At 65.6% G+C, this 57,671-nt stretch carries 49 protein-coding genes (2 of these 49 cut by a window edge); 36 read left to right on the forward strand and 13 right to left on the reverse strand.

The window, feature by feature from the left end:
- From PY310_RS10080 to PY310_RS10130, 11 genes are all read left to right on the forward strand, one after another.
- Positions 1–526, forward strand: partial view of a dihydroorotase gene (locus PY310_RS10080; RefSeq protein WP_275214249.1) — the end only. It extends 827 nt beyond the left edge of the window; only the last 526 of its 1,353 coding nucleotides appear in the window; its start codon lies beyond the left edge, outside the window; the stop codon is at positions 524–526.
- Positions 526–1,053, forward strand: a complete 528-nt coding sequence (locus tag PY310_RS10085) for a PH-like domain-containing protein (protein ID WP_275214250.1) — start codon at positions 526–528, stop codon at positions 1,051–1,053. The genes PY310_RS10080 and PY310_RS10085 overlap by 1 nt, the downstream gene beginning before the upstream one ends.
- Positions 1,034–2,335: a glutamine-hydrolyzing carbamoyl-phosphate synthase small subunit gene (gene carA, locus PY310_RS10090; RefSeq protein ID WP_275214311.1), complete on the forward strand. Its 1,302-nt coding sequence runs from the start codon at positions 1,034–1,036 to the stop codon at positions 2,333–2,335. The genes PY310_RS10085 and carA overlap by 20 nt, the downstream gene beginning before the upstream one ends.
- Positions 2,335–5,673 (forward strand): carbamoyl-phosphate synthase large subunit, encoded by a 3,339-nt coding sequence (carB, locus tag PY310_RS10095; RefSeq protein ID WP_275214251.1) that lies wholly within the window; start codon positions 2,335–2,337, stop codon positions 5,671–5,673. The genes carA and carB overlap by 1 nt, the downstream gene beginning before the upstream one ends.
- Positions 5,666–6,529, forward strand: a complete 864-nt coding sequence (gene pyrF, locus PY310_RS10100) for an orotidine-5'-phosphate decarboxylase (RefSeq protein ID WP_275214252.1) — start codon at positions 5,666–5,668, stop codon at positions 6,527–6,529. Before carB ends, pyrF begins: the two co-directional genes overlap by 8 nt.
- 143 nt (positions 6,530–6,672) lie before the next feature.
- The gene (mihF, locus tag PY310_RS10105) at positions 6,673–6,990 is read left to right on the forward strand and encodes an integration host factor, actinobacterial type (RefSeq protein WP_275214253.1); all 318 of its coding nucleotides are present in this window, start codon (positions 6,673–6,675) and stop codon (positions 6,988–6,990) included.
- 45 nt (positions 6,991–7,035) lie between these two features.
- Positions 7,036–7,611 carry a guanylate kinase gene (gene gmk / locus PY310_RS10110; RefSeq protein ID WP_275214254.1) on the forward strand — a complete coding sequence of 192 codons (576 nt, stop codon included), beginning with the start codon at positions 7,036–7,038 and terminating at the stop codon, positions 7,609–7,611.
- 36 nt (positions 7,612–7,647) lie between these two features.
- Complete coding sequence (gene rpoZ / locus PY310_RS10115) at positions 7,648–7,908, forward strand: DNA-directed RNA polymerase subunit omega (RefSeq protein WP_275214255.1); 261 nt, start codon at positions 7,648–7,650, stop codon at positions 7,906–7,908.
- A gap of 27 nt (positions 7,909–7,935) precedes the next feature.
- The gene (gene coaBC, locus PY310_RS10120) at positions 7,936–9,183 is read left to right on the forward strand and encodes a bifunctional phosphopantothenoylcysteine decarboxylase/phosphopantothenate--cysteine ligase CoaBC (RefSeq protein ID WP_275214256.1); all 1,248 of its coding nucleotides are present in this window, start codon (positions 7,936–7,938) and stop codon (positions 9,181–9,183) included.
- Positions 9,184–9,261: 78 nt separating this feature from the next.
- Positions 9,262–10,497: a methionine adenosyltransferase gene (metK, locus tag PY310_RS10125; protein ID WP_275214257.1), complete on the forward strand. Its 1,236-nt coding sequence runs from the start codon at positions 9,262–9,264 to the stop codon at positions 10,495–10,497.
- 88 nt (positions 10,498–10,585) lie between these two features.
- Positions 10,586–12,757: a primosomal protein N' gene (locus PY310_RS10130; protein ID WP_275214258.1), complete on the forward strand. Its 2,172-nt coding sequence runs from the start codon at positions 10,586–10,588 to the stop codon at positions 12,755–12,757.
- Positions 12,758–12,766: 9 nt separating this feature from the next.
- Here the strand turns inward: PY310_RS10130 and PY310_RS10135 are convergent, their stop codons facing one another.
- Genes PY310_RS10135 through PY310_RS10150 form a run of 4 tightly spaced genes read right to left on the reverse strand, consistent with a single transcriptional unit; the run spans position 12,767 to position 16,650 of the window.
- On the reverse strand, positions 12,767–13,858 hold the full coding sequence (locus PY310_RS10135) for a glycosyltransferase family 4 protein (protein ID WP_275214259.1): 1,092 nt from the start codon (positions 13,856–13,858) through the stop codon (positions 12,767–12,769).
- Positions 13,855–14,784 (reverse strand): alpha/beta fold hydrolase, encoded by a 930-nt coding sequence (locus tag PY310_RS10140; protein ID WP_275214260.1) that lies wholly within the window; start codon positions 14,782–14,784, stop codon positions 13,855–13,857. The genes PY310_RS10135 and PY310_RS10140 overlap by 4 nt, the downstream gene beginning before the upstream one ends.
- An 11-nt stretch (positions 14,785–14,795) precedes the next feature.
- Entirely contained in the window at positions 14,796–15,665 is an 870-nt protein-coding gene (locus tag PY310_RS10145) for an aldo/keto reductase (protein ID WP_275214261.1), read from the reverse strand.
- A 10-nt stretch (positions 15,666–15,675) separates the two neighbouring features.
- A complete protein-coding gene (locus PY310_RS10150; protein ID WP_275214262.1) occupies positions 15,676–16,650 on the reverse strand; it encodes a sugar-binding transcriptional regulator in 975 nt (324 codons plus the stop codon).
- Positions 16,651–16,829: 179 nt separating this feature from the next.
- Here PY310_RS10150 and PY310_RS10155 point away from each other — a divergent pair, with 179 nt between their 5' ends.
- From PY310_RS10155 to holA, 8 genes are all read left to right on the forward strand, one after another.
- Positions 16,830–18,584 (forward strand): glycerol-3-phosphate dehydrogenase/oxidase, encoded by a 1,755-nt coding sequence (locus PY310_RS10155; RefSeq protein ID WP_275214263.1) that lies wholly within the window; start codon positions 16,830–16,832, stop codon positions 18,582–18,584.
- 90 nt (positions 18,585–18,674) lie between these two features.
- Positions 18,675–19,424, forward strand: a complete 750-nt coding sequence (locus tag PY310_RS10160; protein ID WP_275214312.1) for an MIP/aquaporin family protein — start codon at positions 18,675–18,677, stop codon at positions 19,422–19,424.
- 43 nt (positions 19,425–19,467) lie between these two features.
- A complete protein-coding gene (gene glpK / locus PY310_RS10165) occupies positions 19,468–20,982 on the forward strand; it encodes a glycerol kinase GlpK (RefSeq protein WP_275214264.1) in 1,515 nt (504 codons plus the stop codon).
- Positions 20,983–21,450: 468 nt separating this feature from the next.
- On the forward strand, positions 21,451–23,976 hold the full coding sequence (leuS, locus tag PY310_RS10170; protein WP_275214265.1) for a leucine--tRNA ligase: 2,526 nt from the start codon (positions 21,451–21,453) through the stop codon (positions 23,974–23,976).
- Between the two features lie 57 nt (positions 23,977–24,033).
- Positions 24,034–25,032 carry a DegV family protein gene (locus PY310_RS10175; RefSeq protein ID WP_275214266.1) on the forward strand — a complete coding sequence of 333 codons (999 nt, stop codon included), beginning with the start codon at positions 24,034–24,036 and terminating at the stop codon, positions 25,030–25,032.
- A 49-nt stretch (positions 25,033–25,081) separates the two neighbouring features.
- Positions 25,082–26,041 carry a ComEA family DNA-binding protein gene (locus PY310_RS10180; protein WP_275214267.1) on the forward strand — a complete coding sequence of 320 codons (960 nt, stop codon included), beginning with the start codon at positions 25,082–25,084 and terminating at the stop codon, positions 26,039–26,041.
- 184 nt (positions 26,042–26,225) lie between these two features.
- Positions 26,226–28,073: a ComEC/Rec2 family competence protein gene (locus PY310_RS10185; RefSeq protein ID WP_275214268.1), complete on the forward strand. Its 1,848-nt coding sequence runs from the start codon at positions 26,226–26,228 to the stop codon at positions 28,071–28,073.
- Positions 28,007–29,023, forward strand: a complete 1,017-nt coding sequence (holA, locus tag PY310_RS10190; RefSeq protein ID WP_275214269.1) for a DNA polymerase III subunit delta — start codon at positions 28,007–28,009, stop codon at positions 29,021–29,023. Before PY310_RS10185 ends, holA begins: the two co-directional genes overlap by 67 nt.
- Before the next feature lie 190 nt (positions 29,024–29,213).
- Here holA and rpsT read toward each other — a convergent pair whose 3' ends face one another.
- Positions 29,214–29,474, reverse strand: a complete 261-nt coding sequence (gene rpsT, locus PY310_RS10195) for a 30S ribosomal protein S20 (RefSeq protein ID WP_011692086.1) — start codon at positions 29,472–29,474, stop codon at positions 29,214–29,216.
- A gap of 170 nt (positions 29,475–29,644) precedes the next feature.
- Complete coding sequence (locus tag PY310_RS10200; protein ID WP_275214270.1) at positions 29,645–30,181, reverse strand: type II toxin-antitoxin system PemK/MazF family toxin; 537 nt, start codon at positions 30,179–30,181, stop codon at positions 29,645–29,647.
- 179 nt (positions 30,182–30,360) lie between these two features.
- Here PY310_RS10200 and lepA point away from each other — a divergent pair, with 179 nt between their 5' ends.
- Together lepA and hemW are read left to right on the forward strand one after the other, a co-directional pair.
- Positions 30,361–32,217, forward strand: a complete 1,857-nt coding sequence (gene lepA, locus PY310_RS10205) for a translation elongation factor 4 (protein ID WP_275214271.1) — start codon at positions 30,361–30,363, stop codon at positions 32,215–32,217.
- A gap of 25 nt (positions 32,218–32,242) precedes the next feature.
- Positions 32,243–33,472 carry a radical SAM family heme chaperone HemW gene (gene hemW / locus PY310_RS10210; protein ID WP_275214272.1) on the forward strand — a complete coding sequence of 410 codons (1,230 nt, stop codon included), beginning with the start codon at positions 32,243–32,245 and terminating at the stop codon, positions 33,470–33,472.
- A gap of 39 nt (positions 33,473–33,511) precedes the next feature.
- Here hemW and PY310_RS10215 read toward each other — a convergent pair whose 3' ends face one another.
- The gene (locus PY310_RS10215; protein ID WP_255768960.1) at positions 33,512–33,922 is read right to left on the reverse strand and encodes a DUF4870 domain-containing protein; all 411 of its coding nucleotides are present in this window, start codon (positions 33,920–33,922) and stop codon (positions 33,512–33,514) included.
- A 162-nt stretch (positions 33,923–34,084) separates the two neighbouring features.
- Entirely contained in the window at positions 34,085–34,933 is an 849-nt protein-coding gene (locus PY310_RS10220; RefSeq protein WP_275214273.1) for a DUF3097 domain-containing protein, read from the reverse strand.
- 171 nt (positions 34,934–35,104) lie between these two features.
- On the opposite strand from PY310_RS10220, the gene hrcA reads away from it, so the two are divergent.
- The 3 genes from hrcA (at position 35,105) to PY310_RS10235 (ending at position 38,107) form a co-directional block, all read left to right on the forward strand.
- Positions 35,105–36,118, forward strand: coding sequence for a heat-inducible transcriptional repressor HrcA (gene hrcA, locus PY310_RS10225; RefSeq protein ID WP_275214274.1), 1,014 nt, complete (start codon positions 35,105–35,107; stop codon positions 36,116–36,118).
- 73 nt (positions 36,119–36,191) lie between these two features.
- Positions 36,192–37,319, forward strand: a complete 1,128-nt coding sequence (dnaJ, locus tag PY310_RS10230) for a molecular chaperone DnaJ (protein ID WP_275214275.1) — start codon at positions 36,192–36,194, stop codon at positions 37,317–37,319.
- A 2-nt stretch (positions 37,320–37,321) separates the two neighbouring features.
- Entirely contained in the window at positions 37,322–38,107 is a 786-nt protein-coding gene (locus tag PY310_RS10235; RefSeq protein ID WP_275214276.1) for a 16S rRNA (uracil(1498)-N(3))-methyltransferase, read from the forward strand.
- 44 nt (positions 38,108–38,151) lie between these two features.
- On the opposite strand, the gene PY310_RS10240 is transcribed toward PY310_RS10235, so the two are convergent.
- Entirely contained in the window at positions 38,152–39,105 is a 954-nt protein-coding gene (locus PY310_RS10240) for a GerMN domain-containing protein (RefSeq protein ID WP_414004213.1), read from the reverse strand.
- A gap of 371 nt (positions 39,106–39,476) precedes the next feature.
- On the opposite strand from PY310_RS10240, the gene PY310_RS10245 reads away from it, so the two are divergent.
- The 5 genes from PY310_RS10245 to PY310_RS10265 all read left to right on the forward strand — a co-directional run bounded on the left by PY310_RS10245 (position 39,477) and on the right by PY310_RS10265 (position 44,977).
- On the forward strand, positions 39,477–40,562 hold the full coding sequence (locus tag PY310_RS10245) for a PhoH family protein (RefSeq protein ID WP_275214277.1): 1,086 nt from the start codon (positions 39,477–39,479) through the stop codon (positions 40,560–40,562).
- Entirely contained in the window at positions 40,559–41,032 is a 474-nt protein-coding gene (gene ybeY, locus PY310_RS10250; RefSeq protein WP_275214278.1) for an rRNA maturation RNase YbeY, read from the forward strand. The genes PY310_RS10245 and ybeY overlap by 4 nt, the downstream gene beginning before the upstream one ends.
- A complete protein-coding gene (locus tag PY310_RS10255) occupies positions 41,029–42,360 on the forward strand; it encodes a hemolysin family protein (RefSeq protein ID WP_275214279.1) in 1,332 nt (443 codons plus the stop codon). Before ybeY ends, PY310_RS10255 begins: the two co-directional genes overlap by 4 nt.
- Positions 42,344–43,318 carry a GTPase Era gene (era, locus tag PY310_RS10260; protein WP_275214280.1) on the forward strand — a complete coding sequence of 325 codons (975 nt, stop codon included), beginning with the start codon at positions 42,344–42,346 and terminating at the stop codon, positions 43,316–43,318. The genes PY310_RS10255 and era overlap by 17 nt, the downstream gene beginning before the upstream one ends.
- A 96-nt stretch (positions 43,319–43,414) precedes the next feature.
- Complete coding sequence (locus tag PY310_RS10265) at positions 43,415–44,977, forward strand: LCP family protein (protein ID WP_275214281.1); 1,563 nt, start codon at positions 43,415–43,417, stop codon at positions 44,975–44,977.
- A 110-nt stretch (positions 44,978–45,087) separates the two neighbouring features.
- On the opposite strand, the gene PY310_RS10270 is transcribed toward PY310_RS10265, so the two are convergent.
- The gene (locus tag PY310_RS10270; protein WP_275214282.1) at positions 45,088–47,040 is read right to left on the reverse strand and encodes a M13 family metallopeptidase; all 1,953 of its coding nucleotides are present in this window, start codon (positions 47,038–47,040) and stop codon (positions 45,088–45,090) included.
- A gap of 256 nt (positions 47,041–47,296) precedes the next feature.
- On the opposite strand from PY310_RS10270, the gene leuA reads away from it, so the two are divergent.
- From leuA to PY310_RS10285, 3 genes are all read left to right on the forward strand, one after another.
- Positions 47,297–49,039 carry a 2-isopropylmalate synthase gene (gene leuA / locus PY310_RS10275; protein WP_275214283.1) on the forward strand — a complete coding sequence of 581 codons (1,743 nt, stop codon included), beginning with the start codon at positions 47,297–47,299 and terminating at the stop codon, positions 49,037–49,039.
- A gap of 84 nt (positions 49,040–49,123) precedes the next feature.
- Positions 49,124–49,876, forward strand: a complete 753-nt coding sequence (recO, locus tag PY310_RS10280; protein WP_275214284.1) for a DNA repair protein RecO — start codon at positions 49,124–49,126, stop codon at positions 49,874–49,876.
- 2 nt (positions 49,877–49,878) lie between these two features.
- The gene (locus PY310_RS10285) at positions 49,879–50,703 is read left to right on the forward strand and encodes an isoprenyl transferase (RefSeq protein ID WP_275214285.1); all 825 of its coding nucleotides are present in this window, start codon (positions 49,879–49,881) and stop codon (positions 50,701–50,703) included.
- Here the strand turns inward: PY310_RS10285 and PY310_RS10290 are convergent.
- Positions 50,664–51,752: an alpha/beta hydrolase gene (locus PY310_RS10290; RefSeq protein ID WP_414004295.1), complete on the reverse strand. Its 1,089-nt coding sequence runs from the start codon at positions 51,750–51,752 to the stop codon at positions 50,664–50,666. The genes PY310_RS10285 and PY310_RS10290 overlap by 40 nt on opposite strands.
- Positions 51,753–51,778: 26 nt before the next feature.
- Entirely contained in the window at positions 51,779–52,837 is a 1,059-nt protein-coding gene (locus PY310_RS10295; protein WP_275214286.1) for an alpha/beta hydrolase, read from the reverse strand.
- Between the two features lie 76 nt (positions 52,838–52,913).
- On the opposite strand from PY310_RS10295, the gene PY310_RS10300 reads away from it, so the two are divergent.
- Positions 52,914–53,990: a quinone-dependent dihydroorotate dehydrogenase gene (locus tag PY310_RS10300; RefSeq protein WP_275214287.1), complete on the forward strand. Its 1,077-nt coding sequence runs from the start codon at positions 52,914–52,916 to the stop codon at positions 53,988–53,990.
- Positions 53,991–54,080: 90 nt separating this feature from the next.
- Here the strand turns inward: PY310_RS10300 and PY310_RS10305 are convergent, their stop codons facing one another.
- A complete protein-coding gene (locus PY310_RS10305) occupies positions 54,081–54,683 on the reverse strand; it encodes a DUF3043 domain-containing protein (RefSeq protein ID WP_275214288.1) in 603 nt (200 codons plus the stop codon).
- A 53-nt stretch (positions 54,684–54,736) separates the two neighbouring features.
- Between PY310_RS10305 and PY310_RS10310 the strand changes: the two genes are divergently transcribed.
- The 3 genes from PY310_RS10310 to ctaC form a co-directional block, all read left to right on the forward strand.
- Positions 54,737–56,194 carry a dipeptidase gene (locus tag PY310_RS10310; RefSeq protein WP_275214289.1) on the forward strand — a complete coding sequence of 486 codons (1,458 nt, stop codon included), beginning with the start codon at positions 54,737–54,739 and terminating at the stop codon, positions 56,192–56,194.
- A gap of 168 nt (positions 56,195–56,362) precedes the next feature.
- Positions 56,363–56,752 carry a HesB/IscA family protein gene (locus PY310_RS10315; RefSeq protein WP_190988351.1) on the forward strand — a complete coding sequence of 130 codons (390 nt, stop codon included), beginning with the start codon at positions 56,363–56,365 and terminating at the stop codon, positions 56,750–56,752.
- A 187-nt stretch (positions 56,753–56,939) separates the two neighbouring features.
- Positions 56,940–57,671, forward strand: partial view of an aa3-type cytochrome oxidase subunit II gene (gene ctaC / locus PY310_RS10320; protein ID WP_275214290.1) — the 5' portion only. It continues 141 nt past the right edge of the window; the window shows 732 of its 873 coding nt (coding positions 1–732); the start codon lies at positions 56,940–56,942; the stop codon falls past the right edge of the window.

Raw genomic sequence — 57,671 nt, forward strand, 5'->3', positions numbered from 1 at the left:
CTACAACCCGGTCTACAAGGTCAACCCGCCGCTGCGCACGGATGCCGATGTGCAGGCCCTGCGCGCCGGACTGGCTGACGGCACCATCGACGTTGTGGGCACCGACCACGCCCCGCACCCCAGCGAGCACAAGGAATGCGAGTGGGCGCAGGCAGCCATGGGCATGACCGGGCTGGAAACCGCCCTGTCCGTGGTCCAGCACACCATGATCGAGACGGGCCTGATGACGTGGGCCGACTTCGCCCGGGTGACCTCCACCGCCGCCGCCCGGATCGGCCGCCTGGCGGACCAGGGCCGGCCCTTGGACGCCGGCGAGCCCGCCAACCTCATCCTGGTGGACCCCGCCGCCCGCTGGACCGTCGATCCGGAAAAAATGGCCACCATGGGCCGCAACTCCCCGTTTGCCGGCCTGGAACTGCCGGGCAAGGTGGTCGCCACGTTCTACAAGGGCCACCCCACCGTGCTGGCCGGCGAGCTCAACACCCCCTACCGCGAATCGGCGGCGGCTGCGGCAGGCGCCGCCTGATGAACACCCAGACCCTCGCGCTGGTCAGCACCCTGGCGATTATCGCCGTCGTGCTGGTCATGATCGGGTTCGGCTGGCGGAACCGCCTCCGGCGGCAGGCCGGCGTCGACCCTTTGCCCGCAGTGCCCGCGGAGCCCGGTGAGCCGGACGCCGAGGCGGAAGGCCAGTACGTTGCCACCACCACCGCCGGTGACTGGCTCGACCGGATCGCCGTCCACGGCCTCGGCATCCGGACCAACGCCGTCCTGAGTGTGTACCCGCACGGTTTGCTCCTGGACCGCTCAGGAGCCCCGGCCGTCTACATCCCTGCCGGCCGCCTGACCGGTGTCCGGATGGAAAGCGGCATGGCAGGCAAGTTTGTGGAAAAGGATGGTCTCCTGGTGATGACGTGGGACCTCGGGGCCAACTCCGTGGACACCGGCTTCCGGACCCGCAGGGCTGCCGACAAGGACGTCCTCCATGACTCTCTTCAGCGATTGATCGCCGCCCCCCAAGAACATTCCCAGGATCCCCAGAGTGGAAAGTAAGACAGTGACTGAAACAGCGACACCCCAAGCAACGAGTTCCCCCACGGCGCCCGCACCGGCGGTCTTCGTCCTGGAAGACGGCCGTATGTTCCGCGGCACCAGCTACGGTGCGCAGGGCACCGCCCTGGGCGAGGCAGTGTTCGCCACGGGCATGACCGGCTACCAGGAGACCATCACGGATCCCTCCTACGCCCGCCAGCTCGTGGTGCAGACCGCACCGCACATCGGCAACACCGGCGTGAACAGTGACGACGCCGAGTCCCGCCGCATTTGGGTGGCCGGCTACATTGTCCGCGACGCCGCACGACGCCCCTCCAACTGGCGCTCTGAACGCTCCCTGGACGCGGAGCTTGTTGACCAGGGGATCGTAGGAATCCAGGGCGTGGATACCCGCGCCATCACCCGGCACCTGCGCGAACACAAGACCATGCGCGCCGGAATCTTCTCAGGCGACGCCGCCAAGGCCTCTGACAAGGAACTGGTAGCCGCCGTCCTGGCCAGCGCGCCGATGGAAGGCGCCCGCCTGGCTGAGGAAGTCAGCGTGGACAAGGCGTACGTGGTGGATCCCAAGGACCACGGCTGGGAAGGCGACGCCCGGTTCAGCATCGCCGCCATCGACCTCGGCATCAAGGCCATGACCCCGGTCCGGTTCGCCGAACGCGGCGTCCGGGTCCACGTGCTCCCGGCCACCGCCACCCTGGAAGACGTCAAGGCCGTCAACCCGGACGGGTTCTTCATGTCCAACGGCCCCGGTGACCCGGCCACGGCCGACGCCCAGGTCAAGCTCCTGCGCTCGGTCCTGGATGAGAAACTGCCGTACTTCGGCATCTGCTTCGGAAACCAGATCCTGGGCCGCGCGCTCGGCTTCGGTACGTACAAACTCCGCTACGGCCACCGCGGCATCAACCAGCCCGTGATGGACCGCCGCACCGGCAAGGTGGAAATCACCTCCCAGAACCACGGTTTCGCCGTGGACGCCCCGCTCGACGGCGCCACGCAGGCCCCGGAGGAGCGGTACGGCCGCGTCGAGGTCAGCCACATCAGCCTGAACGACGACGTCGTGGAGGGCCTGGCCTGCCTGGACATCCCCGCCTTCTCGGTCCAATACCACCCCGAGGCTGCCGCCGGGCCGCACGACGCCGCCTACCTGTTCGACCGTTTCATCGACCTGATGGAAGGCACCCGGGATGGCCGGACGGCCAACCTCTCCAAGGAACCGGTGGACTCCGCACACCCGGCAGCAACGCAGAAGACTGACAACAAGACTGAGGACAACAAGTAATGCCGAAACGTACAGATCTCAAAAGCGTCCTCGTCATTGGTTCCGGCCCGATCGTCATCGGCCAGGCCGCCGAATTCGACTACTCCGGCACCCAGGCACTGCGGGTCCTCAAGGAGGAGGGCCTCCGGGTCATCCTGGTGAACTCCAACCCGGCCACCATCATGACGGATCCCGAGTTCGCAGACGCCACCTACATCGAGCCCATCACCCCCGAGGTGGTGGAGAAGATCATCGCCAAGGAGCGGCCCGATGCCATCCTCCCCACCCTCGGCGGCCAGACAGCGCTGAACACGGCCATCGCCCTGGACAAGAACGGTGTGCTGGAAAAGTACAACGTAGAGCTCATCGGTGCCAACATCGCGGCGATCGAGCTCGGCGAGGACCGGGAGAAGTTCAAGGGCGTGGTGGAACGCTGCGGGGCCGAATCGGCCCGGAGCCACATCATCCACACCATTGACGAGGCCCTCAAGGCAGCCGAAGACCTCGGCTACCCGATGGTGGTCCGGCCCTCCTTCACCATGGGCGGCCTCGGCTCCGGCCTGGCCTACGACGAGGGAGACCTCCGCCGCATTGTGGGCCAGGGCCTGCAGTACAGCCCCACGTCCGAGGTGCTGCTCGAAGAGAGCATCCTGGGCTGGAAGGAGTACGAACTCGAGATGATGCGGGACAAGAACGACAACGTCGTGGTTGTTTGCTCCATCGAAAACTTTGATCCGGTGGGCGTCCACACCGGCGACTCCATCACGGTGGCCCCGGCACTGACCCTCACCGACCGCGAGTACCAGCGGCTGCGCGACATCTCCATCGCCGTCATCCGTGAAGTGGGCGTGGACACCGGCGGCTGCAACATCCAGTTCGCGGTGGAGCCGGACACCGGCCGTGTGGTGGTCATCGAAATGAACCCGCGCGTTTCCCGGTCCTCGGCCCTGGCCTCAAAGGCCACCGGCTTTGCCATTGCCAAGATCGCCACCAAGCTCTCGCTCGGCTACACCCTGGATGAGATCCCGAACGACATCACCCAGAAGACCCCCGCGTCTTTCGAACCCACCCTGGACTATGTGGTGGTGAAGGTCCCGCGCTTCGCTTTCGAGAAGTTCCCGGCAGCGGACGACACCCTGACCACCACCATGAAGTCCGTGGGCGAAGCGATGGCCATGGGCCGCAACTTCACCGAAGCCCTGCAGAAGGCTCTGCGCTCCCTGGAGCAGAAGGGCTCGCAGCTGGACTTCACCCCGGTCCCGGAATGGGAAGTCCCGGAGCTGATCGAAAAGGCCAAACGGCCCACCACCGAACGCCTGCACCAGGTCCAGCGTGCCCTGCTCGGCGGCGCCACCGTGGAACAGCTCTTCGAAGCCACCAAGATCGACCCCTGGTACCTCGACCAGCTCCAGCTGCTCAACGAAATCTCCCACGAGATCCGCAAGGCCGGCTCCCTGACGGTGGAGATGCTCCAGCGCGCCAAGCGCCACGGCTTCTCGGACCAGCAGATCGGTGCCCTGACGCACAACTCCGAAGCCGTGGTCCGCGGGGTCCGCCAGGCCCTCGGCATCCGCCCCGTCTACAAGACCGTGGACACTTGCGCCGCCGAATTCGCCGCGTACACCCCTTACCACTACTCGTCCTACGACGAGGAGGACGAGATTGCGCTGCACGCCAAGCCGTCCATCCTGATCCTGGGCTCCGGGCCCAACCGGATCGGCCAGGGAATCGAATTCGACTACTCCTGCGTTCACGCCTCCATGGCGCTGCGCAAGGCCGGGTACGAAACCGTGATGGTCAACTGCAACCCCGAGACCGTCTCCACGGACTATGACGTCTCCACCCGCCTGTACTTCGAGCCGCTGACGCTCGAAGACGTGCTGGAGGTCATCGCCGCCGAAGAGCGCACCGGCGGAGTCATGGGTGTGTTCGTCCAGCTGGGCGGCCAGACCCCGCTGAAGCTGGCGCAGCAGCTGGCCGACGCCGGCGTCCCCATCCTGGGCACGTCCCCGGAAGCGATCGATCTCGCCGAGCACCGCGGCGAATTCTCCCGCGTCCTGGACAACGCCGGCCTGATCGCCCCGAAGAACGGCACCGCCGTGTCCTTCGAGGACGCCAAGAAGATCGCGGACGAAATCGGTTACCCGGTCCTGGTCCGCCCGTCCTACGTCCTGGGCGGCCGCGGCATGGAAATTGTCTACGACGAGCCGAACCTCTCCCGGTACATCGCCAACGCCACCGAAATCACCCCGGACCACCCGGTCCTGATCGACCGGTTCCTGGAGGACGCCGTCGAAATCGATGTCGACGCCCTCTTCGACGGCACCGACATGTACCTCGGCGGCATCATGGAGCACATCGAGGAGGCCGGGATCCACTCCGGTGACTCCGCGTGCGTGCTGCCCCCGATCACCCTCGGCAACAACGTGCTCGAGCGGGTCCGCACCGCCACCCGCGCCATCGCCGAAGGCGTGGGCGTCCGCGGCCTGATCAACATCCAGTTCGCGCTGGCCTCGGACGTGCTCTATGTCCTGGAAGCGAACCCGCGGGCCTCCCGTACCGTGCCGTTCGTCTCCAAGGCAACCGGCGTGCAGATGGCCAAGGCCGCGGCCCTGATCGGCACCGGCGTCACCATCAACCAGCTCCGCACCGCCTACAAGATGCTGCCGGAAACCGGGGACGGTTCCTCCCTGCCGCTCGACGCGCCGGTCTCGGTCAAGGAAGCAGTGCTGCCCTTCAGCCGCTTCCGCACCCCGGAAGGCAAGGTGGTGGATTCCCTGCTCGGCCCGGAAATGCGTTCCACCGGCGAAGTCATGGGCATCGACAAGCACTTCGACACCGCCTTCGCCAAGAGCCAGGCGGCTGCGAACAATGCCCTGCCCACCGAAGGCAAGATCTTCGTCTCCGTGGCCAACCGCGATAAGCGTGCCGTCATCATGGCCATCAAGCGGCTGTCTGATCTCGGCTTCGAAATTGTCTCCACCGGCGGCACGGCCGATGTCCTGCGCCGCAACGGCATCCAGGCCAGTACGGTCCGCAAGGTCGCCGAAGGAAGCAGCGCCGAAGGCGAAGGCACCATTGCCGACCTGGTCATTGCCGGTGAGATCGACATGGTGTTCAACACGCCCTCCGGCGGGGAAGCCCGCAGCGACGGTTACGCACTGCGCGCCGCCGCCACGTCCATCGGCATCCCCTGCATCACCACGGTGGCCGAAATCAACGCCGCGGTACAGGCCATCGAGGCGATGCGCACCTACGAATGGTCGGTCACCAGCCTGCAGGAGCACGCCGCTGCCCTGGCGGCGTCGCAGGCCGCTGCCGCGCAGTCCGCCGCAACGCAGGTTGCGCAGCATGCCTGAGTCCGGCCCCGCACCGTCCACCGGCCGGGAGTCCTTCGGCTCCCGGCTGGGGGCGGCCATGGCGGCCCGCGGCCCGCTGTGTGTGGGCATTGACCCGCACCCCGCGCTCCTGAAGAACTGGGGACTGGACGACGACGCCGCCGGGCTGAGGCGGTTTTCGCTGACCGTCCTGGAGGCAGTAGGTTCGCTCGCTGCCGCGGTAAAGCCGCAGGTGGCGCTTTACGAGCGCCACGGCTCAGCCGGCATGGCCGTGCTGGAGGAAGTACTGGCCGCCGCCGACGGCCAGGTGCTCACCATCGCCGACGCCAAGCGGGGCGACATCGGCTCCACCATGGCCGCCTACGCGGATGCCTGGCTCCGGGACGGATCGGCGCTGGCGGCCGATTCTGTGACGCTGAGCCCCTACCTCGGGTTTGAGTCGCTCCGGCCGGCCCTGGAGCTGGCGGCGCAGTACGGACGCGGCGTCTTTGTGCTCGCCCTGACCTCCAACCCGGAGGGCGCCTCGGTCCAGCACGTCGGCGGCGCGGACTCCGTGGCGCGCCGGATCACGGAAGCCGCCACGGCGGAGAACCGGCGCTTTACCGGGCCGCTCGGCTCAGTCGGGCTGGTGGTCGGCGCCACGGTAGGCACGGCGCTGGCCGACCTGCGGCTCGACCTGGAAGCCGTCCGCGGGCCCATCCTTGCCCCGGGTCTGGGTGCCCAGGGCGCAACGCCGGCTGATCTTCGCAGGACATTCGGTGCGGCGTACCCGCAGGTGCTGGGCACATCGAGCCGGGACATCCTTGCCGCCGGCCCGGGGATCCAGGGACTGCAGGATGCGGCCCGGCGAACGCTGAACGGCCTCCGCGAAAGTTGAGCCGCGGGTTTGGCGAATTCACGCGGTTGCCGGGCCGGATAATGCGGGCGTCCATTGATTCAAGGGGCCCCAAAGGGTAGTTTCAGGACAAGTCCAATGGCGGCCGCCATGGACGCATCTGAAAATTTCCGGGGGTGTCCTCCATGAGCCTGCGACCCTTATCCGCGTCAGAACGCGCTGATGCCCTGCAGAAGGCCGCCGCGGCCCGGGCAGCCCGGGCCGCGGTGAAGGAACGGCTCAAGAACGGCGAGACGTCGGCGGCGGACATCATCAGCTCAGCGGCCCAGGACGACGCCTTGGCGCGGATGCGGGTAGCCGAACTGTTGGAGGCCCTGCCGGGCATCGGTAAGGTGCGGGCGGCGGCCATAATGGAGCAACTGGGCATCGCGGCTTCCCGGCGGGTCCGCGGCCTGGGCATTCACCAGCGCCAGGCGCTGGTAGATTTTATAGACGAGAAATAGGGCGAACCACTCTTCGTCGATCCAAACACCGCCGCAAAGGAACATGTGAGCAAGAAACCGGGACTGACAGTCCTCGCAGGTCCGACGGCTGTTGGTAAAGGCACCGTGTCCACCTACATCCGGGATAATTACCCCGAAGTCTGGCTTTCCGTTTCGGCCACCACCCGCGCCCCGCGCCCCGGTGAGCAGGACGGTGTCCACTACTTTTTCAAATCCAAGGAAGAGTTCGAGAAGCTCGTTGCAGCCGGCGAGCTCCTGGAATGGGCCGTGGTCCACGGCCAGAACACGTACGGAACACTCAAGAGCACCGTAAAGCAGGCCATCGCGGACGGAAAGTCCGTGCTGCTGGAAATTGACCTGCAGGGAGCCCGGCAGGTTAAAGCTGCCGTTCCGGACGCCCAGTTCGTCTTCCTGGCACCCCCCAGCTGGGACGAAATGGTGCGCCGGCTCGTGGGCCGCGGCACGGAAAGTGCCGACGAGCAGCAGCGACGCCTGGAAACCGCTAAACTGGAACTTGCCGCTGAACCGGAGTTTGACTACACCGTCGTTAACGATGACATTCGCCGGGCAGCGGACGAGCTTGTTTCACTCATGGGGCTGACCCCGCACCCGCACCAGTAGCGCGTACAAGTCAGCCCGTTAGAATTTGGAGAATTCGTGTCCACGAACCTTGAAGGCATCATCAACCCGCCGATCGACGATCTGCTGAAGGTAGCTGATTCCAAGTACGGCCTGGTGATCTTCGGTGCCAAGCGTGCACGTCAGATCAACGCCTACTACGCCCAGCTGCACGAGGGCCTGTTCGAATACGTCGGCCCGCTGGTCGATACCAAGCTGAACGAGAAGTCGCTGTCCATCGCCCTGCGCGAGATCAACGAAGGCAAGCTCGTTTCCACCCCGATCGAAGCTTCAGAGTAAGTCTGACTGCCTGTTGACGGAGGTCACGTGCGCATAGTCCTCGGAGTCGGGGGAGGGATTGCGGCCTACAAGGTCGCATCGCTCCTCCGGCTTTTTACTGAAGCCGGCCACAACGTCACGGTGATACCCACCGAGGCGGCTACCCGCTTTGTGGGTGTCGCCACCTGGGAAGCCCTTTCCGGCAACCCCGTCAGCAACAGCGTCTTCGACGACGTTCATCAGGTCAACCACGTCAGGCTCGGCCATGAGGCCGACCTGATCGTGGTGGCACCGGCTACTGCGGACCTCCTGGCCCGTGCGGCCACGGGTCAGGCCGGTGACCTCCTCACCAACACGTTGCTGATGGCCCGGGGGCCGGTACTTTTCGCCCCAGCCATGCACACGGAAATGTGGCAGCACGCCGCCACCCGCGCCAACGTCGAGACCCTGCGCAGCCGGGGCGTCGCCGTCCTCGAACCGGCCAGTGGCCGGCTCACCGGCGCCGACTCCGGTCCGGGCCGCCTGCCCGAACCGGAAGCCATCTTCGACGCGGCCATGGCTCTCGCCCAGGGCCAGTCCGATTTCCAGCTCCCGCTGGCCGGCCGGAAGGTGACCATCAGCGCCGGCGGCACCCGGGAACCCCTGGATCCGGTCCGGTTTTTGGGCAACAGGTCTTCCGGGAAGCAGGGCGTTGCGCTGGCCGTTGCGGCCCGCAACGCCGGTGCCACGGTCCGGCTCATCGCGGCCCACATGGACGTCCCGGCTCCCGCCGGCGTGGACGTGGTCAGGGTGGAAACCGCCCTGCAGCTGAGGGAAGCCGCGCTTGCGGCAGCTGCCGATTCCGACGTCGTCATCATGGCCGCCGCGGTGGCAGACTTCCGTCCTGCGGAGGTCTCCGGCACAAAAATCAAAAAGCGCGATGACACGGCGGACCCGGTCATTACCCTGGTCCGCAACCCGGACATCCTGCAGGAATTGGTGGAGGCCCGCAGCGCTCCCGGGAATGAGGCTGCCCGCCGCCACCAGCTGATTGTCGGCTTCGCGGCGGAAACAGGTGACGGCCAGGGGGACGTCGTGGCGTACGCCGAGGCAAAACTCAAGCGCAAGGGCTGCGATCTCCTGGTGGTCAACCATGTGGGAACGGACAAGGTGTTTGGGCAGGACACCAATTCGGTAGTCATCCTGGCCCGCTCCGGCGCCGAACCTCAAGAGGCAGCCGGGTCCAAGTCCGAGGTTTCGGCCGCCGTGATCACACGGGTCGGCCACGAGCTGAACCACGTTTCACCGCACGCCTGACCCGCTCGCCGAACAGCGTTTCCTTAGCACGGGGACGCACGCGGCCGGACGTCCGTTCCCAACCAGTAAGGTAGTTGAGTGACTTTACCGCTGCACATTCCCCACACCCACGGGGCCACGCCCTCCGCGCTCCGGCTCTTTACCTCCGAGTCGGTCACCGAAGGCCACCCGGACAAAATCTGCGACCAGATCAGTGACGCCATCCTGGACGCGCTGCTGGCAGTGGACCCGGAGTCCCGCGTCGCCGTCGAGACCATGGCCACCACCGGCCTGGTCCACGTCGCCGGTGAGGTCACCACGGACGCCTACGTTGAAATCCCGCAGATCGTCCGGGAGACCATCCTGGGGATCGGCTACGACTCGTCGGCCAACGGTTTCGACGGCGCCCGCTGCGGCGTGTCAGTATCCATCGGCCAGCAGTCCAATGACATCGCCGGGGGTGTTTTCAATTCGCTGGAAGCCCGTGAAGGCCGCCAGGAGGACGATTACGATCTTCAGGGCGCCGGCGACCAGGGTCTGATGTTCGGCTACGCCAGCGACGAAACCCCGTCTTACATGCCCACCCCGATCTGGCTGGCACACCGCCTGTCCGAACGCCTCACGGTGGTGCGCAAGTCCGGCGAACTGGCCTATCTCCGTCCCGACGGCAAGACCCAGGTCACCGTGGGCTACGACAAAGACGTGCCCGTCTCCGTCGAGACCGTGGTCATTTCAAGCCAGCACGCGGAAGGCACCAGCCTGGACCGGCTCCGCGCCGACCTCGCCTCCTTCGTCATCGCCCCGGTGCTGGCTGCCGCCAACCTGGACATCACCCGGGCTGTAAACATCCTCAACCCTGCCGGCGAGTTCGTCATCGGCGGACCCGTGGGCGACGCCGGCCTGACCGGCCGCAAGATCATCGTGGACACCTACGGCGGCATGGCCCGCCACGGCGGCGGTGCCTTCTCCGGCAAGGACCCGTCCAAGGTGGACCGGTCCGCGGCCTACGCCATGCGCTGGGTGGCCAAGAACGTGGTGGCAGCCGGCCTTGCCAAGCGCGCCGAGATCCAGATCGCCTACGCCATCGGGCAGGCCCGTCCAGTAGGCACCTACGTGGAAACCTTCGGCACCGAAACAGTGGACCCGGCCCGCATCAGCGACGCCATCGCCGAGATCTTCGACCTCCGCCCCCGCGCCATCATCGACGCCCTGGATCTCAAACGGCCCATCTACGCCAAAACGGCCGCGCACGGACACTTCGGCCGCGACGATCCCGATTTCACGTGGGAGCGGCTGGACCGTGTGGACGACCTCAAGGCCTTCTTCAACGCCTAGCCTGCCGTCAGCGCCCCGCCAATCATCTGACCCCGCTGGAAATGTCAGGGCCAGGTGGTTGGCTGGTTTGTGAAAGGGGGTAACGGACATGGCAACACCTGAGACGGTCCACACCGGCCACGGCGTGCCCGGCCCCGTCCAGCCGTCCCTGCTTCAAGGGTTCCCCGCGGCCACCCGGCCGCCGGGACCGCCGCTGGCCGCCCACCTGCCCGTAGCCAGGGTGCAGGTGGAGACTTCCCTGCCGCACCTGGACCGGCCTTTCGACTACAGCGTGCCGGCAGAACTCGATCAGGCCGCGCAGGCGGGCGTCCGGGTAAAAGTGCGTTTCAACGGGCAGGAACTCACCGGGTTCATCATCGAACGCACCACAGAGTCCGACGCCGGCCACACCCTTGTGCCGCTGCAGAAAGTCATCTCTCCGGTTGCCGTCCTCACACCCGCGGTGCGGGATCTGGTAAACGCCGTCGCCGCCCGGTACGCGGGCACAGTCAACGATGTGCTGCGGGTGGCCGTCCCGCCGCGGATGGCACGCGTGGAGAAGGATTTCCTCGCCGCTGCCGTCCCGGAAGCGGCTGAGGCGCAGCGTGGCACGCCGACAGCCGGGAAGACCGGCCAGTCCACGCCGGGAGAGTCCGGCGTTGCGCCTGGTTCCTCAGGGGAGGGCGGCTGGGCAGGTTACCGCAACGGTCCGGCGTTTGTCCGCCACCTGCAGGAGGGCGGGAGCCCGCGGGCGGTCTTCAGCCCGCTGCAGGGCTACGGCCAGGCGGCGTGGCCCCGGTTGATCGCCGAGGCGGTGGCCGCAGTCCGTGCCTCCGGCCGCGGCGCCCTGGTCGTGGTGCCTGACTACCGCGACCTGGACCAGCTGGAGCAGGCGTTGCTGGACGTCCTGCCCGCCACTGACATCGCCCGGCTCACGGCAGATGACGGACCGACGCCGCGCTACCGCAGTTTCCTGCGCATCCTGGCCGGATCGGCGCGGGTGGCCATCGGCACACGGTCCGCAGCTTTCGCCCCCGTTCAGGACCTGGGCCTCGTGGTCTGCTGGGACGACGGCAACGAGCTCCACATCGAACAGCGCTCCCCGTACGCCCATGCCCGTGAGGTGTTGCTGCTCCGCGCGGATCAGGAGGGCACGGCATGCCTGATGGCGGGCCACGCCAGGAGTACGGAGCTGCAGCGGCTGGTGGAGGCGGGCTGGGCCATGCCGGTGGAAGCGGAGCGGGCACTGGTGCGGCGGACGGTTCCGCGCGTCCTGAACACCGCCGACAGCTTTGAACAGGAACGCGACCGGCTCGCGCTGGTGGCACGGCTTCCCGGCGCGGCGTGGCGGGCTGCCAAGGAAGGGCTGGAACGCGGGCCGGTGCTGGTGCAGGTGGCCAGGGCAGGCTACGCGCCGTCACTGGTTTGTGAGACGTGCCGGGAGCCCGCGCGCTGCCAGTCCTGCCGGGGACCCCTGGCCATTGGCGGAGCCAGCGGCAGCTCGGCCATTCCGCAGTGCCGCTGGTGCTCCACGCCCGCCCCGGACTGGCAGTGCGTCCACTGCTCCGGGCGGAAGCTTCGGAAAGGTGCCACCGGAGTCCTGCGGACTGCCGAGGAGCTGGGCCGGGCGTTCTCCGGTAAAGCGGTCATCACGTCCTCGGGCGATCAGGTCAAGGCCGTGGTGGGCACCGCGAACGCCCTGGTGGTGGCCACCATCGGAGCCGAGCCCGTTGCCGAGGCCGGCTATGCCGCTGCCCTCCTGCTCGATGGCGACTCGCTGCTGCGCCGGGAAAACCTGCGGGCCGGGGAGGACACCGTGCGCCGTTGGTTCAACGCCGCCGCGCTGGTGCGTCCCGCGTCCGACGGCGGCCTGGTGGTCATTACCGCGACCGAAAGCGTGGCGGTGGGTGCCCTGCTGCGGTGGGATCCTGCCGGGTATGCCCGGCGGGAGCTGGAGCTCCGGATGGAACTCCAGCTGCCCCCTGCCGTCCGGATCGCCTCGGTCACGGGGCCCCGCACCGCCGTCGTTCATTTCACCGCCGCGGTGGAGCACCAATTGGACCCGTCAGGGGTGCACCTGCGGACCGCAGGTCCCGCTCCTGTGATACTCACGGGCTCTGCGGCGGCCCAACAGTGCGACGACGTCCGGACCCTGCTGTTCTTCCCATACGGGCAGGCCGGCGCCGTTACCCGGGTGCTGCGGTCAACCAAGGCTGCTGCGGCCGCCAAGCGGACTGAGGAGCCGGTACAGGTCAGGCTCGACGGCGTTGACGTCCTGTAACCGTCTCCGTTAGCGGCGGCGCTTCCGGCGGGACCGGGCGGCCACGATATCGTGGGCGGTGTCCACGAGCTCCCGCGCGGATTCGTCCCAGCTGAATTCCGCCGCCCGGGCCACGGAACGGCGGGAGACATCCTGCCAGTGTTGCTGGTCCCGGAGTTTCTGCACGGCAGCGGCAAAGTCGACGGGGGACCCGGGATCAACGTACGAGGCAGCCTCGCCGCCCACCTCCCGGAAAATCGGGATGTCGCTGGCGATCACCGGCGTGCCCAGTGACATGGCTTCCACCAGCGGCAGCCCGTAGCCTTCGGCACGGGAGAGGCTGACTAAAGCAGTGGTGCGTTTGAGCAGGTCCGTGTATTCGTCGTCGGTGACGCCGTTGTGGAAGACCACCTTGGCGCCGGCAGGGACCATGCGCTCAAGATCGGCGCGCCGTTCCGGTGTGATCCGGCTGAGCAGATGCAGCGTGAAGTCGGGCAGCGCGGACATCCCGGCAATCAGGGTCTCCACGTTTTTGTAGGGCATGAACGAACCCATGTAGAGCAGGGTATGGTCGGATCCGGCGGCCGGGTCCCGCGGCTCCTGCGCGGGCTGGGGTGCGTTGCTGATGATCCGCACCGGCCGGCTGGTCAGCCGGTATTTGGCCATCAGCGCTTCAGTGGTCCTGCTGATGGTGGCTACGACGTCCGCGCGGTTCAGGAGGAGTCGCTGGGGCCAGAAGGCTTTGTGGTAGAGGCGCCAGAGGATGCGCACCGGCGCGGGCAGGAATCCCGGCGGGGCGGGGTGCTCGTAATAGATGAGGTCGTGGAGGGTCAGGACCAGGCCGTAGTCGCGCCCCCAGCTGCCCATGGTCTGCATGGGACAGACCACCACGTCCGCCCCTAACGGATTGATTTTGCGCGCCACAAACAGCTCCGCGGGGGAGAGCGGGCTGTTGATCAGCGTGTAGGGAACGTCCGGGAGCAGGGCGAGCTGACGGGGATCACTGATCAGCATGGAGACGTCGGCGATCCTGGCCGTCGCTGCGATCAGGCTTGCCCCGTAGCGACTGATCCCGTCGTGGTGGTCGTGTCGGGTGAACCGGGCATCGATGAGAATCTTCACGCGGGGTGGTCCTTAAGGAAGCTGCGAATGAAACCGGCGGCCGGTGCGGGCGTTTCGTAATGGATCAGATGGCCGACGCCGGCAATGACTTTGAGTTCCCCGTCCGGCAGGAGCCCGGCGAGGACGTGCTGGTCCGGCAGCGTGGCGATTTCGTCCTTCTCGCCGGCCACGAGCAGCACCGGCAGGGTGAGCTTCTCAGCAACCTCCGCCACGTGCGCGCTCACGGATGCGGTGAATGCCTGGAGGAGGCTTTCCCGGTCCGCGAAGCTGCTGAAGTAGGCGTGATGCTGGCCATGGATGAACCGGCGCAGGTCCTTGTCGGCCGTCTTGGCCATGGTCTCGCTCATGACCCGGACAATCAGCGGGCTCCGCAGCAGCGCCAGGCCCAGGGTGCGGGGGAGGCGTGCCGCGAGCCGATAATAGAGCACGGCCAATTTGGTCATGAGGCCCTTGGGGCCTTCCAGGGCGGGCGCGGCGATGGGATTGATGAGGATCAGCGGGGTGACCGTCCCGGGATGCGCGGCCACAAAGTGGGACGCGATGATGGAGCCGAAGGAGTGGCCCAGCAGCACGGTGTCCGGGCCCAGGCCGAGCGCCGCCATGAAGGAGCTGATGAAGTCGCCGTACTGGGACACCGAATGCTGTCCCGCCGCGAACGCGGCTGAGCTGCCGAAACCGGGCAGGTCCGGCATGATGATCCGCATTTCCGGCAGCTGATCGGCCACGCGGAGCAGGCCATGGTGGTCGCCGCGGAACCCGTGGATGACCAGGATGGTGCGGGTTTCGGCAGTGACCCGGACCGGTTCATAGGTCCAGTACGCGACGCGGCTGCCATCGAGTTCGATGTGCGCGGCATGGGTGCGGGCGGCCAGCCCGGTGCTGAAGTAGGCCGGCGCGGCGGATGGCTGGCGGGCAGCGGTCTTCACGATTCCCCGTCCTAGTTGACGTTGTCCGGGTGGGAGCCGGTGCGCTGCCCGCGCTCAAGCTCCGCAAGGGCCGCCATGTCGCGATCCGACAGGGCAAAGCCGAACACGTCCAGGTTCTCCCGGATGCGCGCCTCGGAACTTGCCTTGGGAATGGCGATGTTACCCAGCTGGATATGCCACCGCAGGATGATCTGCGCGGCTGTCCGCCGGTGTTCGGCTGCCAGGGCAAGCACCACGGGATCCGCCAGCACGTGGCCGCGGCCCAGCGGGCTCCAGGCCTCGGTCAGGATTCCCAGGCCCCGGTGCTTTTCCCTGAGCTCCGCCTGCTGCAGCCAAGGGTGCAGTTCGATCTGGTTTACCGCCGGCACCACTTCCGCGGTTTCCAACAGGCGGTCCAGGTGGGCCGGCTGGAAGTTGCAGACACCGATGGCGCGCACTTTCCCCTCGCGGTAAAGGGTCTCCAGGGCGCGGTACGTTTCGGCGAAGAGACCCCGCCGGGCACAGGGCCAGTGGATCAGGTACATGTCCACGTAGTCGAGGCCGAGGTTGACCATGGAGGTATCGAACGCCCGCAGCGTTTTGTCATAACCCTGATCGTCGTTCCAGACCTTCGTGGTGACGAAGACGTCCTCACGCCGGAGCCCCGGCGAGGATTCGCCGGAACCGCCGCTCCCGGCGTCGGAATCAACGGCCGCACCAAGGGCCCGGGCCACGCCGGTTTCGTTGCCGTACATGGCGGCGGTGTCGAAGTGCCGGTAACCGGTGCCCAGGGCCATGGCCACCAAGGATGAAGCCTCCGCCACCGGAACCTTGTAGAGCCCAAACCCCAACTGGTCGATCAGCACACCGTTGTTGAGACTAAGCCGGGGAGAAGGTTTCATAGGACTGACTTTACCCATTGGCCGGGGCCACACCTTCAAAGCCCACCAGACGGCGCGCGGTGGCTTCATCAAGGATCAGGTCGGTGGCGAGGCCCGCGGTGAGGGCGCCGCGCAGGCCGTTGATCTTGGACGCGCCGGACACCACGCAGATCCGGCGGCGGACCTGCCGCAACTGCGAGAGCGCCGGGCCGGTGGAACGTTCGTTCAGGACAATGCCGTCCGAGGATCCGTCCCGGCGGAAAAAGACGGTGGCGACGTCACCCACCACATCGGAGCGGGCAAGCATCCGAAGATCGGACTCGTCCAGGTAGCCGCCGGCATAAACGTGGCTCGGATAGTCCGCTTCGACGGATCCGACCCCGAAAATGGCGATGCTCATCCTGGCCTGCAGATCCAGGATGCGCTGCACGCTGCGCTCATTCCACATGGCCGCCTTGGTGGATGCATGGTCAAAGAACGCGGGCACCGGGAACTGCTCCACCCGGGCACCGTAGGCGCTGCCGAAACGGCGCATGATGTCGCTCGCATAGGTGATGCCGGTGGTATGCATGTTCCCGGCGCCGTTGAGTTGGACCACCACCGTGTCGTGGGTGATCTTGCGCGTCAGGTGCCTGCTGACGGCGCTGAGCGTGGAGCCCCAGGCGACGCCCAGGATGGCGTTGGAATCCACCAGGGGCCCGATGGTACGTGCCGCCTGCAGGGCCACGCGGTCAAGGGTTTCAGCCTCGTTAAGCGACTCGAGGACCGGAACGACGTGAACGTCCACGTTGTACTCCCGCCGGATCAGGCTTTCAAGCTCCGGGCCCGTGTCCAGCGGGTTGCGGATCTGGATTTGGACCAGACCTGTGTCCCTGGCTGCGGAAAGAAGCCTCGACACCGTGGACCGTGACGTCCGGAGTTCGCGGGCGATCGCGTCCATGGTCAGGTCCTGGAGGTAATACATCTGTGCAGCCCGGAGAGCGTCTGAGTGGCGGGAGTGCATCATTCGGCATCCATTCTGCACGTTTGTGCATAGAGCTTGACTGGTTTTTCCATAAGTCCAAAGAATAGTTGAAGAAGGGCGGCTGACCTGCGAAGGTAGCCCCATGGACTAAACCCAAGGAGCAGTTTTTGGGACTCAAGGACTCATCTGGCCATCCTCGCACCACGCCTGCGAAGCCCACGTTGCCACGTACCGCCGCCGCGGCCCTGCGGGAGCGGCCACAGGCCAAGGTGCTGATCATCGGCGGCGGAATCAATGGTGTGGGCACGTTCCGGGATCTCGCACTCCAGGGTGTGGATGTGGCGCTCGTGGAACGCGGCGACTACTGCCAGGGCGCCAGCGGGGCATCCTCACACATGATCCACGGCGGCATCCGCTACCTCGAAAACGGCGAGTTCCGGCTGGTCAGGGAGTCCGTGGTGGAGCGCAACCGGCTGCTGCGGATCGCCCCCCACTACGTCAAACCGCTTCAGACCACCATCCCCATCTTCAGCACCTTCTCCGGCGTGCTGTCCGCACCCCTCCGGTTCCTGACCCACAAGCAGCAGGGCAAGCCCAAAGAACGCGGCGCCTTCCTGATCAAGCTCGGCCTGAGCATGTACGACTCGTTCTCCCGCGACGGCGGTACCGTTCCCCGCCACCAGTTCCGGGGCCGCAAGCGGGCGCTGGCGGAACTTCCCCGACTGCATCCCGGCATCAAATATGCCGCCACCTACTTCGACGCTTCCGTGCACAACCCCGAACGCCTGACCCTGGACGTGCTCCAGGACGGTGAAAAGGCCGGGCAAGTGAACGCGGGAACGGCAGGCAGCACGGCCAGGGCCAGCAACTACGTCTCGCTCCAGTCGATGGGACCCGCGGCGCCGGCCGGGAACCGCAACTCGTCCGGCAGCACTGTTCAGTTGCGCGACGAACTGACCGGGGAGCTTTTTGACTTCACCGCCGACATCATTGTGAACACCACGGGGGCCTGGGTTGACCTGACCAACGAGGCAATGGGCGCGGCGTCCCGCTTTATGGGCGGCACCAAGGGATCGCACATCGTCCTTGACCACCCGCAGCTGCTCGAGGCCTGCAACGGCCGCGAAATCTTCTTCGAACACACCGACGGCCGGATCGTCCTGATCTACCCCATGGGGGACAGGGTGCTGGTGGGCACCACCGACGTCGACGCCGATATCAGCCAGGACGCGGTGTGCACGGACGGAGAGATCGATTACTTCCTGGAGCTGATCGGGCATGTCTTCCCTGACATCCCCGTGGACCGCGGGCAGATCGTCTATACGTTCTCCGGCGTACGGCCTTTGCCCCGCCACGACGAAACCCAGCCGGGATTCGTTTCCCGCGACTACCGGATCGAACGCCGGGCTGGCGGCACCGGCTCCGTAGTCTTCAGCCTGGTGGGCGGCAAGTGGACAACATTCCGGGCGCTGGCCGAACACCTGGCCAATGATGTCCTCTCCGAACTGGGCATGGAGCGCAAGGTCTCCACGGCAACAATGGCCATTGGCGGTGGCGCCGGTTTCCCGGCGAACGAGGCCGGCGTGCAGTCCTGGATCAAGGCCCACGTATCAGCGGACCGTGGCGCCGACCGGACGGCCCTCCTCCTCACCCGCTACGGCACCAGGGCCGAGGAAGTCATCAGCTTCCTCGACGACGGCCCGGATCAGTTGTTGCGCTCCACCCGTGAGCTCAGTATCCGCGAGCTTGAATACATGGCCCGCCATGAACAGGTTGGACACCTCGCCGATGTGCTCATCCGCCGGACCTCCCTCGCTTTCCGGGGTCTGGTCACGGGCGAGCTGCTCAACGAGGTGACTGAGGTGCTTGCCGGTCCGCTGGGCTGGGACGCCGCAGCACAGGCCCAAGAGATCCACGACGCCGAGGAGGTACTGGGGCGGTTGCACCGCGTGCAGGTCCACAGCCTGGTCGCCTAGCCGGCCACGCTGCAGCCGGAGCGTCAAACGCGCTCCGGCTCCACGGTCCCTCAACCCGCGAGGACCGATAACAAAAATAAGGAGTCAATGATGTCTCTTGGAATAGTTTTTCTCTCCGAAGTCTTCGGAACCGCGATGCTCACCCTGCTCGGTTGCGGTGTCGTGGCCAACGTGGCCCTGAGGGGCACGAAAGGTAACAGCGGCGGGTTCCTGATGGTCACGTGGGGGTGGGGCATCGCCGTCTTCTCGGGCGTATTTGTTGCCGCAAAGTCCGGTGCCCACCTCAATCCCGCCGTAACACTGGGCCTGCTGGTGAACGGCAAAGCCGAATACGCTCCCGGCGTCAAGGTGGATGTGGCATCCACCCTGACCTACTTCGGCGCCGAACTGCTGGGCGCCTTCCTCGGCGCAGTTGTCTGCTGGCTCGCCTACAAGCAGCACTTCGATGACGAGCCTGCCCAGGCCTCCAAACTCGGCGTCTTCTCCACCGGCCCGGCCATCCGCTCCAACCCGTGGAACCTGATCACCGAGATCATCGGCACCTTCGTCCTGGTCTTCGTCATCCTGACCCTGGGCGGCACCCCCTCAGGGCTGGGCCCCCTGGCAGTAGCCCTGCTGGTGGTTGGCATCGGCGTTTCCCTGGGCGGTCCCACCGGCTACGCCATCAACCCCGCCCGTGACCTCGGTCCGCGCATCGCCCATGCCCTGCTGCCCATCAAGGGCAAAGGAAGCAGCGACTGGGCCTACTCCTGGATCCCCGTCGTTGGACCGCTGGTGGGTGGAGCCCTGGGCGGAATCATGGCCAGGGTTGTTCCCATCATCGTCACCGCAGCATCCTGATCGACCAGCCACCAAACCCCTGTACACAGACAAGGACGTCACCATGAACCAGTACGTAATCGCCATCGACCAGGGCACCACCAGTTCCCGCGCCATCATTTTCGACCACAGCGGCAACATCGTTTCATCCGGGCAGATGGAGCACGAACAGATCTTCCCGCAGGCAGGCTGGGTGGAGCATGACGCCTCGGAGATTTGGAACAACACCCGCGAGGTGATCGGTTCAGCCCTTTCGAAGGCGAACCTGACGCGGCACGATATTGCCGCCGTCGGCATCACCAACCAGCGCGAGACCGCGGTGGTATGGGACAAGACCACGGGCAAGCCGGTCTACAACGCGATTGTGTGGCAGGACACCCGCACCCAGAACATCGTCGATGAACTGGCGAAGGATGGCGGACCGGAACGGTTCAAACAGAAGGTGGGCCTGCCGCTGGCCACCTACTTCTCCGGCACCAAGATCAAGTGGATCCTGGACAACGTTGATGGCGCCCGGGCAAAGGCGGAGGCAGGGGACCTTGTCTTCGGCAACACCGACTCGTGGGTTCTGTGGAACCTGACCGGCGGGGTGGACGGCGGGGTGCACGTCACCGACGTCACCAACGCCTCACGCACCCTGTTCATGGACTTGGAGACGCTCACATGGGATGAGGAAATCCTGGGTGTTTTCGGTGTTCCGGTGAGCATGATGCCCGCGATCAAATCCTCCTCCGAGGTCTACGGCACCGTGCATACCTCCCAACTGCTCCGCGAAGTCCCCGTGGCGGGCATCCTCGGTGACCAGCAGGCGGCCACGTTCGGCCAGGCGGCATTCGACGCCGGCGAAGCCAAGAACACGTACGGCACCGGCTGCTTCCTCATCTTCAATACCGGCGAGGAGATCATCCACTCGAAGAACGGCCTGCTTACCACGGTGGGATACAAGCTCGGCGATGCCCCCACCCACTACGCCCTGGAAGGATCCATTGCGGTGACCGGGTCCCTGATCCAGTGGCTGCGCGACAACCTCGGCATGATCAGCAGCGCGCCGGAAGTGGAGACCCTGGCCGCCTCGGTCAAGGACAACGGCGGCGTCTACATTGTGCCGGCCTTCTCCGGCCTGTTCGCCCCGTACTGGCGCTCCGATGCCCGTGGCGCCATCGTGGGGCTCACGCGGTTCGTCAACAAGAGCCACATCGCCCGCGCCGCGCTTGAATCAACGGCATTCCAGACCCGCGAGGTGCTGGACGCCGTCAACGCGGACTCCGGTGTTCCGCTGACCGAGCTGAAGGTCGACGGCGGCATGGTGGCCAACGATGCGCTGATGCAGTTCCAGGCGGACATCCTGGGCGTCCCGGTCATCCGGCCCAAGGTGATTGAAACCACAGCCCTGGGTGCAGCCTACGCGGCCGGCCTCGCCGTCGGCTTCTGGAAGGACCTCGGCGAACTTTCGGCCAACTGGTCTGAAGACAAGCGCTGGGAACCGCAGATGGACCAGGCCGAGCAGGACCGCCAGATGCGGCTGTGGAAGAAGGCCGTCACGAAGTCCATGGACTGGGTCGACGAGGACGTGAAGTAGCCAGCCAGACAGCAGTTCGTGGTTGCGACGGGCCTCCGTCTCACCACGCAAGGAAGGCGGCCCCTGCCCCGCCCGTCCCCGGCTGCTCCCTCCGGTCGCAAGCTCGCGGTGGGGCCCTCGCAGCCGGGGGCCCATCGCGGTGCCCACCACACCCGGGCAAGGGGCCGCCTTCCTTGCTTACGCTGAAGCCACCCTCTATCCAGGAACAGAGCGCCCTCGCTGCTACTTCAGCCGCTCGGGGGGACTTACGTTTAGGGGACGGGATGGGTGCGCTAAAGTAGTCGTATGCGTGCGATCCTTCTGCTTAGCTAGCCGCCCGGTCTCCGGAAACAAACCGGACAGCCGAGCGGCCGCCCCTCCCTTTAGAGGGGCTTTTGTGTGTCCGGGCACGATTGCCGGGCCGGCAGCAGGAAGGGATCAGACCGTTGGGGCAGCACGGAAGCCGCAACAGAACAGAAGAGGGCAGCAGTGAGCGTTCAGCCGGAGACAGAGACCGGAACAAAGGCAGCAGCGGCGGAGACACCCGAAGAGGGTGCGTACAGCTTCGCGGCCATGGAGGCCAAATGGCCGCAGGTGTGGGAAGACCTCAAGGTCTTCACCCCCGTCGATGATGGTTCCCGCGAGCGCCGCTACGTCCTTGACATGTTCCCGTATCCCTCGGGCGACCTGCACATGGGCCACGCCGAGGCGTTTGCCATGGGCGATGTTGTGGCGCGGTACCTGCGGCAGCAGGGCTTTGACGTCCTGCACCCGATCGGCTGGGACTCCTTCGGCCTGCCCGCCGAGAACGCGGCCATCAAACGCAACGCCCACCCCAGCGAGTGGACCTACGCCAACATCGAGACGCAGGCGGCGTCCTTCAAGCGCTACGCGATCTCCGCCGACTGGTCGCGGCGGGTGCACACCTCCGACCCCGAGTACTACCGCTGGACCCAGTGGCTGTTCAAGCGCTTCTATGAGCGCGGCCTGGCCTATCGTAAGGACTCGCCGGTCAACTGGTGCCCGAAGGACCAGACCGTGCTGGCTAACGAGCAAGTGGTCAACGGCGCCTGCGAACGGTGCGGCACCCCGGTGACGAAGAAGTCGCTGAACCAGTGGTACTTCAAAATCACCGAGTATGCTGACCGGCTGCTCGAGGACATGGACGAACTGCGCGGCCACTGGCCCGAGCGGGTCCTGGCCATGCAGAAGAACTGGATTGGACGCTCCGAAGGTGCGCACGTCAACTTTGTGATCGAAGCCGCCGGCGGCAAACCTGCCAAGGACGTCACGGTCTTCACCACCCGCCCGGACACCCTGTACGGGGCAACATTCTTTGTGGTCGCGGCGGACGCGCCGATCGCCGTCGAGCTCGTCACGGACGAGCACGCCGCCGCCCTGGACGCGTACCGCGAGCAGGTCAAGGCCCTGAGCGAAATCGAACGCCAGTCCACCGAACGCGAAAAGACGGGCGTCTTCACCGGACGCTACGCGATCAACCCGCTGAACGGGGAAAAGCTGCCGGTCTGGGCCGCGGACTATGTGCTGGCCGATTACGGCACCGGTGCCATCATGGCCGTCCCCGCGCACGATCAGCGTGACCTCGACTTCGCCAAGACCTTCGACCTGCCTGTCCGTGCGGTGCTGGACACCGGCGAAGAGGATCCCGCAGTGTCCGGCAAAGCCACGGCAGGGGAGGGGACCCTGATCAATTCGGGAGTCCTGGATGGCATGCCGAAAACGGAAGCCATCCCTGCCGCCATCGCCATGCTGGAGAAGCAGGGTACAGGCGAGAAGTTCGTCAACTTCCGGCTCCGTGACTGGCTCCTGAGCCGCCAGCGGTTCTGGGGCACGCCCATCCCGATCATCCACTGCCCCTCCTGCGGCGAGGTACCCGTTCCGGACGAGCAGCTGCCCGTGACGCTGCCCGCCGACCTGCGCGGCGAGGACCTGTCACCCAAGGGCACGTCGCCGCTGGCAGCTGCCGAGGCCTGGGTCAACGTGGAATGCCCCAACTGCCACGGACCGGCGAAACGCGATACGGACACCATGGACACCTTCGTGGATTCGTCCTGGTACTTCCTGCGCTTCGTCTCACCGCATTACACCGAGGGCCCCTTCGACCCCGAGAAGATCAACGAATGGATGCCGGTAGGCCAGTATGTGGGCGGTGTGGAGCACGCCATCCTGCACCTGCTGTATGCTCGCTTCTTCACCAAGGTCATCCATGACCTCGGCATGCTCGACGCCGATGAGCCGTTCAGTGCGCTCCTGAACCAGGGCCAGGTCCTCAACGGCGGCAAAGCCATGAGCAAATCCCTCGGCAACGGCGTTGACCTCGGCGAGCAGTTGGACAAGTACGGTGTGGATGCTGTCCGCCTCACCATGATCTTTGCCTCCCCGCCGGAGGACGACGTCGACTGGGCGGACGTTTCGCCGTCCGGTTCCGCCAAGTTCCTCGCCCGTGCCTGGCGGCTGGCGCAGGATGTCAGTAGCGAACCAGGTACTGACGCCGGGGCCGGTGACCGCGCACTGCGGTCCGTAACGCACCGGACCATCGCGGACGCCGCCGCCCTGCTGGACAGCAATAAGTTCAATGTGGTGGTGGCCAAGCTCATGGAACTCGTCAATGCCACCCGCAAAACCATAGACACGGGAGCCGGCGGAGCTGACCCCGCCGTCCGGGAAGCCGCGGAGGCCGTCGCTGTCATCCTGAGCCTCTTTGCGCCCTACACCGCAGAGGACATGTGGAACGTCCTCGGCCACCCCGCCTCCGTGGCGAACGCGGGCTGGCCCGCCCATGATGATGCGCTCCTGGTGCAGGAGACCGTCACCGCTGTGGTCCAGGTTCAGGGCAAGGTCCGCGACCGGCTCGAAGTTTCCCCGGACATCAGCGAGGACGAACTGCGCGAACTGGCCCTGGCCAGCGAAAATGTGCAGCGCGCCATGGACGGCCGCGGCATCCGCACGGTGATCGTCCGGGCGCCTAAGCTGGTGAACATCGTTCCGGCCTAGCCGGACAAATCCGGCCGCCGGGTCCATCCGGCGGCCGGCTTCAAACCAGGAGGCCTCTTGCCCGACCGTGACGCGGCAGCTTGGCTCTGGCTCCGGGAGCGGCTGGCCGCCCTCCGCCCGGCGGCGCGTCCGGCCGCGCCCAGTGAGGGGGCCGCCGCCGTCGTCCGTACCGCTGTTGTCACGGATTCAGCGTCCGCGCTGCCGGCCGACTGGGTCTCCGCCTGCGCTGAAGCCGGCCTCCTGACCGTGATACCGATGCCTGTGATGGTGGGCGAGGAAATCTACGGTGAGGGCGAAGACGACATCACCGAGACGATCGCCCTGGCGCTGGCGGCCGGGAAATCAGTGAAGACCTCGCGCCCGTCACCGGGGCAGTTTGAGCAGGCATTTCTCGCGGCCGAACGTGGCGGGTATGAGTCTGTTGTCAGCATCCACATCTCCGGAGGCCTGTCCGGCACCGCGGATGCCGCCCGGCTTGCCGCCGCGCGGGTGAACATCCCGGTGGAGGTTGTGGACTCCGGCACCGTGGGCATGGCCCTGGGGATGGGTGTCCAAAGTGCGGTGACCGCCGCGGCGGCCGGCTTGGAGTCCGCCGCCGTCAGCGCGGCGGCAACGTATCAAATGGCACGCACCAGGGTCTATTTTTACGTTCCCAGCCTCGAGCAGCTGCGCCGGGGCGGGCGGATGGGCGCCGCCGCCTCGCTCCTGGGGACAATGTTCGCCATTAAACCCATTCTGGCCGTGGACGGCGGGAAGATCGTTCCGTTGGAAAAGGTCAGGTCTGCCGCCAAAGCCATCGCCCGGCTTGAGGAGATTGCCGCCGCGGACGCCGCCTCCCGTCCGGCAGGCAGGGCCCGGCTTGCCGTCCATCATTTTGGGAATCCGGCGGAGGCCGAAGGGCTGGCGGCGCGGCTGGCAGCAGCACTGCCCGGCTGCCCGCCAGCCCAGATCAGCTCCCTGCCCGCCGTCCTGGCTGCCCACGCCGGGCTTGGGGTGCTGGCTGTCATTGTCGGAGAAAGTGCTCCGCCGCTCATGGAGTCCCCGCTTTCCACATAGGCCCGGCCCGGGCTGTCACCTGCAGTGTCTGATCCCTAGCCTTGGGAGCATGTCACGCCGCGACGCTGGAACCAGCCACGCGGCGCGGCATGCCCGGGAGCGGCTGCAGGCAACGCTGGGTGGCGCCGGTGGTCTGCTGACTGACGGCGCCGGGCAGGCTTTCGAGTACGGCGCCGAGGTCCCCGCCCATGGGGACGCGCGTGCCGGAGCGGTTGCCGAAGACCTGGCAGGGAGCGGCACGGCTGGACCGGCGCTCAGGTGGCGGCTAGGTCTTCCTGTAGCCCTGCTGCTCGTTGCCCTTGCGGTGCTGGCCGGCGCCTGGTTTTGGGTTCAGGTTGCCGCCGGGCAGCCGCAGGTGGTGCCGCTGAGCGATGTCCTGTCCCAGGAGGGTACCTCGTCCGGGGCCGGTGGGGACCGCCCCGAGGAGCCGGCAGGGCAGGAAACAGGCCCCGCCGGGCAGGGAACAGACCCTGCAGGGCAGGGAACAGACCCGGCAGGGCGGGCGGCGGGACCATCAGCCGATCCCCAGGGCGGGACGCTGGTCATCCATGTGGCCGGTGCGGTGGCTGTGCCCGGGGTGGTGCACTTGCCGGCAGGGAGCCGCATTCACCAGGCCATCGCTGCTGCGGGCGGCCCCACCGCCGCGGCGGACCTCAACCGGCTCAACCTCGCCGCCGTCCTGGCGGACGGACAAAAGCTGTATGTGCCCGTGCCGGGTGAGAGCATCCCCGCAGAGATCTCCGGGAACGCCGTGGCGGGCGGGAACCCCGGCTCCGGCTCCGGTGCCTCCGATGGTTCCGGGAGCGCGGCAGGTGCCGGGAAGGTGAACCTCAACACGGCCGGCGTGGAAGAACTGGACGCCCTGCCGAAGGTAGGTCCCGTGCTGGCTCAACGGATTGTGGACTGGCGTAAAGAACACGGGCCCTTCAAGTCGGTCGAGGAGCTCGACGCCGTGGACGGCGTGGGGCCCAAAATGTTGGAGACCCTCCTCCCGCTGGTGGTGGTTTGAGATGGTTCAACGCAGCCCCTGGAGCCGTTTTGTCGACTCTGCAGTGCAGAACAGCGCCGGCAGGAACGGTGCCGGACCGACCAGTACCCGTCTGAACCGCGCCGGTAGTCAGCCACCATCACAGGGACCTTCAGGGCGAAAGCGCTCGGTGCAACCGCCTGTGATGCGGCGGGGGAGTGCGGCGTTGGCCGCCCACGTCCGGAAGAAACTGCAGGGCCGGGAACAGGAGACCACGCCGGCCCAGAAGCCCCGCCGGCGCACGGACGTCAGGCTGGGACTGCCGGCGCTGCTTGTTTGGGGTGCCGCGGTAGCGGGTGCCTGGTTGAGCCCTGTGCTGCTGGCATTGTTGTGCAGCGGCTTGCTGGTCCTGGCAACCGCTCTGCTGGCCCGGTCATTTCGCGGCGGGAAGCCGCGGGCCACCCGCAGGAGCTTCCTCACCACGACGTCCGTGGCGTTGGTCCTGGCCGCGGCCGCGGCGGCGCATTCCGCCGTCTCGTCCTCGCAGCGGCACGACGGACCCTTCGCGGAAGCGGCGGCCGCCGGGAAGTCCGTGGTGGCCGTTCTGGAAATTACCGGTCCCGCGCGGGCCCTGACGCTCCCGGGACAGGCGGGCACACCGGAACGGTGGTCGGTGGCCGCCCGGACCGAGGAGGTCACGGTCGGCGGCACTGTCATCCGTACCCGTGCGGAGCTCCTGGTGATGGGCGCCCGCGGGTGGGACAACGTCGTCCCGGGCCAACTGGTCCGTGCCGCCGGAAAGCTGAGGCCACCGGAGCCGGGCCAGCAGGAAGCAGCCATCCTCTCCGCGTCGATGGCTCCCGCGGCTTCGGGAGCTGTCGGCGCCGATGCCGCCCTGGCCGGGGAGGTGCTGGCCAAGCAGTTGAGGGGTAGGTACGTTGCCGCGTCCTCGTTCCTGGCCGCCGATGCCCGCGGACTTCTGCCCGGCATGGTCACCGGTGACACCTCGGCCTTGGACGAAGGGCTCAGCGCGGCCATGAAGACGGTGGGCATGACCCATCTGACGGCAGTAAGCGGGGCGAACTGCAGCCTCGTCCTGGGCGCCCTCCTGATGGCGGCCCGGAGCCTGAGGGTACCCCGGGTCCCTGCGGCCGGCCTCGCGCTGGCTGGCCTGGGTATGTTTGTTGTGCTCGTTAGCCCTGACGCCAGCGTCCTGCGGGCGGCCCTGATGGGTTCCATCGCGTTGGCCTCACTTGCCGGTGGGCGTGTGGGGCGGGGACTCAGCTACCTCTGCCTGGCTGTGATGGGCCTGTTGCTGGCCGATCCCGGCCTGGCCACCAGCTTCGGCTTTCTGCTTTCGGTGCTCGCGACGCTGGGGATCATTGTCCTCGGGCCACGGATCATGGACTGGACTCCGGCGGTGGTTCCCCGTTGGGCAGCGGCGGCCCTTGCGGTGCCGCTGTCAGCGCAGCTGCTATGCGGCCCGGTCATCGTCCTGCTGCAGCCACAGTTTTCGACCTATGCCCTGCCGGCGAACATGGTGGCCGCGCCGTTGGTGGCGCCGGTGACGCTGCTGGGAACGGCCGCTGTGCCATTGGTGGCTTGGGCACCTTGGCTGGCTACAGCGCTGATCGCAGTCGCCGGCACATTCAGTGCCGGTGTGGCCGGCACCGCCCGGACGGCCGCGGGCCTGCCCGGATCAGTCCTTCCTTGGCCGGAAGGCGGGTTCGGTCTCCTGACGATGGTGCTGTTCTCCGTTTTGACCCTCGCCGCACTTTGGGGAGCTGCCCGCCCGCGTGAGGCATTGCGCATGGTCCTGGGGCTCCATGCCCGGACGGTCGGCATGCTGAACGCGGCGGACAACCGGTTTCAAGCCCTCAGCGTGCTTTACTGGCGTCCATCCGGCTCCCTGAGGAACAGGAGCCGGTTCGGAGGTGGCGGCTTGGAGGCGCGGGTTGGCCGTGGCAGGCTTAGACACTGCACCAGAATTTCCGGGAGGAATCCACCATGGCCGCAGCCCAAGCCGCCCGAACCAAATCAGCGCCGTCCAATGTGGCCTCCTGGCGGGACGTAAGCCCCGCTGGAGTCGTCCTGGTGGGTGGGCCCGAAGAATATCTCGGGATCCGCGCCATGGACCACATCCGGGCACAGGTACGGACCGCGTTTCCCGATGTTGAGGTCAGCCGCCTGGCTGCCGGCAGCTATGAGGCGGGCACCCTCGCCATGAACGTGAGCCCGTCGCTCTTTGGCGAACACAAACTCATCGAGGTGGAGGGTGTTGAGGGCATGAACGACGCCTTCCTCGCTGATGCCCTGGCATACCTGTCCCGTCCTGAACCTGACGCGGTTCTCGTGCTCAGGCACGCCGGAGGAGTCCGCGGCAAGAAACTCCTTGACGCCGTCAAGGCCGGCGGCTGGCCGGTGGTTGACTGCCAGCCACTGAAGAAGGATGCGGACAAGGCAGCCTTCGTAACCGCAGAATTCCGGGCTGCGGGACGGAAGATTACCTCCGATGCAGTGCAGACCCTGGTCAATGCCGTGGGAGCCAACCTGTCGGAGCTGGCCGCAGCCTGCAGCCAGCTGATCGCAGATGCCACGGGTGCGGTGACTCCGGAGCTGGTGGACCGCTATTACGGCGGCAGGATCGAAGCCACGGCCTTCAAAGTGGCCGACGCCGCGATGGCGGGTAACGGCCCGCTCGCCCTGTCCACCCTGCGGCACGCCCTGGCCACCGGGGCTGACCCCGTGCCGCTGGTTGCCGCGCTGGCAGCCAAGCTGCGGACACTGGCCAAAGTGGCCGGGGCCCAGGGCTCATCCGCTCAGATAGCCAGGGAACTGGGCATGCAGCCCTGGCTGGTGGAGCAGGCCCAGCGGGATGTCCGCCGCTGGACCCCGGAGGGGCTGGTCCGCGCCATCCAGGCGACGGCCGAGGCCGACGCGCAGGTGAAAGGCCTGTCCCGGGATCCGGTCTATGCGGTTGAACATGCGGTGACCGTCATCGCCACGTCAGCGCAGCGGCACTGATACGGCGGAGACTGACACGTGCCGGCACTACCCGCGCTGTTACTACCCGATGCTGTCACCGGCTCATGTTCCGGAGCGATGTCAGGTGTTGCTGGAGCGATGTCAGGCCCGGGGACTGCGGCGTTAAAGAGTTGAGGCCGGCCCCCAATGGGGGCCGGCCTCAATCATCAGTTCTGACGAACTGGAAACCTTACAGTGCGTTGACCTTCTTGGAGATCGCCGACTTGCGGTTCGCTGCGTTGTTCTTGTGCAGAACACCCTTGCTGACAGCCTTGTCCAGCTTGCGGCTGGCAGCAACCAGGGCAGCAGCAGCTGCATCCTTGTCGGTGGACTCAACGGCGGTGTTGACGGCGCGGATGGCCGTCTTCAGCTCAGACTTGACTGCGTTGTTGCGCAGGCGTGCCTTCTCGTTGGTGAGGATGCGCTTCTTCTGGGACTTGATATTAGCCACGTGTGAACTCTCTTTTTAATGCGGAAATGGTCTAGAGGGCTTTCAGATTGGCCATTGACTGAGCGGCGTGGGGATACCTATGGCGGCCAACCATCAGTGGCCGTCGACCTGCACGGACACACAGCTATAAAGAATAGCAGACGCACCGGAAGGCTGACTATTCCGGCGCGCTAGTTCCAGCCGTGCCGCCGGCGCAGGCCTGCAGCCACCTCATCGAAGGGCTTGCGCCCGAGCACGGCACCCTCGCGCCGGATGCTGTCCGGTGCCAACTGCAGGATCCTCCCGAGGTTCGCTTCACTGGGCCGCCGCTGCCGGTCCCAGGCGCCGGCGCCGATGTCCACATAGTCGCCGGCGCGGCGACTGTCCTGGTCGTGGTCCTTGCTGGTGAGCATGACGCCGAGCAGGTACCGGCCGCTCTTCCCGACCAGCAGCACCGGGCGGTCCTTCCCCCGCGAGTGGTCCTCCTCGAAGGGCACCCAGGACCAGACAATCTCGCCGGGATCGGGGCTGCCGTCGGGGCGGGGAGCGTAGCGGATGTTTACGGCGCCGGTGAAGTCCCCCGGATAGCCGGCAACCGCCGGCGCCGTCTTACGGCCGGCCTTCGGCTCAGTTTTTACCGCAGGCCTGGCAGCGCCGGACCTCAGTTTCTGCAGCACCCTGACGGAGGCCCGGACGGCGTTGGCCAGAGAGCGGAAGTTTATAGGCATGGGGAAAACACTATCGTTGCCCCGTGGAGCGGCCGCAGTTTGCCGAACAATGCAATGCGCGGCGTCCGGACGTGGGACACTGGAGGTTCAAAATATGCGGTCAGGCCGCAGGGTGCCCTTGGTGCGTCCTGCCGGATCGCCGAAAAGCCATCAGTGAATGCCAACAGTAAGGACCCTGCGTGTCTCCCATGGCCCGCACCGCCCCGGTGCCCGCCGCGACAGATCCGGCCATCATTCGGAATTTCTGCATCATCGCGCACATTGACCACGGTAAGTCCACCCTGGCCGACCGGATGCTGCAGTTGACCGGGGTGGTTCAGCCGCGCGATATGAAGGCCCAGTACCTGGATCGCATGGACATCGAACGCGAACGCGGCATCACCATCAAATCCCAGGCCGTTCGTATGCCCTGGGAACTCGATGGCAAGAGCTACGCCTTGAACATGATCGACACTCCCGGCCACGTGGACTTCACCTACGAGGTCTCCCGCTCGCTGGCAGCCTGCGAAGGCGCAGTCCTGCTCGTGGATGCGGCCCAGGGCATTGAAGCGCAGACGCTCGCCAACCTGTACTTGGCGATGGAGAACAACCTCACCATCATTCCGGTGCTGAACAAGATCGACCTGCCGGCCGCCCAGCCCGAGAAGTACGCGGCGGAGCTCGCCAGCCTGATCGGTGGCGAGCCTGAAGACGTCCTCCGTGTGTCGGGAAAGACCGGCATGGGCGTCGAGGTGCTGCTGGACAAGATTGTCCGCGACCTGCCGGCGCCCGTGGGCGACCCCAACGCTCCTGCGCGGGCCATGATTTTCGATTCGGTCTACGACACGTACCGCGGCGTTGTTACCTACGTCCGCGTGGTGGACGGCATGCTGCATCCCCGTGAGCGCATCCAGATGATGTCCACCCGGGCCACGCACGAACTCCTCGAGATCGGCGTGAGCTCGCCGGAACCCACCCCGTCCAAAGGCCTGGGCGTCGGCGAGGTCGGTTACCTGATCACCGGGGTTAAGGATGTGCGCCTGTCCAAGGTTGGCGATACCGTCACCAACCTTGCCAAGCCGGCCGCTGACTCCCTCCCCGGCTATGCCGACGCCAAGCCCATGGTGTTCTCCGGCCTGTACCCGCTGGACGGCACTGACTACCCGGTGCTCCGCGACGCGCTCGAGAAGCTGATGCTCAACGACGCCGCACTGGTGTACGAGCCCGAGACGTCGGCCGCGCTGGGCTTCGGCTTCCGTGTCGGTTTCCTGGGCCTGCTCCACCTGGAAATCACGCGTGAGCGGCTCGAACGCGAGTACAACCTGGACCTCATCTCCACCGCTCCCAACGTGGAGTACGAGGTCACGCTGGAGGACAAGAAAGTGGTCCACGTGACCAACCCCAGCGAGTACCCGTCCGGCAAGATCGCGGAGGTCCGCGAGCCGATGGTGTCCGCCACCATCCTGGCGCCCAACGAATTCGTGGGCGCCATCATGGAACTTTGCCAGAGCCGGCGCGGTGTGATGGGCGGCATGGACTACCTCTCCGAGGACCGGGTGGAAATCCGTTACCGCCTGCCCCTGGCCGAAATTGTCTTTGACTTCTTCGACATCCTCAAATCCAAGACCCGTGGCTACGGCTCGCTGGACTGGAAGGCCGACGGCGACCAGGTGGCCGATCTGGTCAAGGTTGACATCATGCTCCAAGGGGAACAGGTGGATGCGTTCTCCGCGATTACGCACCGCGACAAGGCATACGCCTACGGCGTGATGATGACCACCAAGCTGCGCGAACTCATTCCCCGCCAGCAGTTCGAGGTGCCCATCCAGGCCGCAATCGGCTCACGGATCATCGCCCGTGAAAGCATCCGCGCCATCCGCAAGGATGTGCTCGCCAAGTGCTACGGCGGCGATATTTCACGTAAGCGCAAGCTGCTGGAGAAGCAAAAAGAAGGTAAGAAACGCATGAAGATGGTGGGTACGGTGGAGGTGCCGCAGGAAGCGTTCATCGCTGCACTCACCACCGACGAATCAAAGGACAAGGCCAAAAAGAAGTGACCACCGCTCAGTGGGGGACCCGCTGATGCCTAGCGTTCTTCCCCTTGGTGACCCGGCGCCGTCGGACGGTCTGCTGCCTGACCAGGCAGCAGACGGTGCAGGGCGCCGGGCTTTCGGACTGTATGTGCACATCCCGTTCTGCGCTGTCCGGTGCGGGTACTGCGATTTCAACACCTACACCGCCACCGAACTGGGCGGCGGAGCCTCGCAGGACGCCTATGCGGACACGGCGATCTCCGAAGTCCGGCTTGGAGCACGGGTCCTCACCGAATCCGGCCTCCCGGCCCGCCCCATGAGCACAGTGTTCTTCGGCGGCGGAACCCCCACCCTGCTCCCGGCCGATGACCTCGCGCGGATCCTGGGCGCCGCCGTCGAAGAATGGGGTCTGGAGGACGGTGCTGAAGTCACCACCGAAGCGAACCCCGATTCCGTCACCCCGGAATCCCTGGCGGTCCTGAAAAACGCAGGCTTCACCCGGGTCTCCTTCGGCATGCAGTCAGCCGTCCCGCACGTTCTTAAAGTCCTGGACCGCACGCACACTCCCAGCAGGGTGCCCCAGGTGGTGCAATGGGCCCGCGAGGCCGGATTAGCCGTCAGCCTGGACCTGATCTACGGAACGCCGGGCGAATCCCTGGACGACTGGCGGTTCTCCCTGGAGACGGCCCTGTCCTACGAGCCGGACCACATCAGTGCCTACGCGCTGATCGTGGAGGACGGCACCAAGCTGGCCGCCCAGATCCGCCGGGGCGACGTCCCGGGCATCGACGACGACGACCACGCCGACAAGTACGAACTCGCTGATCAGCTCATCGGCGAAGCAGGCCTCAGCTGGTATGAGGTCAGCAACTGGTCCCGGACGCCGGAGCAGGCGTGCCGCCACAATCTGGCCTACTGGCGCGGGGATGACTGGTGGGGCATCGGCCCGGGAGCGCACTCGCATGTGGGCGGTGTGCGCTGGTGGAACGTCAAGCACCCCACCGCCTACGCCGGGCGTCTTGCCCAGGGGCTCTCGCCGGCGGCGGGCAGGGAAACGCTCGACGCCGAAACGCGGGAAATGGAGCGCGTCATGCTGGAGGCGCGGCTCGTTTCGGGGCTCGCCATCGCAACGTTGGGGGAGTCAGGACGCCGCGCCGTGGCCGGGCTCATGGCCGAAGGCCTCGTTGACGCGCCGGCCGCCATCAGGGGAACGCTCGTGCTGACCCTGAAGGGCCGCCTCCTGGCGGACGCAGTGGTCCGCAGGATCCTGCCCGACTAGTCCTGCCAAGGCAACGCTGCCACCAGCGGTGCTTGGGCGCTATTTGATCCAGCGCAGGTTGTACTGGTAACGGTGCGGCTGGCCCTTGTTGACATGGATGCCGGCGGACACCGAGAAGCAGGTCAGTGCAATCCAGATGAGGGTGGCGATGACGGCAAAGATGTTGCCCACCACCGGAATAAAGACCAGAAGATTGGCCACCAGCGCCGCGATGGTGGGCGGCAGGCTGAAGTTCAGCGCTTCCTTGGATTCCTGTGCGGTGAACGGTCCGCGTTCACGGAAGATGAGGTAGATCAGCAGGGACGGCACACAACCGAGGATCCCGCCAAAGTGTGCCAGTGTGGCCCATTGCCGGTCCTCGCTGGCAGTGAGGGGCAACGCGTTTGCGGGGACGCCCTGGTACTCGGAACGGCCTTGGTCGTCCCGGTGCTCGCGTGCGTTTTGTGCCACGGTTTCATCCTTCGAAAGTGCAATCGTGCTGATGTGGAGAATGCCGGGCTGATGCAGGAACAGCCTCCGCACTACCAAGAATACTTGTTGTGCCGCCAAATGCTGCCGTCGTCCGCAGGGGCCAGGGCCGGAACAGCCCGGCAGCGGGTGAGGCGCCAGGGGTCATGGCGCCGTCAGGAAGTCGATGACCTCCTCCACCCGCCCGAGGAGCGACGCTTCCAGGTCCGCGTAACTGCGGACCGCGCCCAGCAGTTTTTGCCAGCCCAGGCCGATGTCTTCCTTCGTGGCGTGCGGCCAGCCAAATGCCGCAAGGATGCCGGTTTTCCAATCCTGCCCGCGGGGTACCACCGGCCACTGTTCAATGCCCAGCACCGCAGGGCGGATCGCCTGCCACACGTCAACGTAGGGGTGCCCGACAAGCAGCACGTTCCCGGCGGCGCCCTTCGACGCCATCACCCCGGCGGCGATCCGCCACTCTTTGGAGTCCGGCACAAGGTGATCCACCAGGATCCCCAGCCGCCGGTTGGGCCCGGGACCGAATTCGGCCACCGCCCCCGCGAGGTCATCGATGCCGTGCAAAGGCTCGACGACGATGCCCTCCACCCGCAGATCGTCCCCCCACACTTTTTCCACGAGTTCGGCGTCATGCTTTCCCTCCACCCAGATCCGGCTTGCCTTGGCCACCTGGGCACGCTGGCCCGCCACGCGGACCGAGCCGGACGCCGTGCGTCCAGCCGGCATGGCCGCGTTCTGCCTGGGCGCCGGGGGCATCAGCCTGATGGGCTGGCCTTCGAGGAGGAAGCCGAAGCCCAGCTTGAAGGACCGCGATTTGCCCCGCCGGTCTTCAAGGGCAACCACATGCATGCCGCCGGACTTCTCTACCCGGGTCACCGCTCCGACCCAGCCGGACTGGGCGTCTTCGATGACCATGCCGCGCTCCACTGGTACTTCGGGGAGTTCGCTCCGGACGGGCGCGGCAATCTCCTGAGGACCCCAGTTCTGGTACTGCATGGATTCATTCCACCTTGCGCTAGATCGTGCCGCCGAATGTTCGCCCGGAGCGGTACCAATGCTAACAACGGGGCGAGTCATATTAGACTGTTAGCACTTAGGCATGTCGAGTGCTAACGAACCGCGACCAATACCTAAGCAGTGAATGGCAATCCTGGATGGAGGTGGAGTGTGAGCGAGCCGCGCAAACTGGAAGTACTGCGGGCCATCGTGGAGGACTACGTGCACTCCCGGGAGCCTGTTGGTTCCAAGGCCCTGGTTGAGCGCCACCACCTCGGCGTGTCCAGCGCCACCATCCGGAACGACATGGCCGCCCTGGAAGATGAGGGCCTGATTACCGCTCCGCACACCAGTGCGGGCCGGATCCCCACGGACAAGGGCTACCGGCTGTTTGTGGACCAGATCTCGGCCGTCAAACCTCTGTCCCCGGCGGAGAAGAAGGCCATCCAGTCGCTGCTGGAGGGTGCGGATGACTTGGATGACGTCCTGGACAGGACAGTCAGGCTGCTTTCCCAGCTGACCAACCAGGTGGCAGTGGTGCAGTACCCGCACCTGAGCCGGGCCACCATCCGCCACATCGAATTTGTCCTTCTGGCACCACGCCAGGTCCTCCTGGTGCTGATCGCCACCACCGGCAAGGTGGAACAGCGTGTGATCGACGTCGGCCAGGACCTCGGCGAGGATGCCATCGCCGCTTTGCGGACACACTTCCTCGGTTCGCTGGCCGGAACACCGCTGAGCCGGCTGGCCCAGTCCCTGCCTGGTGTGGTGTCCTCCGTCGCCCCGGGCCAGCGGGCAGCTGCCCAGGCGCTGGCCCATGGACTGGAGACGCTCGCCCACAGCAGCAGGGAGGACCGCATGGTGATGGCCGGCACCGCGAACCTTGCCCGGTCCAATGTGGATTTCCCCCTCAGCATCGGCCCTGTCCTGGAAGCACTGGAGGAACAGGTAGTCCTGCTCCGCCTGCTCAGCGACATGGCGCAGGACCCGCGCGGCGTGACCGTGAGCATAGGCCGGGAAAACCCGTACGACGGGCTCGCCGAAGCTTCCGTGGTGGCCACCGCCTACGGACCGGACAGCACCGCCAAGGTTGGTGTCCTGGGGCCCACCCGGATGGACTATCCCACCACCATGGCCGCAGTGCGGGCAGTAGCCCGTTATCTGTCAAGAATTCTGGGCCCTTAACAGCCGGCCCAGGCACGAAGAGCAGTGCCGGCAGCACCGCCGCCGGCAGTACAACAGGGAAGAGATACGAACTTTGAGCAGCCACTACGACGTCCTCGGGGTCTCGCCGGAAGCCACCGGAGAAGAGATCAAGAAGGCCTACCGCAAGCTGGCCCGCACCCTTCACCCGGACGTTAACCCCGGGGACGATGCGTCGGACCGCTTCAAGGCCGTCACCCACGCCTACGAGGTCCTTTCGGACCCCCAGAAGCGCCGTGTATATGACACCACCGGCAACGAAAACGGTACTGACAACGGCTTCGGCGGCGGGTCCTACGCCGGCCAGGGGTTCGCGTTCCAGGACATCTTCGATACGTTCTTCGGTGCGGGCGGGTCCTCGGGTCCCGCCTCCCGGGTCCGCCGCGGCCAGGACGCGCTGATCAGTGTCCGGATCGAACTGCGCGACGCCGTTTTCGGCGTCAACCGCAAACTCGAAGTGGATACCGCCGTCACCTGCCCCACCTGTAACGGTTCGTGCTGCCGCGAGGGCAGCCACCCTGAACGCTGCGATATCTGCGGTGGCAGCGGCCAGGTCCAGCGGGCCGTGCGCTCCATCCTGGGCCAGGTCATGACGGCCGCCCCCTGCGGCACCTGCGAGGGCTTCGGAACCGTCATTAAGGACCCCTGCAATGAGTGCAACGGCCAGGGCCGTATCCGCAGCCGCCGGTCACTCACCATCAAAGTGCCTGCCGGCGTGGCAACAGGCACCCGGATCCAGCTTTCCGGGCAGGGCGAGGCCGGACCTGCCGGCGGACCTGCCGGTGACCTCTACGTTGAAATCCGGGTCAACAACGATCCCACCTTTGTCCGCGACGGCGATGACCTGCACGCGACTTTGCACATCCCCATGACCGCGGCCGCCCTGGGCACGGAAGTGTCCTTGGAAACCTTCGACGGGCTGCAGGAAATCGACGTCAAAGCCGGCACCCAGTCCGGTGAGGTCATCACGCTGCGCGGGCTGGGCGTAACGCATCTTCGTGGCTACGGCCGCGGTGACCTGTTGGTCCACCTGCAGGTGGAGACGCCTTCGAAGCTCGACCCGGCGCAGGAGGACCTGCTGCGTCAGCTCGCCAAGCTGCGGGGTGAGCAGTTCACTGAAGGCAAGCTGACGGCCAGCGGCGGAGTCTTCGCCAAGCTGCGGGACCGGTTCGGTAACCTCTAGCAGTGAGTAACCCAGTCTTCTTCAGCGGCGCCGGGTCGCTGGACCAGCTGGTGCCGGGGGCCCGGTTCACCCTGCAGGGCCCTGAAGCGCGCCATGCGGTAACAGTCAAGCGACTGGCGCCGGGGGAGTCCGTGGACATTGCCGACGGTGCAGGCAGGCGACTTACTGGAACGGTTGTTTCCACCTCGCCGTCGGAACTCACTGTTGAATGCACCAAGCTGGCCATGGAGGACCAGCCGGGCATCCGGCTGGTCCTGGTTCAGGCACTGGCCAAAGGTGACCGCGATGAACTCGCCATCGAAACGGCCACTGAACTGGGCATCGACGCCGTTGTTCCCTGGCAGTCGGAACGGTCAATTGTCCGTTGGAAGGGGGAGCGCGCGGCGAAAGCCCACGCCAAATGGCAGTCTGTCGTCACGGCCGCCGCCAAGCAGGCCCGCCGGGCCTGGATCCCGGAGGTGCGCGCCGTCGTCGAGACCCCGGGCCTGGTTGCCGCCGTGGCCGCAGCGGACCTTGCCGTGATCCTGCACGAAGACGCCGTCCGTCCGCTGCGATCGGTGCTGGAGGCCTGGCAGGCAGGACTGCCCGCGGGCCAGGGTCCCCGGGAAATTCTGCTCATCGTTGGTCCGGAGGGTGGGATCAGTCCCCGGGAAGTCACCAGGCTCTGCGATGTGGGTGCCGTGACGGCGCTCCTGGGCCACCACGTCCTGAGATCCTCCACGGCCGGACCCGCCGCGGTTGTGCTTGCGAGCGACGTGCTGGGCCGCCTGAATGCCCCGACGTCCTGAACTGACTGGCCCGCCTGAACTGACTGGGCCGCCTGAACCAGCCGCTACTTGACGTTGAACTTTCGTGTGTCCACGTTCAGTTCCTGGCCGCTGCTGCCATCCGCCTGCCACACGCGGAGCTCGTAGGTTCCCGGCGGGAGACTGAGCGAAAGCGTGAAGAGCCCGGACTGCGCCGAATCAGCCCCGGCTGTTGTCTCACCGGTCAGGTACGCCGACTTGTCGGCGTTCCCCGCGGACCGCAGGATCTGCCACCTCAGCTTGCCCCCCGGCACCGTGCTGCGGCCCGTAATCTTCACACTGCCGGTAGGAACTTCGGTGCCTTCCTGGGGATCGATGATCCACACGGGCGCCACCATGCCGGCCGCCCGGGACATCGGGGCACCCAACCGGACATGGTTGAAGGCCACATAATCAGTATGGCTGTCTACCAGGACCCGCACCTGAATCTGCTGGCCCGAATCGATGAGCCCGGAACTGGCCGCAGCCGCAGTGGCGGTGAAGATCAACTGCTGGATGGCACGAACTGCCATGTCGGCGTCGAGATTGCTGTTGAAGGCATCCGCCGAGACATCAACGGTAATGACATTCTTTCCCGAGATTGACGTTGCCAGCTCAGTGGGGCTCTGCCAGGGAGTGAAGTAATCCGGGTCGAGGGGCTTTTCGGACATCATGGCGCGCAGTGCACGGGTGACCGGGTTTTCCTGCTCCGGGACATCCCGGAACTCCCGGTAAAGATAGACGCTGCCGTTACTGCGGCCAATCCAATACACAGGCGCTTTGTTGGACGACTGGGTGGTTTCCAGGGGTGCGCTCGTAGAGGCCGCGCCAGGTGAGCCGGTGGCGGCCGCGGTGGAGTTCGCCGTCAGGGTGGGCTGGGGGCCGGGATCTGCAATACAGCCGGTCAGGAGAAGGAGGGCCGGAAAAAGGACCAGGACAGCCCGCGTGCGCAACGGCCGCACGGCATGCTCGGCCGTGCGGGTGTCGGGTGTTTCCGGCACTCTGATAGCCCGTGTCCTTCCTGGCTGCGAATGATGGGGCAGGGCCCCGGTAAGCCGGTCCCCGGACGGCTGAACTTCAAGCATGGCATAGCGAGGCCGCCGGAAAGGGCCCAAAACTCCTCCCCGTCCCAACTGCAACGGGAACGATATGCGGCTGATATGAAGTTGATATCTAACACCGCCGGTGATCGGGCAGCCGGGTCCCTGGAAACGCCTGTTACGTGGCGTCCCGGGTCGCCGCCGCCAGTGCCCTGCTGGCGTAAGATGGAAGGAAACGCTGGCTCCGGCGTGCTCGGCAACAGGCCGCTCACGCAGCAACCGGCGGTACCAAGTCCGAACCGGAGGAGATCACGGGCCCGCGGGCCAGCACCATGACTGAATCAACGAACGGAAAGCGCAGGCTGAACACTGAGCGCGCCGCCGGGGAATTTCCCCATTCACTTCCCGGTGTCCGGACGGAGGTGGTGCTCTTTGACAACTCCGATCAGATGGTCCAGTCGCTCGGCAGTCATGATGAGGCCCTGCGGTACATCGAAGAACAGTTCCCGGCGGTAAACTTCCACGTCCGCGGAAACGAACTTTCCATCAGCGGTCCGGCGGACGAAGTTCCCCGCATCATGCGCCTGCTCCATGAAGTGCGCGGCCTTGTGGCCCGGGGAACCGTTATCAGCCCCGCAGTACTGCAGCAGCTCGTGGCGTTGCTCCGCAGCCAGTCCCTGCAGAACCCCGTTGACGTCCTCACCCATGACATCCTGTCCAGCCGGGGAAAGACCATCCGGCCCAAGACGCTGAACCAGAAGAACTATGTTGACGCCATCGATGCCAACACCGTGATCTTCGGCATCGGCCCCGCCGGCACCGGAAAAACCTTCCTGGCCATGGCGAAGGCGGTCCAGGCGCTGCAGCAGAAGGAAGTCAGCCGCATCATCCTGACGAGGCCGGCGGTCGAAGCCGGTGAACGTCTGGGGTTCCTGCCCGGCACCCTCAGTGACAAGATCGATCCCTACCTGCGTCCGCTTTATGATGCGCTCCACGACATGATGGACCCCGAATCGATTCCGCGCCTCATGGCCGCCGGGACCATCGAAGTTGCCCCGCTTGCCTATATGCGCGGGCGGACCCTGAACGACGCATTCATCATCCTTGACGAGGCACAAAACACCACCCCGGAACAGATGAAGATGTTCCTGACCCGGCTGGGCTTCGGCTCAAAGATGGTCGTCACCGGCGACGTCACCCAGGTGGACCTTCCGTTCGGGACGCGTTCGGGGCTGCGCATCGTGGAGGAAATCCTGCAGGGCATTGAGGACGTCAACTTCTCCGTGCTGGATTCCACTGACGTGGTCCGTCACCGCCTGGTGGGGGACATCGTTCGGGCCTACAGCATCTGGGACGATGTCCAGCGGAACAAAGTCAAACACTCGGTAAGCCGTGAGAAGCGGACGGAACGCGCATGAGCATCGAAGTGAATAACGAATCCGGCATCGAAGTTGACGAAGCGGAGCTCGTGGCCCTGTCCCGGTACGTTTTTGAACAGCTGTACATTCACCCCCAGGCGGAACTGTCCATCCTGCTGGTGGATGAACCGGCCATGGAAAAACTGCACATCGAACTCATGGACGAGCCCGGCTCGACGGACGTTCTCTCGGTACCCATGGACGAGCTCACGCCAGGTACCCCGGACCGGCCCACCCCGCAGGGGATGCTCGGCGACATTGCCGTATGCCCCCAGGTAGCGCAGGTGCAGGCCGCCAACGCCGGGCACGGACTGCAGGACGAGATGCTGCTCCTGACCACGCATGGCATTCTCCACCTGCTGGGCTATGACCACGCCGAGCCGGAGGAGAAGGAGGAAATGTTTGGCCTCCAGCGCCAGCTGCTCTCCGGGTTCACGGGCAAAGACGCACCCGCCGAGACCACGCAGTGACGCCCCTGCTCCTTGTTGGCATGGCCCTGGTTTTTCTTAGCACCGCCGCCTTACTTACTGCTGCCGACGCCGCGTTCACTTTCCTTCCCCGGCATGACGCCGGGGAGGCGCTCGTCAAGAGCAAGGGCAACGCCATGCGGCGCATCCTGGCCCAGCCGGTGGCGCATATCAGGGCTTTGCGGTTTTGGCGGATCTGGTTCGAGATGGCGTCCGCCGTGGCCGTCGCCGTGCTCCTGCACAGCCTCCTGGACAACGTCTGGCTGGCAGGCCTGGCCGCCACGGGCATCATGGCGCTGCTGGGGTTTGTCATCGTCGGGGTCTCGCCGCGCCAGATCGGCAGGCTGCATTCGGGCGCCGTGGTCCGGTACACGGCGCCCCTGATCCGGTTCCTCACCTGGATCCTCGGCCCGATCCCGAGGTGGCTCGTGGCGATCGGCAGCGCTGCGGCACCGGGTGCGCCGGCGGGAGACGATGCGTTCTTCAGTGAGCAGGAGTTCCGCGAACTTGTGGACCGGGCTTCCGAGTCGGACATGATCGAAGACAACGAAGCGGAAATGATCCAGTCCGTCTTTGATTTCGGCGATACGCTGGTGCGCGCCGTTATGGTCCCCAGGACAGACATCCTCAGCATCGACGCCGGTTCGAGCCTTCGCCGGGCAATGTCGCTGTTCCTGCGGTCCGGCTACTCGCGCATCCCCGTCATCAGCGACGACACCGACCATATCCTCGGAATCGTCTACCTCAAGGACGTGGCCGCCACGCTGCACGAGCTGGGACCTGATGACGAACCGCCGCCGGTTGAAGCGCTGGCCCGTGAAGTCAGGTACGTCCCGGAGTCCAAACCGGTGAGCGAGCTGCTGCGGGAGCTGCAGAAGGAATCCACCCACGTGGCCATCGTCATCGACGAATACGGTGGCACGGCCGGCCTGGTGACACTCGAGGACCTCATCGAGGAAATCGTCGGGGAAATTGTGGACGAATACGACACCGAAAGCGCTGAAGCCGTGGCCCTCGGCGGCGGCGCCTACCGCGTCAGCGCACGCATGAGCATTGACGACCTCGGTGAACTGTTCGACATCGAGCTCGATGATGACGAAGTGGACACCGTGGGCGGCCTCCTGGCCAAGGCCCTGGGCCGGGTGCCGATCGTTGGCAGCCACGTGGAGGTGGACGGCATCTCGCTGCGCGCAGAACGGCTGGAAGGCCGGCGCAACCGGGTCAGCCACATCATTGCAGCTGCTGTTCCAAAGATAGACACTGACCTTGAAGACCTCTTTGACGAGGCGAACGCAACCCAGCAGGGAGTTCCACGTGAGCAAGAAAAATAACCGACCGGCCGGCCACGGCTCTGACACACCGGACTACGGCGGTTACCGGGCCGGGTTTTCGGTCCTGGTAGGACGGCCCAACGCGGGGAAATCCACCCTGACGAACGCCCTGGTGGGGCAAAAGGTCGCCATCACCTCCGCGAAGCCGCAAACCACGCGGCATACCATCAGGGGCATCGTCCACCGGGAGGACGCCCAACTGGTCCTCGTCGACACTCCGGGGCTGCACCGTCCCCGCACCCTGCTGGGCAAGCGGCTCAACGACCTGGTGGCTGACACCCTGGCGGAAGTCGACGCGATCGGCTTCTGCCTCCCCGCCAACGAGAAAATCGGCCCCGGCGACAAATACATCGCTGCCCAGCTGGCACAGCTCGGCAGCAAGCCCCTCATTGCCATTGTGACCAAGGCAGACCTGGTGGACCGGCAGGCCCTCACCGAGCAGCTGCTCGCCGTAGCCGCGTTGGGCCGGGAGGTTCTGGGCGAAGACGGCTGGAAGGACATCGTTCCGGTCTCCGCTGCCGACGGCTTCCAAGTGAGCACCCTCACGGATGTACTCATCAGCCATATGCCGCCGTCGCCTCCGCTATACCCCGACGGGCACCTGACGGACGAACCGGAAGCCGTGATGATCGCCGAACTCATCCGGGAGGCGGCCTTGGAAGGCGTCCGCGACGAGTTGCCGCACTCCCTGGCCGTCGTCGTCGATGAAATAGTCCCGCGTGAAGGCCGGCCGGAGGATCGGCCCTTCCTGGATGTCCGGGTCAATCTCTACGTGGAGCGCCCTTCCCAGAAAGCCATCATCATCGGCAAGGGCGGCGCCAGGCTCCGCGAGGTGGGCACCAATGCCCGCAAGGCCATTGAGGCGCTGCTGGGCGCCCGCATCTACCTGGACCTCCACGTGAAGGTCGCCAAGGACTGGCAGCGGGACCCTAAACAGCTGGTCAAGCTGGGTTTCTGACCCAGCGGCGCGCCCTGCCCCGGCCGGTCAACGGGAAGTTCCCAGAAATGGCAACTAAAATAGACCGGATTCAAATATTCGAGGAAGGTACACCACATGGGGCAAAGCCGCGACAATCGCGAGTCCGGAGCTGACGTGTCTGCCGGCGGTCCGGTATCCCGGCACGCGGACGCCAGCGCCGTCGGCGTAGCCCGGCACCTCGGGGGACAGCGGCGCATGCCCGCATGGTTGAAGGTGACCACTGCCGTCCTGACAATTGCCTTGCTCGGCGGCCTCGGCTTCGCCGGTTACTGGTACTTCCGCCTCCAGTCGAACATCACCACCGCACCGCTCAGTGCGGGGGACGACACCGCCGGCACGGGCAGCGATTCAACGGGCAGGTTGCAGATTCTGATCCTGGGCTCTGATACCCGGGACGGCAAGAACGCCGATTATGGCTCGGTGGAAGACTCCAAGGGTTACGGCAAGTCCGATGTCATGATGCTGATGGACATCTCCGCCGATAACAAACGCGTTAGCGTCATCAGTTTCCCGCGGGACCTGTTGGTGGACATTCCGCAGTGCACCGACCAGAAGACAAAACTGTCCTATCCCGCCCTCAGTGGCGTGATGATCAACGAGGCAATGTCACTCGCCGGCATCGGCTGTGCCGTGGACACAGTCAACAAACTGACCGGCCTGAAGGTGGACCATTTCATGATGGCTGACTTCAACGCTGTCAAGGAACTCTCCAACACCGTGGGCGGTGTGGACGTCTGCATCAGCGACGCCGTCTACGACCCGGACTCCCACCTCCGGCTCCCGGCCGGAACCTCGTCCGTGCAGGGGGAAATGGCACTCGCGTTCCTGCGCACCCGGCACGCCTTTGCCGACGGCGGGGACCTGGGGCGAATCAAGGCCCAACAGGGATTCCTGTCATCCCTCACCCGGAAAATCAAAGACGACGGCACCCTGTCCAACCCGGCGAAAATGCTGACCATCGCGGACACCGTCACCCAGAACCTCACCGTGGACGAAGGTCTCGCCTCCGTGCCGTCGCTACTCACCATAGGCAACCGGCTCAAGGACATCGACATCAGCAAGGTGGCTTTTGTGGCAGTCCCCACAACGCCGGCTGTTTCAGATCCCAACCGGCTCCAGATCGCTGAACCGGCAGGTTCCCAGCTGTTCAAGGCGCTCCGGGACGACGTGGACCTCACAAACCCCACGGCACCGCCGGCAACAACCACGCCCTCCGCGGCGCCAACAGAAACCGCGCCGCCCGTTCCGTCGTACAACAAGGCCATCCAGCCCGTCACCGTTGCCAACGGCAGCGGCGTGCCGGGCCGCGCCCAGGAAATAGTGCAGGCACTCGTGGCCGGCGGCTTCACACAGACAGGTCAGTTTGCCGCGACGCCGGTGACGCAAAGCGCGGTGTACTACGGGACCGGCTTTGAGGACGTTGCCGCTGATGTGGCCGCCCTGCTGGGCATTCCGGCCGCCCAGGTTCAGTCCGCTCCCGGTGTGGCCGGAGTGCAGGCCTATCTCGGCACCGACTTCACCACCGGCGTCACCTACGGGGCCGGCGGCGGCCCGGTGGCCCTGCCGGAAGACATCGTCAATCAGACCGCCGGTGACAAGAGTTGCCAACAGGCAAATCCCTACCTGATCGTCCGCTGACGCGGGTGCACTCAAAGAGGACCCGGGTGCAGTAAAAGAGGCGGGGCCACCGGCCCCGCCTCTTTTGTGCGCTGCGTTCTCTTCGGCGGCCTATCGGGCTGCGGTGGGAACTACCAGATGCTGACGCGCGCTTCCGGGGCCATCCACATGCCGTCCACTTCGGTCACGTCGAAAGCCTCATGGAAAGCATCGAGGTTTTTGGCGATGGCGTTGGTCCGGAACTCGTTGGGGGAGTGGGGATCCGTGGCGAGCCTGCGGATGGCTTCCTCGGGACGAATGACTTGGCGCCAGCCTGCTGCCCAGGACGCGAAGAAGCGCTGCTGCCCGGTCAGCCCGTCCAGGACCTCAGGCTCCTGGCCGTCGAGGCTCAGGAGGTAGGCCTTGTACCCGATGGTCAGGCCGCCAAGGTCGCCAATGTTTTCGCCCAGCGTCAGTTTGCCGTTGACGTTGTGCCCCGGGGCGGCATACGGGGACAGGGCGTCGAACTGGGCCACCAGTTTCGCCGTGCGCTCTTCAAACGCCTTGCGGTCATCCTCGGACCACCAATTCCGCAACGCCCCGCTGCCGTCGAACTGCGAGCCCTGGTCATCAAAACCGTGGCCGATCTCGTGACCGATCACTGCACCGATCCCACCGTAGTTCACAGCGTCGTCAGCGTCGGCCGTAAAGAACGGCGGCTGCAGGATGGCTGCGGGGAAGACGATTTCGTTGAGCATCGGGTGGTAGTAAGCGTTCACCGTTTGCGGGGTCATGAGCCATTTATCGTGGTCCACCGGCTTGCCGACCTCATCAAGGTGACGGTCGACGTCGGCATTATGGGCCCGCTCCACGTTGCCGAGGAGATCGGCGGGATCGATTTCCACTGCCGAGTAATCGATCCACTTATCCGGGTAGCCGATCTTGGCCCGGAACGCACCCAATTTCCGGAGTGCCTCGGCTTTGGTGTCCTCGCCCATCCAGTCCAGCCCGGTGATGCTCTGCCGGTAGGCCTCGATCAGATTGGCCACGAGGGTCTGCATCCGTGCCTTATGCGACTCGGGGAAATGCTTGGACACATAGATCTGGCCCACGGCTTCCCCAAGGGCGGCCTCCACGACGGCCACAGCACGCTTCCAGCGGTCCTTGTTACGGGGCGTACCACTGATGGTTGTCCCGTAGAAGGCAAAGTTGGCGTCCACGAACTCCGCGGAAAGGTACTGTGCGGCGGCGTTGATGACGCGCAGTGCCAGCCATTCCTGCCACACAGGCAGCGGCTCGGACTCCAGCAGTGCCGCCGCCCCACTGAAGAAGTCAGGAGTGCTCACTACAATCTCGGCCCGTTTGTCGGCGTCGATCCGGGCGGCCTCGAACCACGTGCCCAGGAGCGGGAACAGTGCGGCTGCCTCCTCGGAGGACTTCAGGTTGTAGGTCTTCTGCGGGTCCCGAAGCGTGACGTTGTCCCAGTGGTGGGAAGCGAGGCTGGTTTCGAGGGAAACCACGCGACCCGCGGCCTGTTCGGCGTCTTCCACCCCGGCCAGGGCAAACATGTTCCGGACATACGCCTGGTAGGCCGCAACCATGGGCGCGAACTTCTCTTCACGGTAGTACGACTCATCGGGCAAGCCCAGGCCGCCCTGCCCGGTGTAGAGCAGCACGCGGTCCGGATTCCCGGCATCCGGCGCAGGGTAGATGTAGAAGAGCCCCGATACGTCGGAGCGGAAGAGTCTTCCGGCCAGCGCCATGAGGTCCGCCACGGACGTGGTGGCAAAGACGTCGCCGAGCCGGGCGCGGATGGGATCCATGCCCTTGGCCTCCACCGTGGCCTCGTCCATGAAGCTGTTGTACAGGTCGCCGACTTTCCGCTCTATGCCGCTGGCGGCCGCCCCTTTGGCGGCTGCTTCCCCGATGATGTCCCGGACTGCGATTTCCGCGCCGTCACGCAGTGCCGTGAACGTTCCCTCCAGGGGCCGGTCATCAGGAATTTCGGTGGCTTTGAGCCACGTCCCGTTGACGTGCTGGTACAGGTCATCCTGCGGCCGGACGGTGTGGTCAATGTTGGACAGATCGATCCCCGAGATGGGCACAGAGGCTCCTTTGTGTGGCGTGCCCCAGCTGGCGCTTGCACCGGCTGCGGCGTCTGCATGGTGGACGTTGCTGGAGGTGGTGCTCCTTCATCTTACGCACGCGTGTTACTCTCAAATGGTGCGCGCAGACCTGCTTCTTCTTAGCTGCCGCGGCGAGGCCTCAGACGCGATCTAGCGCAAGGCCCACCCTCGTCGCGGAGATTGTGTTGCCCGGCCACCCTTTCAGATTTGAACCACAGAAAAGGCCCCGATAGTAATGCAAAACGCACAGAAGCCCTCCGGAATGCCCGCCCACCGGTACCTGCCATTCCAGGACCAGATCACCGTCGAACTGCCTGACCGCACCTGGCCGGACAAAGTCATTACCAAGGCCCCGCGCTGGTGCGCGGTGGACCTGCGTGACGGCAACCAGGCCCTGATTGATCCTATGAGTCCGGCCCGCAAGATGAAGATGTTCGACCTGCTGGTCCGGATGGGCTACAAGGAGATCGAGGTGGGGTTCCCGTCCGCCTCGCAGACCGACTTCGACTTTGTCCGGCAGCTCATCGAGGGAAACCACATTCCCGATGACGTGACCATCCAGGTCCTGACCCAGGCACGCGAGCAGCTGATCGAGCGCACCTACGAGTCACTGGTGGGAGCCAAGCAGGCCATTGTGCACCTCTACAACTCCACCTCAGTCCTGCAGCGCCGCGTGGTGTTCAACCAGGACGAGGACGGAATCCTGGACATTGCCCTGCAGGGCGCCCGGCTGTGCAAGAAGTACGAGGAAACCCTCGTTGACACGCACATCACCTATGAGTACTCGCCGGAATCCTTCACGGGAACGGAACTTGAGTATGCCGCCCGGGTCTGCAACGCCATAGCGGATGTGTTCGAAGCCTCCGCAGACAGCCAGGTCATCATTAACCTGCCTGCCACGGTGGAAATGGCCACCCCGAACGTTTACGCGGATTCCATCGAGTGGATGCACCGGCACCTGCACCCCCGCGAGGGCATCATTCTTTCCCTGCACCCGCACAATGACCGGGGCACCGGTGTGGCCGCGGCCGAGCTGGGTTACCTCGCCGGTGCGGACCGGATCGAGGGCTGCCTGTTCGGCAACGGCGAGCGGACCGGCAACGTGGACCTGGTCACGCTGGGACTGAACATGTTTGTGCAGGGCATCGATCCGATGATCGATTTCTCCAACATCGATGAAATCCGCCGCACCGTCGAATACTGCAACCAGCTGCCGGTGGCCGAACGCACCCCTTATGGCGGCGACCTCGTCTTCACGGCGTTTTCCGGCTCGCACCAGGACGCCATCAAGAAGGGTTTCGAGGCCCTGGAGCGGGACGCGGCCGCCGCAGGCAAGGACGTTGCCGACTTCACCTGGGCCGTCCCGTACCTCCCCGTTGATCCCAAGGACCTGGGCCGGAGCTACGAAGCCGTCATCCGCGTGAATTCACAATCCGGCAAGGGCGGCGTGGCGTACCTGCTCAAGAACGAACACAGCCTGGACCTGCCGCGCCGTGCCCAGATCGAGTTCTCCGGCGTCATCCAGAAGCGGACGGACACCGTGGGCGGTGAAGTCACCGGTGCCCAGCTCTGGCAGATCTTCCAGGACGAGTACCTGCCGTCCGGCCAGCCGGACGGCCAGTGGGGACGTTATTCGCTGGGCTCCTTCAGCACGGAAACCAATGACGACGGCGGCCTGACCACCCTGCACGCCAACCTCACCGTGGACGGTGCCCAGGTCCGCCGCACCGGGACCGGAAACGGCCCCATCGCAGCGCTGCTGAGCATCCTGCACGACGACGGCGTGGACGTGCGGGTTCTGGACTACAGCGAACACGCACTCTCGGAAGGCGGAAACGCCAGCGCTGCCGCCTACGTTGAATGCGCAGTGGGGGAGCGGGTCCTGTGGGGTGTCGGCATGGACGCCAACACCAGCACCTCCTCGTTGAAGGCCGTCATTTCCGCAGTCAACCGGGCCATCCGGGATTCGCGCGCCTGATCCGGAAGTAGCGTTGCGCGCCGAACTTGGGCGCGCAACGCACCGGCATTGCCGGCTTTCCGGAACACAGTGCGAAGATTAACCGTGGTCCAACAATCCTTTGCTGCGCGGTCCTACCGCGATGATGCCGTGGTGCTGCGTACCCACAAGCTGGGCGAGGCTGACCGCATCATCACCCTCCTGACGAAGCACCACGGCCAGGTCCGGGCGGTTGCCAAGGGCGTGCGGCGGACCAGCAGCAAGTTTGGGGCCAGGCTGGAGCCGTTTATGGTTGCGGACCTGCAGCTGGTCTCGGGAAAAACGCTGGACATTGTCACGCAGGCTGTTGCCAAAGGCTCTTACGGTGGCGAGATTGCCGCGGATTACGGACGCTATACGGTTGCTGCGGCCATGACCGAGACAGCCGAGAAACTGACTGACGTCGACGGTGAAGCCGGCACGGCCCAATACAACCTGTTGGTGGGGGCACTGGCCTCGCTCAGCCGCGGAGACCATGCGCCGGGGCTGATTCTGGATTCGTACCTGTTGCGGGCCCTCGCAACCGGCGGGTGGGCGCCGAGCTTTACGGTCTGCGCCCGCTGCGGCGCGCCTGGACCGCACAACGCTTTTTCGGCTCCGCTCGGCGGCATGGTCTGCGCTGACTGCCGGCCGCCCGGTTCGCCCGCGCCTGCAGCCGAAACCGTCTCGCTGCTCGGTGCCCTTCTCACCGGTGACTGGACCACCGCGGACGGTTCGGCCGTACCGCACCGGCGCGAAGCTGCCGGGCTGGTTGCTGCCTACCTGCAATGGCACCTTGAGCGTGTCCTAAAATCCCTCAAACATGTGGAGCGTGGCTGACAGTGGCCCTGGGAAAAAAGAAGAACCCTGCACGGACACGGACTTCCCCTGTGGTTGCTCCGTATCCGCACCCGTCCGGCGCGGTTGCGCCGGCGATCCCGGCCGAGTTCATCCCGCGCCATGTGGCCATTGTGATGGACGGCAACGGCCGCTGGGCCAACCAGCGCGGTTTGCCCCGGATTGAGGGTCACAAAGCGGGAGAACCGGCCCTGCTTGACGTGATGGCCGGAGCGATAGAGCTGGGCATTGAATATGTGAGTGTTTACGCTTTCTCGACCGAAAACTGGCGGCGCTCCCCGGAGGAGGTCCGCTTCCTGATGGGATTTAACAAGGATGTGCTGCGCCGCCAGCGGAACCAGCTCGATGAGTGGGGTGTCCGTGTCCGGTGGTCCGGACGCCGCCCCAGGCTCTGGGGATCGGTTATCCGCGAGCTCGAAGAGGCGGAGGAGTTCACCGCGGCAAACAGCACATGCACCTTAACCATGTGTGTTAACTACGGCGGCCGGGCCGAGATCACCGATGCGGTGTCCGCCATCGCCGAAGAGGTGGCGGCAGGCCGGCTGAAGCCGGGATCGATCACGGAGAAGACCATCCAGAGGTTCCTGGACGAACCAGATCTGCCGGACGTTGACCTGTTCCTGCGCAGCTCGGGGGAGCAGCGCCTCTCCAACTTCCTGCTGTGGCAGTCGGCGTACGCCGAGTTCGTCTTTATGGACACCTTGTGGCCCGATGTTGACCGCCGGACACTCTGGGATGCGGTGGAAATCTATGCCCAGCGGGACCGGCGTTACGGCGGCGCTGTGGACGCAGCCTCCCCGCAGGGATAAGACCCCACCCAGCAGGCAACATCCCGGTAGGCCGCCTGACGGATCCGCTGCTGGGAGAGGAAAACGTCGTGGATGGCACCGGGATACCGGAACACGGAGACTTTACGGCCCAGCCGCAGTGCCCGTGACGCGGTCTCTTCGACGTCGATCACGGCGTCAGCATGCATCAGTTCCTCGGACCATTCAGGCTGAATCCTGGTCCGGTCTGAAAGCATCACCAGAACGGGCACCGCGATGTCCAGGCTTCTGGCCACGGCGGCGTGCCCGGCCAGCACAGCCTTCACCCAGCCGGCCCGGATGGGAAACGACGCGGCTGGCCGCCACACCGGATTGAGCTCCCACTCACCGTGCGCTGCGCTGCTGACGCTTTGCCAGTAGCCGGGCATCTCGGGCAAGAGGAAGGGACGCCTCGGGTCCGCACGGGCCACGGGCTCCACCAGGCGCATGGCGAGGTTCCGCACGAGGCTGCTGCCCTGTAGCTCCAGCCATGGGGCATTGAGGATGAGCGAGGCCAGCTGGCCGGGATGACGGTCCGCCCATAGCGCGGCGATGAGGCCCCCGAGGGAATGGGCCAGCATGTGCACGGACAGCGGCCCGTCCGGTCCGGTCCCGGGCGACAGGTCGGCACGGATCGCCGCTATTGCGGCGCTGATGTCCTCATCGTAAATATCGAGGTTTGTCGCGTAGCCGGCCGTCTGCCATTCCCGCAGGCTCCGCCCGAACTTCCTCAGGTCCAGGGCATAAAAGTGGAAGCCCGCTGACGTGAGATGCTCCGCCAGTTCGGTTTGGAGGAAGTAGTCGGCCCAGCCGTGCAGGTAAAGCACCACCTGGACCTTGGCCTGACCGTCCGCCGCAGGGGGCACATCCGGTGCCACGCCCGCTGCCGGCGCTGCGGACCGGATGAGGGTGGCAACCACGGCACCTTCGGCGTCGGGCCTTAAAGGCAACGGGCGGGACTCAAAGGAGGGGCCCAGGAAATCTTCGGCCCAAGGGCAGGCTTCCCCCTCCGGAAGCGGCTCCGTCGCCGTACCGGAGCCGGTGGCGGGCAACCGTTCCCTGTCAGGCCCGGGCGCGCTCACGCGTCGGCTCCGGGGCCCGCAGTTCCCGGGGCCACAGTGCCGGGGCCTGCAGACCCGGGTTCAGGGGTGGCGTAACCCCGTAACCATCTCGAAAGCCGCGCGTACGCGTCGGCACGCACAGGAGCGGGGGAGAGGAAGACGTCATGCAACGCGCCGTCAATGCGCTCCACCGTGACGGTGCGGCCCAGCGTGAGCGCCCGGAGAGCGATGATATCCACGTCCAGCACCGCATCGGTCCGCCTCATCTCTTCAGTCCAGAACGGGCCGTTGGCGCTGCCCTGCGAGAGCAGCACCAGGATGGGGATATCGATGCCGAGCCCCCGCGCCACCCGGGCGTGGCCGGTCAAGACGGCGCTAAGCCAGCCCGCGCGGAGCGGGAAAGCCATGGGCGGCCGAAACCTGTCGTCGAGGGTCCACTCACCATCGGCGGAACTGCTGATGGTCCGCCAGTAGAACCCCCGTTCGGGGAGCCGCAGGACGGCCTCGGGCCGGAAACGTGCCACTGGCCTGACCATCGTGGAGGCTGCCAGGCGCACCAGTGAGCTGCCATGCATCTCCAGCCACGGGCTGTTCAGGATCAGATGCGACACCACGGCGGGGTGGCGGCTGACCCACAAGGCTGCCACAAGGCCGCCGGTGGAATGACCCATGAGCGTCAGATCCTGGTCCCAGGCATCCGAGTCGGCCCGGATCATGGTCACAGCCTCGCCGATTTCGGCGTCATAGTCGGCCAGGTCTGCCACGTAGCCCCCAGTCGTCCCGGGGCGCAAGCTGCGGCCGTGGTTGTGCATGTCCAACGCGTAGAAGTCATAGCCGCTACGGTGCCAAAAGCGGGCCAGGTCAGCGTTGAAGAAGTAATCGCTCCAGCCGTGCAGGAACAGCACCGCCCGCCGCAGTCGCTGCGGGCTGCCGGCGCGCGCAGCGGGTGCGCCGGGCTCGACCTTGCCGGGACGAAACCGAACCAGTGTCGCGGTCCGCCGGACGGCGTCGGTTCCCGCGGCTTCGAAGGTGCACGCCTCGAAGCCGGCACCGAGGATGTCAGGCTGCCAGTCCATGGCTTCATGGTATCCGGGCAGCAGGCTGTGACGGGCCCGGTTTGGTCTGGACCGCCCAAGACGGAAAACTAGAGCCATGCGCGTATATCCGACTTTCTTTAAGCTGGCCTTTTCATGGATGGACGCCGAACGCGCCCATAAGATCGGATTCAACGGGGTAAAACTGGCCCACACCACCGGTGCGGGCCGGCTGCTCCAGCGGTTTACGGCACCTGCTTCGTCGCTGCAGACCACTGCCTTCGGCGTTACCTTCCCGTCCCCGTTCGGCCTTGCCGCCGGCTTCGACAAGGAAGGACTGGGCATCGAAGCCCTTACTGAACTCGGCTTCGGTCATGTCGAAGTCGGCACCATCACAGGTCAGGCACAGCCCGGAAACGAGAAGCCACGCCTCTTCCGCCTGATTGAAGACCGCGCCGTGATCAACAGAATGGGATTCAACAATGACGGCGCTGCCGCCGTCGAACCCCGCCTCAAGGCGGCACGGGCGGCCCTCCAGCGCAAGCACCCCAACATTCGCCCGGTGATCGGGGTGAACATTGGCAAAAGCAAGGTTGTGGAGCTTGACGACGCCGTGGCCGACTATCTGATCAGCGCACGCAGCCTCGCACCGGCGGCTGACTATCTGGTGGTCAATGTCAGCTCCCCCAATACCCCCGGGCTTCGCCTCCTGCAGGATGTCCAGACGCTTCGTCCGTTGCTCGCGGCGGTGGGGCAGGAGGCGGACAAAGCTGCCGGCCGCCACGTCCCGCTGCTGGTAAAGATCGCCCCGGACCTGAGTGACGAGGACATCGACGACGTCGCCAAGCTGGCGCTGGACCTGAAGCTGGACGGAATCATCGCCACCAACACCACCATCGGGCGCACCGGACTCAAGTCACCCGCGGCCAAGGTGGCAGCATGCGGTGCCGGAGGCCTTTCCGGTGCCCCGTTAAAGCGGCGGTCCCTTGAGGTCCTGCGCCGGCTCAGGGACGCCACCGGGGGAGCGGTCACCCTCGTGGCCGTAGGCGGGGTTGAAACGGCGCAGGATGTCCAGGAGCGCCTGGACTCCGGGGCAACCCTGGTCCAGGGCTACACTGCCTTCCTCTATGAAGGTCCGTTCTGGGCAGCACGGATCAACCGCGAACTGGCCAAGATGCGCCGGGCTGAGCGTTAAACCTGAGCGCTAAGAGGGCAAAAAGATCCCCGGCGGTCCGTCCGCCGGGGATCTTTCATTACGAGGGGCTGATAGTGCAGGGCTGGCCGGTCAGGAGGGGTACTGACCACGCTTGACGAGCGGCTTCGGCAGCCTCAGTTTGCGGAACTGCATCGAACGCATCGAGCCGTACCAGACGGTGCCGCGCTCCACCTCACCGAACTTCGCCGCCAGCTTTTTGCGCAACTGGCGGGAAAGAATGAAAACGTCGACAAAAACGGCAAGGAACATGACCCAGAAGCCGCCCAGAACATAGACCATCTGCTCGCTGGAGGCGGGAACAATCAGGGAAATAATCACAAACACCAAGGCCCCGAACATCAGGTATTCGCCGAGGCTGAAGCGGGCGTCAACGTAATCGCGGGCGAAACGCTTCTGCGGCCCCTTGTCACGCAACGGCAGGAACTTCTCATCGCCGGTGTCCAGTGCCTGGCGCATTTTGGCCCGCTGGTCCTGTACAGCCTGCCGCTCAGCAGCCTTCGACGCCTTCCGATCCTCCGGCACCAGCGGCCTCTTGCGGGCCGCTTCCTGAGCCTTGCGCTTGGGGGTGGGCGCACCCTTGCCCAACGCGGCATCCTGCCGGGCTGCCGCTTCAGCGGTCTGCTGGTCTATTGATTCCTGCGCCGTAGGCGCTTCCTTTTTACGTCCGAACACTTGAACAGAATACCTTGCGGCCTCCTGCATTCCGCCCCGGTATTGTGATCGCCATGACACCCAATTCAGCACATACGCCTCCGGACGCCAGAACCCCCGACGCCGTCGGCACTCCCGGTCAGTCCTTCCTGTCCATCGAAGGGGCCGGACTTCGCGAGGCCGTAGCCCGTTCCTTCGACGCAACCCTGAGCCGGTTGAAGGATCTTGTGGCCATACCCGGCATCGCGTGGCCAAGTTTTGATCCGGCACCGCTGGATGCCAGCGCAACTGCCGTGGCCGGCCTGCTGCGCGCGGCGGGACTCGACGATGTCCAGATCCTGCGCAGCCACAAGGCAGACGGCCTTCCGGGCGGCCCGGCCGTCGTCGCACGGCGGCCGGCCGCGGCAGGAAAGGCGACCATTCTGCTCTACGCCCACCACGACGTGCAGCCCCCCGGCGATCCCGCGCTGTGGGAATCGGAGCCCTTTGCCGCCGTCGAACGCAACGGAAGGCTCTATGGGCGGGGCGCTGCTGATGATAAGGCCGGAATCATGGCCCACCTTGCGGCCTACACTGCAGCCGCGGAGGTTCTGGGGGAGGAGTTCGGCCTCGGTGTCACATTCTTTATCGAAGGCGAAGAGGAGGCGGGCTCGCCGACTTTCCGCACCTTCCTTGAAGCGCACCGTGAACTGCTGCGGGCCGACGTGATTGTTGTTGCAGACTCGAGCAACTGGAAGGTTGGCGTTCCCGCCCTGACCACCAGCCTGCGCGGCCTCGTGGACGGAACCATTGAAGTCCAGGTGCTTGACCACGCCGTGCATTCAGGAATGTTCGGCGGCCCGGTGCTTGACGCGCCAACCCTGCTTTCCCGCCTGATTGCCACCCTCCACGACGCGGACGGCAACGTGGCCATCGAGGGTCTGGTTTCTTATGACAATGCCGCTGTGGACCTCACGGAGGCGGAATACCGTTCGGATTCGTCCGTGCTCGACGGCGTACGGCTGGCCGGCACCGGAAGCATCGCCGCCCGCCTCTGGACCAAGCCGGCCCTCTCCATCATCGGATTTGACGCGCCTGCAGTTGAGGTCGCATCCAATACCCTCCTGCCGCGGGCTCGCGCCAAGTTCAGCCTCCGTTTGGCGCCGGGCCAAAACCCCCAAGAGGCCATGGACGCCGTTCAGCGGCACGTGGAAGCCAATGCACCCTTTGGCGCGAGGGTCGTCTTCACTCCCGGCGAGAGCGGCAACTCGTTCCTCGCCGACACGGCATCAGCCGCGGCGAAGTCAGCCATGTGGGCGCTCGGGGAGGCCTGGGGTGTCCCTGCCGTGGAAATGGGCATCGGCGGTTCGATTCCGTTCATTGCCGATCTGGTGGACGTCTACCCCGACGTGCAGATCCTGGTGACCGGCGTGGAGGACCCGGATTCACGTGCGCACAGCGCCAACGAGTCGCTTCACATTGGCGACTTCAAGAACGCCGTGGTTGCCGAGGCGTTGCTGCTGGCGCGCCTGAACGCCGACGGGATCGCGTGAGCTTCTCTTGGGCGGCCCGGCCGGGAACAACAACCATCCGCCAACGGTTACGTTTGGAGTTAGAGCTACGCGTCTGACCGACGTAGCATGTAGCTATAGCCCATACCGTATCTGTAGGGGCAGGCGCCGCTGACGCGGTGCCGCCAGGACCGTCCAAAGGTAGGCCAAATGAGCACCGCAACCAACGAGAACACCACCGAAACCGCAGCAGCTGCCAGCGATGAACTGGCCGCGCACGAGGTCAAACTGACCGACGTCGCTGCAGGGAAGGTCCGCAGCCTGCTTGAGCAGGAAGGCCGCACTGATCTCCGCCTCCGTGTTGCCGTCCAGCCCGGCGGCTGCTCGGGCCTGATCTACCAGCTCTACTTCGACGAGCGTCTTCTGGACGGCGATGCCGTCCGTGACTACGACGGCGTTGAAGTTGTCGTGGACAAGATGAGCGTGCCCTACCTCAGTGGCGCGAGCATCGACTTCGAAGACACCATCTCCAAGCAGGGTTTCACCATTGACAACCCCAATGCCGGAGGCTCCTGCGCATGTGGTGATTCGTTCCACTGACCCGGTCCTTTCGCCCGATGCCGGCGCCTGCTTTCCGTCCGCCAGAAACGGCACGAAGGCACGGCGCCGACATGTGGGCGAAAAGCCCGGCGGAGCGGTAAGCTCTACACCGAGTAGTAAAACTTTTAGTGTGCCCGGGCAGGCCATGGAGCCGCCGGGCAACAGCAACAAGTAGGAAGGGCCGTCTGTGAGTTCGCAGAACCGAACCGGCAGCCGACGCAAAACGATCACTTCGATCTCAGGCTTGGCAGTTGCCGGCGCGTTGGTTTTGACTGGATGTTCGCCAGAGGTATCGAGGGGGTGGCTGCCCACCGAACGCGGCACCACCAATCACACTGACCGGATCATGGACCTCTGGGTCAACTCATGGATTGCCGCCCTCGTTGTGGGCATCATTACCTGGGGCTTGATCGTCTGGTGCCTTGTTGCCTACCGCCGCCGCAAGGGAACCGTCGGGTTCCCGAAGCAAATCAGCTTTAACCTCCCGCTTGAGGTGTTCTACCTGACCATCCCGATCTTCATGGTCCTGGTGTTCTTCTACTTCACTGACCGTGACCAGCAGGCCATCGATGACCGCTCACAGCCGGCCGATGTCGTTGTGGACGTCCGTGGAAAGCAGTGGGCGTGGGACTTCAACTACAAGTCCGGCACCGTCATCCAGGAAGACCTCTACGAGGCCGGCGTCCAGGCACACCTGACGGGCAACACCATCGACAAGGAAGCTCTTCCGACGCTCTACTTGCCGGTGAACAAGTCAGTTGATCTTGAACTGAACGCCCGCGACGTCATTCACTCCTTCTGGGTTCCCGCCTTCCTTCAGAAGCGCGACATGATCCCCGGGAAGACCAACTACATCCGGTTCACTCCCACTAAAGAGGGAACCTATGACGGCAAGTGCGCAGAACTCTGCGGCGAGTAC

Origin of the sequence: Pseudarthrobacter naphthalenicus (assembly GCF_029076445.1) — a bacterium.
Classification (GTDB): Bacteria; Actinomycetota; Actinomycetes; order Actinomycetales; family Micrococcaceae; genus Arthrobacter; species Arthrobacter naphthalenicus.

Excerpts from the sequence above, each read along its gene's own strand:
- PY310_RS10085 (WP_275214250.1), top strand. The coding sequence starts at position 526 with ATGAACACCCAGACCCTCGCGCTGGTCAGCACCCTGGCGATTATCGCC.
- carB (WP_275214251.1), top strand. The coding sequence starts at position 2,335 with ATGCCGAAACGTACAGATCTCAAAAGCGTCCTCGTCATTGGTTCCGGC.
- pyrF (WP_275214252.1), top strand. The coding sequence starts at position 5,666 with ATGCCTGAGTCCGGCCCCGCACCGTCCACCGGCCGGGAGTCCTTCGGC.
- mihF (WP_275214253.1), top strand. The coding sequence starts at position 6,673 with ATGAGCCTGCGACCCTTATCCGCGTCAGAACGCGCTGATGCCCTGCAG.
- PY310_RS10130 (WP_275214258.1), top strand. The coding sequence starts at position 10,586 with ATGGCAACACCTGAGACGGTCCACACCGGCCACGGCGTGCCCGGCCCC.
- PY310_RS10145 (WP_275214261.1), bottom strand. The coding sequence starts at position 15,665 with ATGAAACCTTCTCCCCGGCTTAGTCTCAACAACGGTGTGCTGATCGAC.
- PY310_RS10150 (WP_275214262.1), bottom strand. The coding sequence starts at position 16,650 with ATGATGCACTCCCGCCACTCAGACGCTCTCCGGGCTGCACAGATGTAT.
- PY310_RS10160 (WP_275214312.1), top strand. The coding sequence starts at position 18,675 with ATGTCTCTTGGAATAGTTTTTCTCTCCGAAGTCTTCGGAACCGCGATG.
- glpK (WP_275214264.1), top strand. The coding sequence starts at position 19,468 with ATGAACCAGTACGTAATCGCCATCGACCAGGGCACCACCAGTTCCCGC.
- PY310_RS10180 (WP_275214267.1), top strand. The coding sequence starts at position 25,082 with ATGTCACGCCGCGACGCTGGAACCAGCCACGCGGCGCGGCATGCCCGG.
- holA (WP_275214269.1), top strand. The coding sequence starts at position 28,007 with ATGGCCGCAGCCCAAGCCGCCCGAACCAAATCAGCGCCGTCCAATGTG.
- PY310_RS10200 (WP_275214270.1), bottom strand. The coding sequence starts at position 30,181 with ATGCCTATAAACTTCCGCTCTCTGGCCAACGCCGTCCGGGCCTCCGTC.
- hemW (WP_275214272.1), top strand. The coding sequence starts at position 32,243 with ATGCCTAGCGTTCTTCCCCTTGGTGACCCGGCGCCGTCGGACGGTCTG.
- PY310_RS10220 (WP_275214273.1), bottom strand. The coding sequence starts at position 34,933 with ATGCAGTACCAGAACTGGGGTCCTCAGGAGATTGCCGCGCCCGTCCGG.
- PY310_RS10245 (WP_275214277.1), top strand. The coding sequence starts at position 39,477 with ATGACTGAATCAACGAACGGAAAGCGCAGGCTGAACACTGAGCGCGCC.
- ybeY (WP_275214278.1), top strand. The coding sequence starts at position 40,559 with ATGAGCATCGAAGTGAATAACGAATCCGGCATCGAAGTTGACGAAGCG.
- PY310_RS10265 (WP_275214281.1), top strand. The coding sequence starts at position 43,415 with ATGGGGCAAAGCCGCGACAATCGCGAGTCCGGAGCTGACGTGTCTGCC.
- leuA (WP_275214283.1), top strand. The coding sequence starts at position 47,297 with ATGCAAAACGCACAGAAGCCCTCCGGAATGCCCGCCCACCGGTACCTG.
- PY310_RS10295 (WP_275214286.1), bottom strand. The coding sequence starts at position 52,837 with ATGGACTGGCAGCCTGACATCCTCGGTGCCGGCTTCGAGGCGTGCACC.
- PY310_RS10300 (WP_275214287.1), top strand. The coding sequence starts at position 52,914 with ATGCGCGTATATCCGACTTTCTTTAAGCTGGCCTTTTCATGGATGGAC.
- PY310_RS10310 (WP_275214289.1), top strand. The coding sequence starts at position 54,737 with ATGACACCCAATTCAGCACATACGCCTCCGGACGCCAGAACCCCCGAC.
- PY310_RS10315 (WP_190988351.1), top strand. The coding sequence starts at position 56,363 with ATGAGCACCGCAACCAACGAGAACACCACCGAAACCGCAGCAGCTGCC.